The following is a 54,434-nucleotide window of genomic DNA, read 5'->3' as shown; positions in this document are numbered from 1 at the left end:
GAGCGTCGCGCCACGTACAGGCGCTGCCGGTCCGGCCGGATGGCGATGGGCATGAGCATGCCGCCGGGGGCGAGGCACTGCAGTTCGTGCAGCCGGCCGCTGCGATCGAGTTCGTAGACGCGCAGCTCGCCGCTTTCGGCGCAGGAAACGTAGGCGATGTGCTTCATCGGACGATGGTCGGGGCGTGCCTCACAGGCCCAGCACACGGGGCAGCCACAACGACAGCATCGGCAGATAGGTCACGGCCATCAGCACGAAGAACAGCGCGACCAGGAAAGGTGCCGCGGCCCGCGTCACCACTCCGATCGGAAGTTTTGAGATGGCGCTGCCCACGAACAGCACCGTGCCCACCGGCGGCGTGATCAGCCCGATGCCCAGGTTGACCATCATGATCATGCCGAAATGCACCGGGTCCACGCCCAGCATCTTGACCACCGGCAGCAGGATCGGCGTGAGGATGAGGATGAGCGGCGACATGTCCATCAGCGTGCCCAGGATCAGCAGCAGCACGTTGATCATCGCCAGGATGACGTACTTGTTGTCCGAGACGCTGGTGAAGAAGGCCGTGACCTTCATCGGGATCTGCATCAGCGTCATCAGGTAGCCGAAGCAGGCGGCGAAGCCGATCAGGATCATGACGATGGTCACCGTCTTGACCGTGCGGTGCACCAGCTTGGGCAGGTCGCGCCACTTGTAGTCGCGGTAGATGAACATGGTCACGAAGAAGGCCCAGACCACGGCGATGGCGGCCGATTCGTTGGCAGTGAACACGCCCGAGAGGATGCCGCCCAGGATGATGACCATGGTCATCAGGCCCCACATCGCGTCCGCGGCGATCTTGAGCGCCTGGCGGAGGGGGATCACCTCGCCCTTGGGGTAGTTCTCGCGCTTGGCGATGACCAGGCACATCACGGCGAGCGTCAGGCCCATCAGCAGGCCGGGCAGCACCCCGGCCATGAACAGGCTGGCGATCGACACCGTGCCGCCCGCTGCAAGCGAGTACAGCACCGCGTTGTGGCTGGGCGGGATGAGGATGGCCTGCACCGACCCGCTCACCGTCACCGCGGTGGCGAACTTGCGCGGGTAGCCCTTGCGCTCCATCTCGGGGATCAGCACCGAGCCGATTGAAGCGGTGTCGGCCACCGACGAGCCGGAGATGGCACCGAAGAAGGTCGACGCCAGGATGTTGACCAGCGACAGGCCGCCGCGGATGAACCCCACCAGCACGCCGGCGAAGGCCACCAGCCGGCGCGACATGCCGCCCTCGGCCATGATGGCGCCGGCCAGCACGAAGAACGGAATGGCCAGCAGTGCGAACTTGTTGACGCCGGAAGCGAGCTGGATCATCACCGCGTCGAGCGGAATGCCGATCCACAAGGCGCCGACCAGCGACGACAGGCCGAGGGCATACGCGATGGGCATGCCCACCGCCATGAGCAGGACGAAGCTGCCCAGGAGAACGAACATGTCCATCAGGCGACTCCTTCCTTGTTGTTGCCGGCGGTTTCCTCGTAGCGCACCAGGTCGCGTTGCGACTGGCTGCCGTGGATCATCTGCTCGATCACGAACACCAGCGTGGCGGCGGCGCCGACCGGCATGGCCGCGTAGGTCAGGCCTACCGGCAGCCAGGTCAGCTCGGCAATGCTCTGGTTCCAGGTTTCCATGCACAGGCGGGTGCCGGCCCAGGCCACGAAGCTGCAGATGAGGATCATCAGCAGATCCACCAGGATGCGGTCCAGCACCTTGAACGGACCGGGCAGGCGGTCGGTGAGCATGGTCACCGCGATGTGCGCGCCGGCCCGGTAGGCCGCGGCGGCACCGATGAAGGTGAACACCATCATGAAAAGGATGGCGATGGGCTCGGGCCACTGGGAGCCGGTACCCAGCACGTAGCGGGTGAACACCCCCCAGGGGATGATCACGGACATCATGAAGATGGCGAAGCCGGCAACCCAGATACAGGCCAGGTAGAGCCGGTCGCACAGGCGAACGAAGAGGGGATCCATATCGGAGCTTTCGCGAAGGCGAGACGCTTCAGGGGAAGCCGAAGCGCTGGGGCAGGAGCGCTTTGCGGCATGCCCGCGGCAAGCGCGGCCGCGGGCGGATTTGGTCGTACGGTTACTTGGTTGCTTCGATGCGCTTGATCAGGTCCGCGTACTGCGAGCCGTACTTCTGGCGCACCGGCTCGGTGGCGTCGAAGAAGGGCTTGTTGTCGATCTTGATGAACTCCACGCCTTCGGACTTGAGCTTGCTGGTGTACTCGGCAACGCTCTTGTCCCACAGCTGGCGCTGCTCCATCTGGGCCTCGCGCGAGAACTTCTTGACCAGCGCCTGGTCTTCCGGAGACAGCTTGGCCCAGGTGACCTTGGACATCACGAAGATCTCGGGAATGATCAGGTGGTTGGTCTGGGTGTAGTACTTGGCGCCGGCCTGGTAGTGGTGCGCGGTGTACAGGGTGGGCGGATTGTTCTCGGCACCGTCGACCACGCCGGTCTGGATGGCGGTGAACACTTCGCCGTAACCCATCGAGATGCCGTTGCCGCCCATCGCGTTCATGGTGTCGACGAACAGCGGGTTGCCCATCATGCGGATCTTCATGCCCTTGAGGTCTTCGGGCTTGCGCACCGGCTTCTTGGTGTAGAGGCTGCGGCTGCCGCCGTCCATCCAGCCCAGGCCGACCATCTTGGCCGGCGAAGCGGTGATCTTGTCCAGGATCTCCTGGCCGATCGGGCCGTCGATCACGTGGCGCATGTGCTCCTCGTCGCGGAACACGAACGGCATGTTGAACACGTTCACCTCGGGCACGACCGGGCCGACCGGGCCGAGCGAGGTGCGCAGGATGTCGATCGCGCCGACCTGCGTCTGCTCGATCATTTCCTTCTCGCCGCCGAGCACCGAGCCGGGGAACATCTTCATGGTGATGCGGCCGTTGGTGGCCTTCTCCAGCTTCTGTCCCATGTGTTCGATGGCGACCACGTTGGGATAGCCGGCCGGGTGCACATCGGCTGCCTTGAGCACGATCTTGTCGGCAGCGCCTGCAGTGCCTGGCAGGACCAGGCCGGCCAGCACGGCCGTGGCCGCGCTCGCGGCAATGAGGGTACGGCGGAAAATCATCGTCTTGTCTCCTGGGTTGATGGACGAATCAGTGGTGAATGGGGTGCGCAGCTGCCGGCGGCGCGCTCGCGGGGGGAGGGGCATGTCGCGGTGCCGTTATTCGAAGGGGCCTTGCGCGGTGAACGCGCCGCCCTGGTAGACGGCGTTGGGGTCGTTCGCGGCCACCGGCGGCTGCGCTTCCACCTTGGTGCGGAAGGGCTCGGAACTGTCCTGCGGGACGAAGCCCAGCTTGGCGGCGGCATGGTTGTCCCACCACTGGTCGCGGTTGGCCGAGGCGCCATAGACCACCAGGTGGCCCACGTCCGGCGTGAACAGGGACTTCCCGACGAGATCCGTCAGGTCGCGGTAGCTCAGCCAGGTGCTCATCATCCGGCGGTTGGCCGGCTCCGGGAACGACGAGCCGATGCGGATGGAAACCGTCTCGATGCCGTAGCGGTCGAAGTAGAACTGCGCCACGTCCTCCCCGAAGGATTTGGACAGGCCGTAGTAGCCGTCGGGCCGCCGTGCCACGTGTGCGTCCAGCCGCTCGCTTTGCCGGTAGAAGCCGATCACGTGGTTGGAGCTGGCGAACACGATGCGCCGGATGCCGTGCCGGCGCGCGCCCTCGTAGATGTGGAAGACGCCCTTGATGTTGGCTTCGAGGATTTCCTCGAACGGCCGCTCGACCGAAACGCCACCGAGGTGGACGATCGCGTCGCACCCGGCCACCAGGGCGTCGACCGCCTTCTTGTCAGCCAGGTCGCACGGCACGACTTCCTCGTGCGGCCCGTCCGCCGGCGCCATCTCGGCCACGTCGGACAGGCGGATCACGTCGGCGAACGGGCGCAGGCGTTCGCGCAGGACCTTGCCCAGCCCGCCGGCGGCGCCGGTGAGCAGCAATCGCGACACCCGCGCGGGCGAGGAGGGGGAACTCGGAGTCATTTGGCGCTTGCTCTCTAGGGGTTTGTTATCAGTCGTCATACAACCGATGGCGATTATCATCGCCGCATGTCCAAATCGCTTGCGGGATTCCCCCTAGTGTCGGAAAGCGAACCCGCGGCCCCCGCTTTCGTCGGTCGCCCGCGCCAGCGAGCCCGCGGCCTGGCCAACGGGCTGGTGGAGGACCTGGGCGAGAAGATCCGCAACCAGGAGTTGCGCCCCGGCGACAAACTGCCCACCGAAACCGTCGTCATGCAGGCCTACGGCGTCAGCCGCACGGTGGTACGGGAGGCCTTGTCCAAGCTGCAGGCGGCAGGCCTGGTCGAGACGCGCCACGGCGTGGGCACCTTCGTGCTGCCCCCGCGTTCCGTGGGCATGTTCCGGCTCGATCCGGTGGATGCGGCCGCGTCGGTCGACGTGCTGGCGGTGCTGGAACTGCGCATCAGCCTGGAGACCGAATCGGCCGGCCTGGCTGCCCTGCGCCGCACTCCGGACGACCTGGCCGTGATGCGCGGCGCGCTGGACGACTTCGAGCGCAACCGCAGTGCCAGCGAGGACACGGTGAGTCCCGACTTCCGCTTCCACCTGCAGATCGCCCGGGCCACCGGCAATCCGTATTTCGCGGACATCATGACCCACCTGGGCACGACGATCATCCCGCGCACGCGCATCCACGCCATTCGCGCGCAGGACCGCAGCGGCGAGTACCTGGGCCGGGTCAATCGGGAGCATGACGAGATCTACGCGGCCATCGCGCGCGGCGACCCCGAGTCGGCGCGGGCGGCCATGCGCATCCACCTGACCAACAGCCGCGAGCGCCTGCGCGTCGCGCAGGAAGCGGCCCGAAAGGCGGCGGGCTCGGCCAGTCCGGCGACTGACGACCCGGCCGCGCCTGCCGCCGGCGGCGCGGGCCCCACTTCGAGCCCCTGAGCCGGCGGGCATGCTGCCCGGCCTGCCAAGGTTTTGCCTGCAGACGCTGGACATCCGCGGCGCGGACAAGTACATTTCAAGTCATCAGACAACTGACAACTACAAGACTGAGCATGCGCGGGTGAGGGCAGGGCAACGCCGGCCGCACCTTTCTTCCGACCCTTGGAGACAACCATGTCATTGACTCGCAGAAGTCTGCTCATTGCCGGCACCGTCGCCGGCTGCCTGCCGGCCGCCGGCCAGGCGCTGGCCGCCGACGCCTGGCCCAGCAAGCCCATCAAGCTCGTGGTGCCCTATCCGCCGGGTGGGTCGTCGGACATCATTGCCCGCTCCATCAGCCAGCCGCTGTCGGCGGCGTTGGGCCAGTCGGTCATCGTCGAGAACAAGCCCGGGGCCAATGGCAACCTGGGCGCCGACTTCGTTGCCAAGGCCGCGCCGGACGGCTACACGCTGCTGTTGTGCGACGTGGGGGCGCTGGCGATCAGCCCGTCGGTCTACACCAAGCTGTCGTTCGACCCCAGCAAAGACCTGCGCGGCGTGACGATGCTGGCGTATTCGCCGCACCTGCTGGTGGTGCATCCGTCGGTCAAGGCCGGCAACCTGAAGGAATTGGTGGCGCTGTCGAAGACGAGCGATCTCAATTTCGCGGTCACCGCCACCGGCAGCGCGCCGCACCTGGCGGGCGTGGCGCTGCAGCGCGCCGTCGATGCCAGGTGGACCTACGTGCCCTACAAGGGCGGCGTTCAGGCCATCCAGGACACGGTGGGCGGCCAGACGCAGGTGCTGATGAACGGCATGCTGGCCACGCTGCCACACGTGCAGTCCGGCAAGCTCAAGGTCCTGGGCGTATCCAAGGCCACCCGCATGCCGCTGATCGGCGACGTGCCGACCATCGCCGAGCAAGGCGTGCCGGGCTTCGAGTCCGGTACCTGGCAGGGCGTCAAGGCCCCGCGCGGCACGCCCGATGCCGTGGTGCAACGCCTGAACCAGGCCCTGGTCACGGCCATCCGCTCGCCCGACATCCGCTCGCGCCTGGCCGGGCAGGGCGCCGAAGTCGTGACGATGACGCCGGCCGAGGAAGAGCAGTTCTTCAACAAGGAGCGTGCGCGCTGGGCCCAGGTCGTGCGCGCCGCCGACATCCGGCTCGACTGAGCCCCATCCCCATCACAGACCCCTGTCATCCTGAAAACGATCCGAGCAATGAATCCGCAAGAACTCAAGTCCATCATGGGCTCCGGCCTGCTGTCCTTCCCGCTGACCGACTTCGACGGCGAAGGCAACTTCAACCGGGCCGGCTACATCCGCCGGCTGGAGTGGCTCGGCCCTTATGGCGCGAGCGCCTTGTTCGCCGCCGGCGGCACCGGCGAGTTCTTCTCGCTCACCGGCGAGGAATACCCGGACATCATCAAGACCGCGGTCGACACCTGCCGCGGCGTGGTGCCGATCATTGCCGGCGCCGGCGGGCCGACCCGCTTTGCCATCCAGTGCGCGCAGGCGGCCGAGAAGGCCGGCGCCCACGGCATCCTGCTGCTGCCCCACTACCTGACCGAAGCCGGCCAGGAAGGCCTGGCTGCGCACATCGAGGCGGTGTGCCGCAGCGTCAAGTTCGGCGTGATCGTCTACAACCGCGCCAACAGCCGCCTGCTGCCCGACACGCTGGCGCGGCTGGCCGAGCGCAATGCGAACCTGGTGGGCTTCAAGGACGGCGTGGGCGACATCGAGCTGATGAACTCCGTCTACATGAAGATGGGCGAGCGCCTGGCCTACCTCGGCGGCCTGCCGACCGCCGAGGTCTACGCCGCGGCGTACAAGGCGCTGGGCACGCCGGTGTATTCGTCGGCGGTGTTCAACTTCATTCCCCGGACCGCCATGGACTTCTACAAGGCGGTGGCCGCGGACGACCAGGCCACGCAGCACAGGCTGCTGCGCGAATTCTTCATGCCCTACCTGGAGCTGCGCAATCGCATGCCCGGCTACGCCGTGAGCATCGTCAAGGCCGGCGCCAGGCTGGTCGGACACGACGCCGGTCCGGTGCGCCCGCCGCTGACCGACCTCAAGGACGACGAGGTGCAGATGCTCAAGGCGCTGATCGACAAACTCGGCCCGCAATAACCCGGCCTTCAACCAGCAGGTATCGACATGCAGCAGCACGACAACTTCATCGGCGGCGAGTGGCGCAAGGGCCAGCGCTACAGCCCGAACCTGAACCCGTCCGATCTCGGCGACATCATTGCCGAGTACGCGCAGGGCGATGCGGCCGACGTCGAGGCGGCGGTCGCTGCCGCCACGGCGGCCTTCCCGGCCTGGGCAACCGGCAGCGTGCAGGCACGCTCCGATGCGCTCGACAGGATCGGCAACGAGATCCTGGCGCGCAAGGAAGAGCTGGGAACGCTGCTGGCGCGCGAAGAGGGCAAGACCCGCGCCGAAGGCATCGGCGAGGCGACGCGCGCGGGCCACATCTTCAAGTTCTTCGCCGGCGAATGCCTGCGCCTGTCGGGCGAGCTCATGCCGTCGGTGCGGCCCGGCATCGGCATCGAGATCACGCGCGAGCCGGTCGGCGTGGTCGGGCTGATCACGCCGTGGAACTTCCCCATCGCCATTCCGGCGTGGAAGGTCGCGCCGGCACTGGCCTTCGGAAACTGCGTGGTGCTCAAGCCGGCCGACCTGGTGCCCGGCTGCGCCTGGGCGCTGGCCGAGATCATCAGCCGCAGCGGCATCCCGGCAGGCGTGTTCAACCTGGTCATGGGCCGCGGCAGCGTCATCGGCAACGCGCTGGTGCAGCACCCGGGCGTCCATGCAGTCAGCTTCACCGGCTCGGTGGGCGTGGGCCGCGGCATCGCCGTGGAATGCGTCAAGAGCGGCAAGAAGGTTCAGCTGGAGATGGGCGGCAAGAACCCGCAGGTCGTGCTGGACGACGCCGACCTGGCGCAGGCGGTCGAACTGAGCGTGCAGAGCGCCTTCTATTCCACCGGCCAGCGGTGCACCGCGTCCAGCCGGCTGATCGTCACCGAAGGCATCTACCCGAAGTTCATCGAGGCGATGAAGGAGCGCATGGGCCGGATCAAGGTCGGTGACGCGCTGGCGCAGGGCACCGACATCGGCCCGGTGTCCAGCCAGAGCCAGCTGGAGCAGGACCTGGGCTACGTCGAGATCGGGCGGGCTGAAGGCGCCACGCTGGCAATGGGCGGCGAGCGGCTGGCGCTGGGCACCGAAGGCTTCTACATGGCGCCGGCCCTGTTCAGCGAGAGCGCCGCCGGCATGCGCATCAACCGCGAGGAAATCTTCGGGCCGGTCGCCAGCGTGATCCGCGTGAAGAACTACGAAGAGGCGCTGGCGACTGCCAACGACACCGAGTTCGGCCTGTCGGCGGGCATCGCCACCACCAGCCTGAAGTACGCGTCGCATTTCAAGCGCCACAGCCAGGCCGGCATGGTGATGGTCAACCTGCCGACCGCCGGCGTCGACTATCACGTGCCCTTCGGCGGCCGCAAGGGCTCGAGCTACGGGCCGCGCGAGCAAGGGCACTATGCGCAGGAGTTCTTCACCACCGTGAAGACCGCCTACACGCAGGCGTAACGCGCGACGGCGCGTCGTCTGCCGGCGAGCGCGGCGGGCCTATCTGGGCAGCGCCAGCGCGAACGGCAGGCTCAGCGCCCCCAGCAGCGTCGACAGCGTTACCAGGCCGGCAACGAACGGGCCGTTGTAGCCCATGCGCGCGGCCAGCACGTAGGCGCTGGAGGCGGTGGGTACGGCCGAAAAGGCCATCAGCACCGCGCCCTGCGCCGCATCCAGCCGGAGGGCGTGGACCAGGCCCCAGGCCACCAGCGGCAGTACCAGGTGGCGGATCGACAGCACGGCCACCGCCAGCGCCTTGCCGCGCCCGAGCATGGCGAACTGCATGCCTGCGCCGGCCGCCATCAGGCCCAGCGCCAGCGATGCGCCGCCGATGCGCGTCAGCGTCGGCTGCAGCCAGGTCGGCACGGTCAGGCCCAGCACGTTGGCCAGCAGGCCCGAGGCGGTAGCGATGATCAGCGGGTTGCGCACCAGCTGGCGCACGAAGCCGGTCTGCGCATGGCGCGCCATCGGCCACACCGACGCCACATTGAGCAACGGCACGCACACGCCGATCAGCACGGCGATCAACAGCAGCCCCTGGGCGCCGGCCAGCCGTTCGGCGAGCGTCAGGCAGATGAAGGAATTGAAGCGGAACGCCACCTGGACGCTGGCGGCATGGTCGCTGCGGTCGATGTGCCGGCGCAGCCAGGGCAGCCACGGCAGGCTGTACGACAGGCCGATGCCCGCCAGGCTCATCAGCACGCCGGCGCCCAGCAGGCTCGACGTGGCGCCGAAATCGAGCGGGCTGCGCACGATGGAATGAAAAAGCAGTACCGGAAACAGAAAGTAGTAGACCAGGCTTTCCACCTGGTCCCACACCCGGCGGTCCAGCGCGGTGTATCGGCACAAGGCCCAGCCACAGGCAATGAGGGAAAAGTCGGGAAAGAGAAGCTGCGCAAAGTTCACATTCCGAGCATAAGGGTGTCCGGGTATTGCCGAAGCGGGGGCGCGTGCCGCTAGCATTCGAGCTCCGCTTCACAGCCTTTTACATTTTGAGGAACTGTTTGAACATGATGCAACGCCGCAAGTTGACCGCTCTCGCCGCAGGTGCCTTCCTGTTGGCCGCCGCCGGAACCAGCCTGGCCCAGGGCTATCCCAACAAGCCGATCGAACTGCAGGTGCCATTTGCGCCCGGCGGCACCACCGACATCGTTGCCCGCGTCATCTCCGAGCCGTTGGCAAAGGCACTCGGCCAGCCCGTGGTGGTGGTCAACAAGGCCGGCGGCGGTGGCATCGTGGGCGCGAACGAGACCGCCAAGGCTGCGCCGGACGGCTACAAGCTGGGTGTGGCCACGGTGTCGAGCACGGCTGCCAACCCGGCCATCAACCCGAAGGTGCCGTACGACCCGGTGAGCGACTTCACCCCGATCATCAACCTGGCGGCCACGCCGAACGTGATCGCGGTCAACCCGAACTTCCCGGCCAAGAACTACGCGGAGTTCGTCGCCGAGCTCAAGCGCCACCCGGGCAAATACTCGTACGGCAGCTCGGGCACGGGTGGCATCGGGCACCTGCTGATGGAGCTGTACAAGAGCCTGTCGGACACCTACGTCACGCACATCCCGTATCGCGGCGCCGGCCCGGCGCTCAACGACACCGTGGCCGGCCAGGTCCCGATGATCTTCGACAACCTGCCGTCGGCGCTGCCCTTCATCCAGGCCGGCCGCCTGGTGCCGATCGTCGTGGCCGCGCCGCAGCGCCTGAAGGAACTGCCCAACGTGCCGACGTTCAAGGAGGTGGGCCTGGAGCCGGTGAACCGGATGGCGTACTACGGCATCCTCGGCCCGAAGGGCATGCCCAAGGACGTGGTCGACAAGATCAGCGCCGCCGCCCGGCAGGCCCTGGCCGATCCGGCCACGCGCAAGCGCATCGAGGAGACCGGTTCGCTGATCGTCGGCAATACGCCGGACGAGTTCGCCGCGCAGATCAAGGCCGAGTACGCCGTCTACAAGCAGGTGGTGGCCAAGCAGAAGCTGAGCATCGAGTGACGTGAGCCGCTCGGCCGCCGTCCGCAGCCCGGGCGCGCCGGACACGCCCGAGATCGACGCGTTCGTCGACGCGCTGTGGCTCGAGCATGGCCTGTCGAGCAACACGCTGGCGGCCTATCGGCGCGACCTGGCGCTGCTCGCGCACTGGCTGCGCGAACAGCGCGGCGCCGGCCTCGACGCCGCGCGCGAGCACGACCTGCAGGCCTACATGGGCGCGCGGCTTGCGCAGAAGGGCAAGGCCACCTCGGCCAACCGGCGCCTGACCGTGTTCAAGCGCTACTTCCGGTGGGCGCTGCGCGAGCAGCGCATCGCCGCCGACCCGACGCTGCGGCTGGTGCCTGCGCGCCAGGCGCTTCGGGTGCCCAAGACGCTGACCGAACGCCAGGTCGAGCAGTTGCTGGCCGCGCCCGACCTGGCCACGCCGCTGGGCCTGCGCGACCGCGCCATGCTCGAGCTGATGTACGCCAGCGGCCTGCGCGTGAGTGAACTGGTGACGCTCAAGACTTTCGAGCTGAGCCTGGCCGACGGCGTGCTGCGGGTGACCGGCAAGGGCGGCAAGGAGCGGCTGGTGCCATTCGGCGCCGAGGCCCGGCGCTGGATCGACCGCTACCTGCGCGAGGCGCGCGCGGAGATTCTCGCCGGCCAGCAGACGTCCGACCTGTTCGTGACCGCGCGCGGTGCCGGCATGACCCGCGTGATGTTCTGGATGATCGTCAAGAAGCACGCGCTCGCCGCGGGCGTGCAGGCGCCGCTGTCGCCGCACACCCTGCGCCACGCCTTTGCCACGCACCTGCTCAACCATGGCGCCGATCTGCGTGCCGTGCAGATGCTCCTGGGGCATGCCGATATCTCCACCACCACCATCTACACCCACGTCGCGCGCGAGCGGCTGCGCCAGTTGCATGCGCAGCACCACCCGAGGGGGTGACTTGGTCCATCCCTTCGACGGGGCGCCATCTGCGGCCCGGCAAAAGCCGGTTCCGCGTTGGCCCCGAACCGGCTGCGCTGCGCTTGCCGGAAAATATCGCCCTGAGTGATTGATACGAGAAGAGAAGGAGCGAGTCTTGATTCATAACGATTTCGCCGGCGGGATGTCCCGCCGGCGCTTTGCGGGCGGGGCGATTGCCGCCGCGGCGCTGTGGAGCGCGGGCGCTCGGGCGCAGGCCCTGCCGAAGACGCTGCGCATCATCGTGGCCTATCCCACCGGCGGTGTCAGCGACGTCGTCGCCCGGGCGCTGGGCGACAAGCTGGCCCTGCAGACCGGCATGGCGGTGGTGGTGGAGAACAAGGCCGGCGCCAGCGGCACCATCGGCATGGATGCGGTGGCCAAGGCGCCGGCGGACGGCAGCGTGATCGGCTTCTCGGCCGTCAGCCCGCTGTCGCTCAATCCGTTCCTGCATGCGTCGCCGTTCGATCCGGACAAGGACATCGCGCCGGTCGTCGACGTCATGGTCTCGCCGGTGCTCATCCTGGCGACTCCGGCGGCCAGGAGCCGCGACTTCGCCGGCCTGATGCAGGAAGCCAAGGCAGCGCCTGGCGCCATCCGCTGGGCCACGTCGGGCCAGGCGTCGCTCGGGCACATCATGCTCGAGCAGTTGCGTGCGCAGACCGGGGTGGACATCACGCACGTGCCGTACAAGGGCGGCGGCCAGCAGATGAACGACGCGCTGGGCGGCCAGTTCGAGATCCTGTCCACCAATGCCGGACCGACGCTGACGCCGCACATCCGCACCGGCCGGCTGCGTCCGCTCGCGGTGGGGGCGCCGTCGCGCCTGCCGAGCCTGCCGGACGTGCCCACCCTGGCGGAGCTGGGCTACGCATCGGCCAACCTGTCGTCGCGGTTCGGCATCTTCGCGCCGGCCGGCGTGCCGGAAGTACTGCTCGCCCGCTACAACGTGGAGTTCAACAAGGCCCTGGCCAGCGAAGAGATCGTCGCCAAGCTCAAGGCCACGGACAACGAGCCGGTGGGCGGCAGTGCCGCCGAGTTCGTGCGGGACATCGCGCGAGAGCGCGAGGCGAACGGACGCATCATCCGCGCCGCCGGCATCAAGGCCGAATAGCGCGCCGCAGGCGTGCGCTTCAGCGCGGGGCGGCGGCGTCGTCCAGCGCGCGCAGTTCGCCCGCGCTGAAGCCGGCGCGGCGCCGCGCTTCGTGGTTGAAGGGCGGCTTCAGGCGCGGCGCCTCGTAGCGCGCCACCAGTTGCGGATAGAGCGCCTCCGGGTCTTGGCCGGCGCGCGCGCACAGCCAGCGATACCAATGGTTGCCGATCGCCACGTGACCGACCTCGTCGCGCAGGATGACGTCGAGGATGGCCACGGCCGCATGCGCGTCCGGGGTGTCTACCCGGCGCAGCTTGGCCTGGATGAGCGGCGTGGCGTCCAGGCCGCGCGCTTCGAGCGTGCGCGGCACCAGCGCCATGCGGGCCAGCACGTCTCCGGCCGTCTTCTCGCACATGGTCCACAGACCGTCATGACCGGGGAAGTCGCCGTAGCGGTGTTCCAGCGACAGCAGGTGCGCATGCAGCAGCGCGAAGTGCCCGGCTTCCTCGGCGGCCACGCGCAGCCAGTCCTGGTAGTACGCGGGCGGCATGCCGTCGAAGCGCCACAACGCATCCAGCGCCAGGTTGATGGCGTTGAACTCGATGTGGCAGATGGAATGCACCAGCGCGGCACGGCCCTCGGCGGTGAAGGGCGAGCGGCGCGGCACGGCCGTGGCGCCCACACGCTCCGGGCGTTCGGGCCGGCCGGGAACGCCGGCCTCGTCGCCGGGCACGCGCACCGCAGCGCCGTCGCCCAGGCGGGCCGGGTCTGCGCTGTCCGCGAGGGCGCGCGTGGCGGCGATCTTCCGGTCGGGGTCGGTCAGGCGCAAGGCCTCCAGGGCGCGCAGACGAGGGTGCATCCCTACAATTCTAGGTAAGCGCCCGCCCACCTGCGGCGGGCAGACCTCAAACCAGAACGAAAAGGACGTCCCCGATGGCCGTTTATGAACTCGACGGCATGGCGCCGCAACTGGACGAGGGCGCCTGGGTCGCCGACAGCGCGCAGGTGATCGGCAATGTGCACCTCGGCCAGGACGCCAGCGTCTGGTTCGGCGTGGTGGTGCGCGGCGACAACGAGCTCATGCGCATCGGCCGCGCCACCAACATCCAGGATCTGTCGGCCCTGCACTCCGACGCCGGCGTGCCGCTGACCATCGGCGAATATGTGACGGTCGGGCATTCCGTGACCCTGCATGGCTGCACCATCGGCGACAACTCGCTGATCGGAATCGGCGCGGTGGTCTTGAACAAGGCCCGCATCGGCCGCAATTGCATCGTCGGCAGCGGCAGCGTGGTGACCGAGGGCAAGGAGTTCCCGGACAACTCGCTGATCATCGGCGCACCGGCCAAGGTCGTGCGAACCCTGGACGACGCGGCGGTCGAGCGCCTGCGCGCCAATGCCGAACACTACATCCGCAACAGCCAGCGATTCGCCAAGGGCCTGCGCCGGATTGGTTGACAGAAAACGCCGGTGCGCCGGCAAGGACACTTCGACTTGAGCGAACTTCACAAATTCCTGTTCGACGGCCTGCCGGTGCGCGGCATGATCGTGCGCCTGACCGATACCTGGCAGGAGATCCTGGCGCGCCGTGCCTCCAACACCGCGACCGGCGCCTATCCGCAGCCGGTGGCAGAGCTGCTCGGCGAGATGACCGCGGCGGCTGCGCTGATGCAGTCCAACATCAAGTTCCAGGGCTCGCTCATCCTGCAGGTCTTCGGCGACGGTCCGGTACGTGTTGCCGTGGCCGAAGCGCGGCCCGACCTGAGCCTGCGCGCCACCGCCAGCGTGGCCGAAGCGGTGGCGGACGGCAGCGGCCTGCAGGAGATGATCAACGCAAGGCACAAGGGTCGCTGCGCCATCACGCTGGAGCCGGCCGAGCGCCAGCCGGGCCAGCAGCCCTACCAGGGCGTGGTGCCGCTGGTGGATGGGCAGCAGCGCCCGCTGGCCGACATGGCCGAGGTGCTCGAGCACTACATGCGCCAGAGCGAGCAACTCGAGACCACGCTGGTGCTGGCCGCCAACGACAAGGTGGCCGCCGGCCTGCTGATCCAGCGGCTTCCCCTCGAGGGCGCCGGCAACCTCGGAGCGCAGGGCGCGCCGGCGTCGCACGGCATCGCGCTGGAGGCGAACCACGATCCCGACGAGGACTATCGCCGCATCTCGATCCTGTCCAAGAGCCTGACCCGCGAGGAATTGCTCAGCCTCGACGTGGAGACCGTCCTGCGCCGCCTGTTCTGGGAGGAAAAGCTCCTGCGCTTCCCCCCGCAGACCGGCATGCTCGGCCCGCACTTTCGCTGCACGTGCAGCCGCGAGCGGGTGGCCCAGATGATCCGGGGACTCGGCGTGCAGGAGGCCGAAGGGATCCTCGCCGAGCGCGGCGACGTCGAGGTCGGCTGCGACTTCTGCGGCAAGCAGTACCGTTTCGACCCGGTCGACGTGGCCCAGATCTTCACCGCCCCGGGCGACCAGCTGCCCGGCAGCCAGACGGTCCAGTAAGCCGCCGGCTCCGGCGGCGCGATGATGCGGCCGGAACGCGCGCGTCAGCTGCTGGCGTCGCGCCCGGCGAGCAGGTCGCGAAACAGCCGGTGCTCGCATTCGGGGTCGGAGCACTTCTCGCATCGCCAGGCCGCCGCACTGCGCTCGGGTGCGGCGTCCGTCCCGGCCAGCGGAAGCCCCGCCAAAGGCGCCAGCAGCGCCCAGGCGGCTGTGGTCTGCTGCGTCGCGTCGCCGTGGAGCACTGAATAGCCCAGCCCTTCGCGCTGTAGTAAGCCGCGCCAATGCGCGTCCTCCACGCCGCCACCGAGAAGCAGGTGCAGCAAGGCCCTGTCGCCTGGTGTCGCCAGCACCGAGTCCAGCACCGCGACGGCTACGCCGGCTGCCAGCGCCCGCTCGCGCAGCGCCCGTCCCAGCGCCGCACGCCGCCGGGCATCGCCGCTCATCAGCACAACAGTAAGTACACCGGCCATGAAAGATGCGCCCAACACCCGGCAAGCGAAGCGAAGCCCGTTCGGGACCATCGCGGAACCGGCTCAGCCGGGCCGCAGATGGTGCCCCCTGAAAGGGGGGTGGCGGACCTGCGAAGCAGGGTAGCCTGGGGGTTTACTTCGTCGTCTGGACGAACACCTCGTTGGGCTTGACCATGCCCAACTCGGTCCGGGCGCGTTCCTCGACCATTTCCAGGCCTTCCTGCAGATCGCGTACCTCGGATTCCAGCCGCGCGTTGGCGGCGGCGGCTTTGGCATTGGCGGCGATCGCCGCGTCTGCTTCGGCGCGCTGGCGCGCCACGTCAGGGATGCTGCCGCGTCCGCTCCACAACTGGTATTGCAGGATGACGAGCAGCACCACCATGACGATCGGAACGATGCGCGAGCGCATGAAGTGGCCGGTTCTGCGCGAAGTGCGGTCGGTGGTGTACTGCTGCTACAGGTCCGCGCCGTTCAGCGCAGGTTGTAGAAAGCCGCGCGGCCGGGGTAGCTGGCGACGTCGCCCAGGTCTTCCTCGATGCGAAGCAGCTGGTTGTACTTCGCCATGCGGTCCGAGCGCGACAGCGAGCCGGTCTTGATCTGGCAGGCATTGGTGCCCACGGCGATGTCGGCGATGGTGCTGTCCTCGGTCTCGCCCGAGCGGTGGCTGATGACGGCCGTGTAGCCGGCGCGCTTGGCCATCTCGATGGCGGCGAAGGTCTCGGTCAGGGTGCCGATCTGGTTGATCTTGATCAGGATCGAGTTGGCGATGCCCTTGTCGATGCCTTCCTTCAGGATCTTGGTGTTGGTGACGAACAGGTCGTCGCCCACCAGCTGCACCTTCTTGCCCAGGCGGTCGGTGAGCAGCTTCCAGCCGTCCCAGTCGCCCTCGTGCATGCCGTCCTCGATGCTGATGATCGGATACTTGTCGCACCACGTGGCCAGCATGTCGGCCCAGCCGGCGGCCTCGAGCTGCAGGCCGCCTTCGCCGGCCAGCACGTACTTGCCGTCCTTGTAGAACTCGCTGGCGGCGCAGTCCAGGCCCAGCGCGATCTGCTCGCCGGCCACGTAGCCAGCCTTGTCGATGGCTTCCAGGATGAGCTGGATGGCCGCCTCGTGGCTTTCCACGTTCGGCGCGAAGCCGCCTTCGTCGCCCACCGCCGTGGGCATGCCGCGCCCGTCGATGATCTTCTTGAGCGCGTGGAACACCTCGGCGCCATAGCGCAGGGCCTCGCGGAAGCTGGTAGCACCGACCGGCAGGATCATGAATTCCTGCAGGTCGAGGCTGTTGTTGGCATGCGCGCCGCCGTTGATGACGTTCATCATCGGCACCGGCATCTGCATGCCGCCCATGCCGCCGAAGTAGCGGTACAGCGGCAGGCCCGATTCCTCGGCAGCGGCGCGTGCCACCGCCATCGACACGGCCAACATGGCGTTGGCGCCCAGGCGGCTCTTGTTGTCGGTGCCGTCGAGATCGCACAGGGTGCGGTCCAGGAAGGCCTGCTCCGAAGCGTCCAGACCCAGCACGGCCTCGGAGATCTCGGTGTTGACGTGTTCGACGGCCTTGAGCACGCCCTTGCCGAGGTAGCGGCCCTTGTCGCCGTCGCGCAGCTCGATGGCCTCGCGCGAGCCGGTGGAGGCGCCCGAGGGCACGGCGGCCCGGCCCATGGTGCCCGATTCCAGCAGCACGTCGCACTCGACGGTTGGGTTGCCGCGGCTGTCCAGGATTTCGCGTCCGACGATGTCTACGATTGCGCTCATGGTCTGTTTGGATGTGTGACGAAGTTGATGTTGGTAAACGCGACGCGGGCCACGTTCGACGACAGGCGCGGGCTCAGAGCCCTTCGACCGCCACCATGCGCATGACGGCGGCACCGGCACGGGCTTCGCGCGCCTTGTGGTATTCGGGCGTCTCGTAGAAGGCCTTGGCCGCCTCGAAGCTCGGGAACTTGAGCACCACCAGGCGCGAGGGCGTCCAGTCGCCTTCCAATACCTGCACCTGGCCGCCGCGCACGCACACCTCGGCGCCGTGGGCCTTCATGGCCTCGCTGGACCACTTCTTGTACTCCTCGTACTGGGTGGGGTTGGTGACTTCTACGTGGGCGATGACGTATCCGCTTGCCATGGTTCAGGCTCCGAAGTTGTTTTCCAGGAATGGGTTCTTCTTGGCGACTGCGTCGAGCGCGACGAGCGTCTCGAGCAGCGCCTTCATGTGCTTGAGCGGCACGGCATTGGGGCCGTCCGACAGCGCCTTGGCCGGGTCGGGGTGCGTTTCCATGAACAGGCCGGCAACGCCGACCGCCACCGCGGCGCGCGAGAGCACCGGCACCATTTCGCGCTGGCCGCCCGAGCTGGTGCCCTGGCCGCCGGGCAACTGCACCGAGTGCGTGGCATCGAACACCACCGGCGCACCGGTCTCGCGCATGATGGCCAGGCTGCGCATGTCCGACACCAGGTTGTTGTAGCCGAAGCTGGCGCCGCGTTCGCAGGCCATGAAGACGTCGTCGGGCAGACCTTTCTCGCGTGCGGCGTCGCGCGCCTTGTCGATGACGTTCTTCATCTCGTGCGGCGAGAGGAATTGCCCCTTCTTGATGTTCACCGGCTTGCCCGACTGCGCCGCGGCGCGGATGAAGTCGGTCTGGCGGCACAGGAAGGCTGGCGTCTGCAGCACGTCGACCACTTTCGCGGCCTCGGTGATGTCGTCCTCGTTGTGCACGTCGGTCAGCACCGGCAGGCCCAGTTCGCGCTTGACGGTGGCCAGGATCTCCAGGCCCTTGTCGCGCCCCGGCCCGCGAAAGCTCGTGCCGGAACTGCGGTTGGCCTTGTCGAAGCTGCTCTTGAAGATGAAGGGAATGCCCAGGCTCGCGGTGATTTCCTTGAGCGTGCCGGCGGTGTCCATCTGCAGCTGCTCGGACTCCACCACGCAGGGACCGGCGATCAGGAAGAAAGGCCTGTCGAGGCCGACGTCGAATCCGGTCAGTTTCATGCTGGCTCCTTGGCTGGCCTCAGGCGACGACCTTGAGTGGCTGCTTGTTCTCGGCCTTCTGGTGCACCAGCGCCGCCGAGACGAAGGCGTTGAACAGCGGATGGCCGCTCCAGGGCGTCGATTTGAACTCTGGGTGGAACTGCACGCCCATGTACCAGGGATGCACCTCGCGCGGCAGCTCGACGATCTCGGTCAGCTGTTCGCGCTGGGTCAGCGCAGAGATCACCAGTCCGGCCTGGCGCAGCTGGTCGAGGTAGTTGACGTTGGCCTCGTAGCGGTGGCGGTGGCGCTCGGTGACCACGTCGCCATAGATGCTGTGCGCCAGCGTGCCGGGCTGCACGTCGGAGCTTTGCGCGCCCAGGCGCATGGTGCCGCCGAGGTCGGACTGCGCGGTGCGCGTCTTGATGCTGCCGTCGGCGTCCTTCCACTCGGTGATCAGGGCGATGACGGGGCAGGGCGTGCTGGCGTCGAACTCGGTGCTGTTGGCGTCCTTCAGGCCGGCCACGTTGCGCGCGTATTCGATGGTGGCCACCTGCATGCCCAGGCAGATGCCCAGGTAGGGGATCTTGTGCTCTCGTGCGTAGCGCGCCGCGCAGATCTTGCCTTCCACGCCGCGCTGTCCGAAGCCGCCGGGCACCAGGATGGCGTCGTACTTGGACAGGCGCGTGACGTTGTCCGGCTCGATCGTCTCGGAATCGATGTACTCGATCTTGACCCGCGCATGGTTCTTCATGCCGGCGTGGCGCAGCGCCTCGTTGAGCGACTTGTAGCTGTCCGACAGGTCGACGTATTTGCCGACCATGGCGATGCAGACCTCGTGCTGCGGGTGCTCGACCTCGTACACCAGGTCGTCCCAGCGCTTGAGCTTGGCCGGCGGCGTGTTGATGCGCAGCTTGTCGCAGATGAGCCCGTCGAGCCCCTGCTCGTGCAGCATGCGCGGCACCTTGTAGATGGTGTCCACGTCCCACATCGAGATGACGCCCCACTCAGGAACGTTGGAGAACAGCGAGATCTTGGCGCGCTCCTCGTCGGGAATCGGGCGGTCGGCGCGGCACAGCAGGGCGTCGGCCTGGATGCCGATCTCGCGCAGTTTCTGCGCCGTGTGCTGGGTCGGCTTGGTCTTGAGTTCGCCGGCCGCGGCAATCCAGGGCAGGTAGCTCAGGTGGACGAAGGCGGCCTGGTTCGGCCCCAGGCGCAGGCTCATCTGGCGCACCGCCTCGAGGAAGGGCAGCGACTCGATGTCGCCCACGGTGCCGCCGATCTCGACGATGGCCACGTCCACTTCGTGCGGCGTGCCGATGCCGGCGCCGCGCTTGACGTATTCCTGGATCTCGTTGGTGATGTGCGGGATCACCTGCACGGTCTTGCCGAGATAGTCGCCGCGCCGTTCCTTCTCCAGCACCGACTTGTAGATCTGGCCGGTGGTGAAGTTGTTCGACTTGCGCATGCGCGTCGTGATGAAGCGCTCGTAGTGGCCCAGGTCGAGGTCGGTCTCGGCACCGTCGTCGGTCACGAACACTTCGCCGTGCTGGAACGGCGACATGGTTCCCGGATCGACGTTGATGTACGGATCGAGCTTGATGAGGGTGACTTGGAGGCCGCGGGACTCGAGCAGTGCCGCGAGGGAAGCGGAGGCGATTCCCTTGCCGAGGGAGGACACCACACCGCCGGTGACGAAGACGAATTTGGTCATGCCAGTACCGAATGCCATTGATTCGGGCAGTGGGAAATTGAAATTATAGGGGTTCGCCCCAGGCCGGTGCCCCGCCGCGCCCGTATGGCCCCCACACGGCGCGGCCCATGTTGCAGCCACGCGCCGCCGCCGGCACGTCGACGGCGGGCCTCTTACACTTGCCAACCATGCAAGATCTGGCGGGCAAACACATCGTCCTGGGCCTCACGGGTGGCGTGGCCTGCTACAAGTCGGCCGAACTGTGCCGCCTGATGGTCAAGGCCGGCGCCACCGTGCAGGTGGTCATGACCGAGGGCGCGGCGCAGTTCATCACGCCGGTGACCATGCAGGCGCTCTCTGGCCGGCCGGTCTACCTCTCGCAGTGGGACACCCGAGAGGCAAACAACATGCCGCACATCAACCTCAGCCGCGAGGCCGACGCGATCGTGCTGGCGCCGGCCAGCGCCGATTTCATCGCCCGGCTGGTGCAGGGCCGTTCGGACGAACTGCTGAGCCTGATGTGCCTGGCGCGGCCGATCGAGCGCGTGCCGCTGCTCGTCGCGCCCGCCATGAACCGCGAGATGTGGGCCCATCCGGCCACGCAGCGCAACCTGCAGCAGGTGGCTGCGGACGGCGCGCACGTGCTGGGCGTGGGCAAGGGCTGGCAGGCCTGCGGCGAGACCGGAGACGGCCGCATGCTCGAGCCGGCCGAGCTGATGGAGGACATCGTCGCCTTCTTCCAGCCGAAGGCGCTGGCGGGGCGGCACGTGCTGGTGACGGCTGGCCCCACCTTCGAGGCGCTGGACCCGATCCGCGGCATCACCAACCACTCGTCCGGCAAGATGGGCTTTTCCATTGCCCGGGCTGCGCGAGAAGCGGGTGCGCGCGTGACGCTGGTGGCCGGGCCGGTCCATCTGCCCACGCCGCGCGGCGTCGACCGGATCGACGTGCAGTCGGCGCAGCAGATGCTGGCCGCCTGCGAGGCCGCCGCAGGCGACGCCGACATCTTCGTGGCCACGGCGGCGGTGGCCGACTGGCGGCCCGCCAGCCACAGCGACCAGAAGATCAAGAAGGACGGCAGCGGTCGAGCGCCGACGCTGGAGTTCGTCGAGAACCCCGACATCCTGTTCACCCTGGCGCAATCGGCTCGCGCCCGAAGCGGTGCGCTGTTCTGCGTGGGGTTCGCCGCCGAAAGCGAGAACCTGGTGGCGCATGCGAAGGCCAAGCGCGAGCGCAAGGGCATCCCGCTGCTGGTGGGCAACATCGGCCCGCTGACCTTCGGCCTGGACGACAACGCGCTGCTGCTGGTGGATGCGGCGGGCGTGCGTGAACTGCCGCGCGCGCCCAAGCAGACGCTGGCACGCGAACTGGTGGCCGAGATCGCGGCGCGTCTGGCAGCCTGATCCCGGAAAACTGCGCTGGAACTCGCCATGAATCCGAACTGGAACACGCCGCCGGGTGGCGACTTCGTCGCCTACGTCGAGCGTCTTACCGCGCGCACCGCGCGTCAGGTGTTCGCGCCTGCGCCGCAGCGCGCCGCCGGCTTCGACGGCGACGCCGACGAATCGCCTGCGGCGCAGGCGCTGCCGGCGGTTCGCGACGACGGCGAACCGCAGCCGATGCTTTCCCCAGGACAATTGCCGCCCGACAAACCCTTCACACGCGGCCTGACGGCCGCGCTCGGCGCGCTGAGGGAATCCCTTGAACGCAGCGCCCGCAACGCGAAACATCCCAGGAAAACATGAAAGTCGACGTCCGCATCCTCGATCCGCGCATGCAGGATCAGCTGCCCGCGTATGCCACGCCCGGGAGCGCCGGCCTGGACCTGCGCGCCTGCCTGGACGCGCCGGTCACGCTCGAGCCGAACGGCTGGCAACTGGTCGGCACCGGCATTGCGATTCACCTGGCCGATCCGGGCTACGCCGCCCTCATCCTGCCGCGCTCCGGTCTCGGCCACAAGCACGGCATCGTGCTGGGCAACCTCGTCGGCCTCATCGACAGCGACTACCAGGGCGAATTGAAAGTCAGCGCCTGGAACCGCAGCAACGTGCCCTTCGTGCTGCAACCCATGGAACGGCTGGCGCAACTGGTCATCGTGCCGGTGGTGCAGGCCAGCTTCAACGTGGTGTCCGAATTTCCGCCCAGCGCGCGCGGCCAGGGCGGCTACGGGTCGACCGGCAAGCACTGACCACGGCGCTTTCCGCCGCTCCCTTGGCGGCACGCCTGCTTTTGGCCTGCCAGGCAATTTGTTTCGGCTGTTTCCGCGAGGTAAAGGCCGGAACCGGGCGATTCACCCTGTGCTCCAAACGAGCGGGGTGTGCGTTGTATACCTTGCACGGGTGCGGGCAAAGGCGTACGGCATGAGGCCCGCCCCCAGCCATCCCGCGAGGAACAGACCAACATGAACAGCAAATTGCTCCGAATCGGCCGTCTCGGCCTTGGCATGGCGGCGCTGGCAGCCCTGGGCGCCTGCGTTGCGCCTCCCCAGTACTACCAGACGACCGCGTATCCCTACCAGCCGGTCTACCAGGCCGCGCCGTATCCCGCGCAGTCGCCCTACGTCAGCTACGGCCGCGTGGTCAACATCGAGGTGATCCAGACCCAGAGTTCCGGCGCACCCCCCAGCGGGGCCGGCGCGGTGATCGGCGGCCTGGCCGGGGGCCTTCTGGGCAACCAGATCGGCCACGGCGGAGGACGTGCCGCCGCCACGCTCGCAGGCGCCTTTGGTGGCGCCATCCTGGGCAACACGGTCGAATCGAACAACAACGCGCCGCGCGTGTACCAGAACTATCGCGTCTCGGTGCAGACGGATGATGGCGGCTATCGCGCATTCGACGTGCCCAGCCCGGGCGACCTGCGCATCGGCGACCGCGTGCGCATCGACGGCAACGGGCAGATCTCGCGAGCAGGCGAGGCGCGCGGCTGAGCCCTGACGGCCAGCGCGTCAGTGCAGCGTGTCGTTGCCCGGCAGCACGGCCTGCACCTTGAAGAAGCCGGAGCCGGTGGTGCCGCCGCCGACTTCCTGCTCAGTTGCCTCGCGCACCGCTTCCACCTTCAGCGCCAGCCGCAAGGCGATACCCGCCAGCGGATGGTTGCCGTCCAGCACGACGTGTTCCGGATAGATCTCGGTGACGGTGTAGAACCGGTCGACCGGCATGTCCTTGCTGACGCCCTGGGGCAAGGCGCTGCCGTCGAAGGTCATGCCTTCTTCCAGTTCCTTTGGGAACAGGCTGCGCGCCTCGAGGAACACGAGGTCTTCGTCGTAGTCGCCGAAGGCCTGCTCGGGCTCCAGGTGCAGTTGTACCTGCGCGCCGGGCTCGTGGCCCTGCAGCGCATCTTCGATGGCAGCCAGCAGGTCGTTGCCGCCCACCAGGAATTCCACCGGTTCGTCCAGCACGTCGAGCACTTCGCCGAGCGTGTCGCGCAGCGTCCAGGTCAGCGCGACCACGCAATGTCTTGAGATTTCCATACGAGAATTCTCCCATGGACATACAAACACCCCTGGCGCTGCTGGGCGGGCTCAGCCCGCAGCAGTTCATGCGTCGCCACTGGCAGAAAAAGCCGCTGCTGGTGCGCGCGGCCGTGCCGCACATGGTGCCACCGATCTCGCGCGCGCAGTTGTTCGACCTTGCCGGGCAGGAGGGTGTCGAGTCGCGCCTGATCCGCCGCATCGCCGCTGCGCCTGGCTGGTCGCTGCGCCACGGGCCGCTGGGGCGCCGGCAGCTGCCGCCGGTGTCGCAGCCGGGCTGGACATTGCTGGTGCAGGGCGTGGACCTGCACGACGACGGGGTGCATTCGCTGCTGCGCCAGTTCCGCTTCCTGCCCGATGCCCGGCTGGACGACCTGATGATCAGCTACGCGAGCGACCAGGGCGGGGTCGGCCCGCATTTCGACAGCTACGACGTGTTCCTGCTGCAGGCGGCCGGGCGCCGCCGCTGGTCCTTCGGCCGCCAGCCCGGGGCGCGTCTGCGGGAGGGTCTTCCGCTCAAGATCATCGAAGGCTTCGCGCCGGAGCAGAGTTTCGTGCTGGAAGCCGGCGACATGCTGTACCTGCCGCCGGGCTATGCCCACGACGGCGTGGCCGAGGGTGCCGACTGCATGACGTATTCGATCGGCCTGCGTTCGCCTGCGCGCGCCGCGTTGGGTGCGGACATCCTGGCCCGTGTGGCCGAGGCGCATGCCGAGGAACTGGCGGACGGAGCGGGCGGCGCCGACGTCCATTACCGCGACCCTGGCCAGCAGGCCGTCGCGTCGCCCGGGGCCATTCCGCCCGAGTTGCAGGCCTTCGCGCAGGAGGCGGTCGCCCGCGCGCTTCGCGATCCTCGCTCGGTCGAGCGGGCCTTGGGCGAGGCCATGACCGAGCCCAAGCCCAACGTGTGGTTCGACCTTGAAACGCCGGTGCCGGAAACCGACTGGCAGCATCTCGCGCTCGATCGGCGCACGCGCATGCTGTATGACGCGCGCCATGTCTACATCAATGGCGAGAGCTTTCGCGCCGGTGGCCGCGACGCCACGCTGATGCGCCGGCTGGCCGACCGCCGCGAACTCGACGCCCGCCAGCTTGCGGCGGTCAGCGACGAGGCGCGCGACCTGTTGCGCGACTGGTGCGATGCCGGATGGGCCCATGCCCGCTGAAGCGCCGCCGCCGCCGGCGGCCCACGCCCTGCGCCTGCCGCACGGGCCGTTCCGCGGGCCGCAGGCATTTGCGCAATGCATCCGGGATGCCACCCAGGCAGCCGCCGAGGCGGGCTGGCGCGAGATGGTCTGGAGCGATCCCGACTTCGCGGATTGGCCACTGGGCGAGCGCAGCGTGGCCGACGCGTTGCAGCGCTGGGCCGCGTCCGGACGGCAGCTCGTGCTGCTGGCGCGCGACTACGGGGTGTTCGAGCGGCATCACGTGCGCTTCGTGCATTGGCGGCGCATGTGGTCGCACATCGTCGAGGCAAGAATCTGCAAGGGCCCGGGGCGGCCCGAAGTGCCGAGCGCGATCTGGACCGCGACCTGGTGCTTGCGCCGGCTCGACGTCGAACATTGCCACGGGGCCAGCAGCGAAGATCCGCTCGCGCGGCGCCAACTGCGCGAAGCCATCGACGAGTGCGTGCGGCAGAGCCGGCCGGGATTCCCGGTGACCACGCTCGGGCTCTGACCGGAAGCGAGCCCACACTTTGATACACGCATGGGGATGCCGAACCCCAGAATTCGGGCGTCCCGCCGCGCGTTGTGTCACATCGCCGAGACGGCGGGCGTTTCGATCAACCCGATTTCCGTCCAAGGAGAAGAATCCGTGCTGAACAAAAGCAACACCACCTGGATCGCCGCCGTCATTGCCGCTGCCGCGTTGACGGCCTGCGGCAAGGAACAGCCCACGCCGACAACCGCGCCGGCCCCCGCTCCGGCCGCGGTGCCGGCCCCCGCACCGGCGCCGGCACCGGAGGTGACGCCGGCGCCCGCTGCGCCGGCGTCAGGTTCAATGGCTCCGGCGCCGAGCGGCGCGGCGACGGACCCGGCGCTGGACGCGGCCAACAAGGCCACCGAGGCCGCACGCAAGGCCGCGCAGGACGCACAGAAGAAGCAGTGAGACAGGCGCGGCCCGTGCGGCCGCGCCACGCGTTCGCGCAATCCAACCCAGGGCCGCCGCAAGCGGCCTTTTTTTGTCGGATAGCCGACGATGAAAATTGCGTTATTGGGTTACAGGTCGAGCCACGGCGTGCCCTCGGCCGCACTTGCGGTGAGCATGTCGTCGGCCCGGGCGCCCAGCACCCCGGCCAGCGCCTCGCGCACGATCTCGGGCCGGTTGTTCTGTTCGCTCAGGTGGGCGGCCACCAGGTGGCGCATGCCCGCGTGCCTGAGCGCCATGGCAATGGCCACCGCGGCCGCGTTCGACAAGTGGCCCCAATCGCCGCCGACGCGCCGCTTGAGGGAGTGGGGGTAGCTCGACCCGGCCAGCAGATCGACGTCGTGGTTGAACTCGAGCAGCAGCGCGTCCAGTCCTGACAACTGCTGCAGAACGTGCGGCGTGGCATGCCCGAGGTCGGTCAGAAGGCCGAGATGGCGCGCCCCGTCGCTGCAGCGCAGTTGCAGCGGCTCGCGTGCGTCGTGCGGAACGGTGAAGGGCGACAGGCGCAACGCCCCGATCTCGATGGCCTGGCCGTCGCGCGCGAAATGCAGGCGATCGGCATAGTCGCGCTCGCCGGTGGCACGCCAGGTGCCTTCGCTCATCCAGACCGGCACGCCGTGGCGCCGCGAGAAGCCATGGGCACAGCCGACGTGATCGCCGTGCTCATGCGTGACGAACACCGCGTCGATATCCGCCGGCGCCAGGCCACCGCGGGCCAGCCGTTCCTCGAGCTGCTTCAGGCCGAAGCCGCAATCGACCAGCACGCGCGTGACGCACGTGCCGTCGCGCGCCTCGACCAGCGTGGCGTTGCCTGCGCTGCCGCTGCCGAGGCTGCGAAAGCGCAGCATCCCCTGGCCTACTTCAGGTCGTCGGCGATGACCTGGACGATCTTCTTGGCATTGTCCGAGCCGTCGGGTGCGCCCTGCTCGTTCTGCACCGTGACCGTGCTGACGTTGCCCTGGCCCTTGACCACCACGCGCAGCTTGAGCGGCTTGGTGTCGGAACTGGCCGAGCCCAGCGAGATGATCTTGGCCCAGGTGCTCGGTTCCTTGCGGTCCGGCGGCACGTAGCGCACGAAGTAGGTGCCGGCGGCACGGTCACGGTCTTCCACCGTGAAGCCGGTCCGGTCGAGCGTCAGGCCGACGATGCGCCATGCACGGTCGAAGTCCTCGTTGACCTGCACGGCCGGCAGGCCGTCCACCGTCGTCACGGTGGCGCGTCGCGGCTGCACCTGGGCGCCGGTGGAGGCGGTCATCGCCTTGGACTGCTCCTGCGACACGCCGAGCTTGACCATCATGCGGCGCATGAACTCGACTTCCAGCGCGGGATCGGCCGGACGCGGCTGCCAGACCGTCTGGTCCTTGGTGCTGTTGGAGTAGACCTCCTCCATGCCGCGGTGCGTCACGTAGATCTCGGTGCCGCCGCTGGGCGTGCGCTCGAGCCGGGTGCGGAAGCGGTCGAGTTCACCGGTCGAGTAGACCGAATCGATCAGCTTGCCGAGCGTGGAGCGGATGATGTCCTGCGGCAGCTTGGCGCGGTTCTCGGCCCAGTCGGTTTCCATGATGCCGAGGTCGCGCTGGTCGGTGGTGAGCAGGAAGCCGTTTTCCTGCCAGAAGTCGCGGATCGAATCCCACAACTGGTCCGGCGCGCGGTTGACCACGAGCCAGCGCTGCGTGCCGGAGCGTTCCATGCGGACGTCGCCCGCCGACTGGATGGCGGTCGGCGCGCCCGGCGCGTTGGCCTGGCCGGCGCGAAGGGCATTGGCCGAGACCGGCCCGTTGCCGGGAATGGCGTAGCGGTTGTCGCGCGTCAGTTGCGTCAGGTCCGGCGGCACGTCCAATGAGGGTGCCTTGCCGGAACTCTTGTAGTCGATTTTGTCGCTTTCCAGCGCGGAGCAGGCCGCAAGGCTTGCGGCGAGAACCAGCAGGACGAGGCGCGAAGGGGTTTTCAAGATCATTTTCCTGGGACAGAGATGTCGCTCGATTCAATGTCGGCATTGCCGGGCCGGCGCGCAGGCTTGGGACGGACGCACTGGAGCACCGCGCCCGACCGATCGACAGGCAACACGCGGGCGCAACCGGTCAGTCCTTGAGCAGGCCGCACTGGCGCAACGCTGCTTCGACCACCGGGCGAGCCTCTTGCGCCAGTTCGGTCAGCGGCAGGCGCATGGCGCCGCCGCACAGGCCGAGGCGCGACATGGCCCACTTCACCGGGATGGGATTGGGTTCTACGAACAGATGGCGATGCAGGGGCAGAAGTTCCATCTGGATCTGCATGGCGCGCCGCGCGTCGCCCGCAATGGCCGCGACGCACAGCTCGTGCATCTTGCGCGGCGCGACGTTCGCGGTGACGCTGATGTTGCCCTGGCCGCCGCACAGCATCAGGGCGACCGCCGTCGGATCGTCGCCGGAATAGACGGCGAAGTCCGCCGGCTTCTCGCGGATGAGCCACTGGGCCCGCTCGATGTTGCCCGTGGCTTCCTTGATGCCGATGATGCCGGGCACCTGCGCCAGCCGCATGACGGTGTCGTGCGCCATGTCGGCCACGGTTCGGCCGGGCACGTTGTACAGCACCATCGGCAGGTCGCCCACCGCCTCGGCGATGGCCTTGAAGTGGCGGTACTGGCCTTCCTGCGTTGGCTTGTTGTAGTAGGGCACCACCTGCAGTTGCGAGTCGGCGCCCACGTCCTTGGCGTAGCGGGCCAGTTCTATCGCTTCGCGCGTGGAGTTGGCGCCGCAGCCGGCCATGATGGGCACGCGCTTGTGCGTGTGCTTTCGGGCCTGCTCGACCGAGACGCGGATGATCTCGCGATGTTCCTCGACGTCGACGGTGGGCGATTCGCCCGTGGTGCCGACGACGCCCAGGCAATCGGTGCCTTCCTCGATGTGCCAGTCGATCAGCCGGCGCAGGGCCGGGTAGTCGACGCTGCCATCATCGTGCATGGGCGTCACGAGTGCGACGATGCTGCCTGTCAGTTGCTGCAAGGGAGGTCCCTTTTGGACAAAAGTCCGCATTTTACCGATGGGAGGCGGAGACTGGCGATCTCTTCGTCCCCGGGGCGCCCGGGCGCCCCGCTCAGCGCTCCAGCGGATGGCGCACCGGCGCCGCGGTGGCATCCGCCGGCGCGGCGCGGACGGCGGCGATGCGCTGGACGAACCGCTCGTCGGGAACGTCGAGAAAACCGTCCTCGTAGGCCACCACGCGCAGGTCGGCGCAGGCGCGCAGCAATTCGCCGGGCTGCAGCAGGAACTCGGCGCGGCAGGGCTTGCCCACGGTCTCGTTGCCTTGCGCGAACGTCTCGTACAGCAGGACGCCGCCTGGCGCCACCGCGGCCACGATGTCGGGCAGGCGGGCGCGCCACAGGTAGTTGGTCACGACGACGACGTCGAAGGTGCGCCCCTCGAAGGGCCAGGGGCCGTCCTCGATGTCCGCCTGCACGATCTCGGCGCCATGCTCCGCCAGCGGCGCCGCACTGGCGATGGCCTCGGGTGATCGGTCGACGCCGACCACGCGCAGGCCGTGGCGGTGGAACCAGTACAGGTGCCGGCCGGGCCCGCAGGCGACATCGAGCACGGTGCCGCCCGTAGGCGCCAGGTGGCTCCAGCGCACGATCCAGGAGGAGGGGGGATACAGCGGCCGGGGCGGCCTCGGCCGCTCGTGCGGCGTCAGAAGCATGACCAGATCTGGTCGATCAGCGTGACCAGGAAGGCCGGCCGCGCGTACAGCACGAAGGTGCCGACCAGCGCAGCCAGCGCCGCCGCCATCCAGGCGGCACGTTCGAGTCGGGGGTGCGGGTGGTTCGTCTCGGACATGCGGCGATGGTACGCGCTCAGGCTGGCTGGGGCGAACGGGCGCCCGGCCGCAGGATCGGCCCTTCGCGCACCTGCATGTTGACCGCCGCGGCGAACACGCCCAGGGCAATGGCAATCCACCAGACGACGTCGTAGCTGCCGGTGCGGTCGTACAGGAAGCCGCCCAGCCACACGCCCAGGAAGGAGCCGATCTGGTGGCTCAGGAAGACGAAGCCGCTGAGCATCGACATGTGGGCCACGCCGAAGATGTCGGCGATGATGCTGTTGGTCGGCGGCACGGTGGACAGCCACAGCGCGCCGATGACGGCGGCGAACAGGTAGACCGACAGCGGCGACAGCGGCGCCAGCAGGAACACCAGGATGGCCACCGCGCGGCCCAGGTAGATGACCGCCAGGATCTTGCGCTTTGCCAGCCGCTGGCCGAGCGAGCCCGCCACGTAGGTGCCGACCACGTTGAACAGGCCGATCAGCGCCAGCGCGTAGCTGGCCACCTCCGGCGCCAGGCCGTGGTCGCGCAGATAGCTGGGCATGTGCACCCCGATGAACACCACCTGGAAGCCGCACACGAAATACCCGGACATCAGCAGCACGAAGCTGCGGTAGCGGAACGCTTCGGACAGCGCCTGACCGATGGTCTGCTCGCGCCGCGCGGCCGCGCCTGCGCTGCGCTGCTCGCGCAGGCCGAAGGCCAGGGCGGCGATCACCAGCGCCAGCAGGGCCAGCACCAGCAGCGCGTTCTTCCAGCCGAGTTGCAGAATCAGCTGGCCTTCCACCGGCACCATGAAGAATTGCCCGAAAGACCCGGCGGCGGCCGTCACGCCCATTGCCCAGGAGCGCCGCTCGGCGCTGATCTGGCGCCCGATCACGCCGTAGATGACCGCGTAGGTCGTGCCGGCCTGGGCCATGCCCACCAGCACGCCGGCGGTCAGGCCGAACATGAGCGGCGTGGGCGACAGCGCCATGCCCGCCAGGCCGACGGCGTACAGCGCCGAGCCCAGCAGCAGCACCCGGAAGGCGCCCAGCCTGTCGGCCGCCATGCCGGCGAACACGCCCGCGATGCCCCAGGCCAGGTTCTGTACCGCGATGGCCAGGGAGAAGGTCTGGCGCGTCCAGCCCTGGTCCTGGGTGATCGGCTGCAGCCACAGGCCGAAGCCGTGGCGGATGCCCATCGACAGGGTCACGACCAGGGCGCCGCACAGCAGCACTTGCCGCATGCTCAGGGTAGGGGGGGATTGCATGGTGGGGCGCAATGTACCCAAAAGCGGCTGCGCGCGCAGGGCGCAGGGCAAGCGCGATTGTTGAAATCCGCTGGCCCGATTGATGCGCGTGGCGCATGGGTGCCGCCGGCGCGCGCAGGCCGGTCCGCAGCGGCGCCTAGAATCCCGCGCCATGGCAAGCAAGGAACCAGGCAGTTACGGCGAAGGCTCGATCCGCGTCCTCAAGGGGCTCGAGCCGGTCAAGCAGCGGCCGGGCATGTACACCCGAACCGACAACCCGCTGCACATCATTCAGGAAGTGCTGGACAACGCTGCCGACGAGGCGTTGGCCGGCTTCGGCAAGAAGATCAAGGTCACCGTCCACGGCGACGGCTCGGTCAGCGTGGAAGACGATGGCCGCGGCATACCCTTCGGGCTGCATCCGGAGGAAAACGCGCCCGTGATCGAGCTGGTCTACACGCGGCTGCATGCCGGCGGCAAGTTCGACAAGGGCGCCGGCGGCGCCTACAGCTTCTCCGGCGGCCTGCACGGCGTCGGGGTGAGCGTGACCAACGCGCTGTCGAGGCGGCTCGAGGTGCAGTCGCACCGCGAAGGCAAGGTGGCGCGGCTGGCGTTCTCCGCCGGCGACGTGATCGAGCCGCTGCAGGTGCGCGCGGCCGAGGCGGGCGAGCGCCGCCAGGGCACCACGGTGCGCGCCTGGCCGGACGGCAAGTACTTCGAGTCGCAGGCGCTGCCGCTGGGCGAACTCACGCACCTGCTGCGCAGCAAGGCGGTGCTGATGCCCGGCGTGACGGTCACGCTGGTCAACGAGAAGACCAAGGACCAGCAGCAATGGCTCTACAAGGGCGGGCTGCGCGACTATCTGATGCAGACGCTCAACGGCGATCCCGTGATCCCGTTGTTCGAAGGCGCCGGATACGCCGACAAGAACGCCGACAACTTCGCTGAAGGCGAGGGCGCCGAGTGGTGCGTGGCGTTCACCGAAGACGGCCAGCCGGTGCGCGAGAGCTATGTCAACCTCATCCCCACCAGCGCCGGCGGCACCCACGAGAGCGGCCTGCGCGACGGCCTGTTCAATGCCGTCAAGAGCTTCATCGAGATGCACTCGCTGCTGCCCAAGGGCGTGAAGCTGCTGCCCGAGGACGTGTTCGCGCGCGCCTCGTACGTGCTCTCTGCGAAGGTGCTCGACCCGCAGTTCCAGGGGCAGATCAAGGAGCGCCTGAATTCGCGCGACGCGGTGAGGCTCGTGTCCAGCTTCGTGCGCCCGGCGCTGGAACTGTGGCTCAACCAGCATGTCGACTATGGTCGCAAGCTGGCCGAACTGGCCATCAAGGCAGCGCAGACGCGCCAGCGCGCCGGCCAGAAGGTCGAGAAGCGCAAGGGCTCGGGCGTGGCGGTGCTGCCGGGCAAGCTCACCGATTGCGAAAGCAAGGACACGGCGCACAACGAGGTGTTCCTGGTCGAGGGCGACTCGGCCGGCGGCAGCGCCAAGATGGGCCGCGACAAGGAAAGCCAGGCCATCCTGCCGTTGCGCGGCAAGGTGCTCAACACCTGGGAGGTCGAGCGCGACCGGCTGTTCGCCAACAACGAGATCCACGACATCTCGGTTGCCATCGGCGTCGACCCGCACGGGCAGAACGACACGCCCGACCTGAGCGGCCTGCGCTACGGCAAGATCTGCATCCTGTCGGACGCCGACGTCGACGGCTCGCACATCCAGGTGCTGCTGCTGACCCTGTTCTTCCGCCATTTCCCCAAGCTGATCGAGACCGGGCACGTGTACGTCGCCAGGCCGCCGCTGTTCCGGGTCGATGCGCCGGCGCGCGGCAAGAAGCCGGCAGCCAAGATGTATGCGCTGGACGAGGGCGAGCTCACCGCGATCCTGGACAAGCTGCGAAAGGACGGGGTGTCCGAGAACAAGTGGGCCATCTCCCGCTTCAAGGGCCTGGGCGAGATGAGCGCCGAGCAGTTGTGGGAGACCACGCTCAATCCCGATACCCGGCGCCTGCTGCAGGTGCGCCTGGGGCGCCTCGATTTCGACCAGACCAGCGGCGAGATCACCAAGCTGATGGGCAAGGGCGAGGCCGCCGCGCGGCGCGAACTGATGGAGCTGCGCGCGGACGATGTGGAGATCGACGTATGACCACCCCCAGGCTGCCCTGCTTCGCAGATCCGCCCACCCCCTTCGAGGGGAGGCCTCCGGCGGCCCGGGAAAGCCGGGTCCGCGGATGCTCGCGAATGAGCTTCGCTTCATTTGCTGCTGCTTGTGCGCTGATGCTGGGCGTGCCTTTGGCTGCAGCTGCCGCATCGCCGGCGTGCGAGGCCAAGCGCGCCGAGATCGAGGCGTCGCTGGCCGACGCCCAGGCCCGCGGCCAGGCGCGCGAGGTGCGTGGCCTGAAGAAGGCGCTCGACGCCAACCGGGCCAACTGCACGGATGCCTCGCTCGCCAAGGAACGCGAGGACGACATCCGCAAGGCCAGGAAGGAAGTCGCCGAGCGCGAAGCCGACCTTCGCTCGGCGCAGCGCACGGGTGACGCCGACAAGATCGCCAAGCGCCAGTCCAAGCTCGACGAGGCGCGGGCGGAACTCGAGCGCGTGAGCAAACCCCCAATGCAGTGAGCGGCCGGCGCCGGTGCGCGATGCGTGCCGCCGCCAAGGCCCAGAACCCTTTCGAACGATTCCCGATGGACGACAACATTCAACCGGACCTGGACTTGCAGGAGCCCGATGATCCGACCGCGTTGACGCTGGCCGACTACGCGCAGACCGCCTATCTCGAATACGCCCTGTCCGTGGTCAAGGGGCGCGCGCTGCCCGACGTGAGCGACGGCCAGAAGCCGGTGCAGCGGCGCATCCTGTACTCGATGTCCCGCATGGGCCTGGGCTTCGGCGGGGCCAACGGCACGGCCGGCGCCAAGCCGGTAAAGAGCGCCCGCGTGGTGGGCGACGTGCTCGGCCGCTTCCATCCGCACGGGGACCAGGCCGCCTACGACGCGCTGGTGCGCATGGCGCAGGATTTCGCGCAGCGCTACCCGCTGATCGACGGCCAGGGCAACTTCGGCAGCCGCGACGGCGACGGCGCGGCGGCCATGCGCTACACCGAGGCGCGGCTGGCGCGCATCACCAGCCTGCTGCTCGACGAGATCGACGAAGGCACGGTGGACTTCGTGCCCAACTACGACGGCAGCACCGAAGAGCCCGCCGTGCTGCCGGCGCGCCTGCCATTCGTGCTGCTCAACGGCGCCAGCGGGATTGCCGTCGGCCTGGCCACCGAGATCCCCAGCCACAACCTGCGCGAAGTGGCCGAAGCCTGCGTCGCCATGGTCAAGGCCGGCGGCAAGATGAGCGACGAGGAACTGTTCGCGCTGATTCCCGGGCCGGACTATCCCGGCGGCGCGCAGATCATCAGCAGCGCGGCCGACATCGCCGAGGCCTACCGCACCGGACGTGGTTCGCTCAAGGTGCGGGCGCGCTGGAAGATCGAGGACCTGGCGCGCGGTCAGTGGCAACTGGTGGTCAACGAGCTGCCGCCCGGCGTGAGCACGCAGAAGGTGCTCGAGGAAATCGAGGAGATCACCAACCCGAAGGTGCGCGCCGGCAAGAAGGCGCTGACCGCCGAGCAGACGCAGCTCAAGGCGGCGATGCTGTCGGTGCTCGACGTGGTGCGCGACGAGTCCAGCAAGGACGCGCCGGTGCGCCTGGTGTTCGAGCCCAAGACCAGCCGGATCGACCAGGACGATTTCATCACCACGCTGCTGGCGCACACCTCGCTGGAGAACTCGGCGCCGATCAACCTGACGATGGTCGGCATCGACGGCAAGCCGGTGCAGAAGTCGCTGCGGCAGATGCTCACCGAGTGGATCGAGTTCCGCGCCCGGACCGTGCAGCGCCGCTCGCAGCACCGGCTGGACAAGGTGCTCGCCCGCATCCATATCCTCGAGGGCCGGCAGCTGGTGCTGCTGAACATCGACGAGGTGATCGCGATCATCCGCAACTCGGACGAGCCGAAGGCGGCATTGATCGAGCGCTTCCGCCTGAGCGATCGCCAGGCCGAGGACATCCTGGAGATCCGGCTGCGCCAGCTGGCGCGGCTCGAGGCGATCAAGATCGAGCAGGAGCTCAAGAGCCTGCGCGAAGAGCAGAAGAAGCTCGAGGAAGTGCTCGGCAGCCCGGCCGCGCTGCGCCGCGTCATGGTCAAGGAGATCGAGACGGACGCCAAGACCTTCGGCGACGAGCGCCGTACGCTCATCCAGGCCGAGAAGCGCGCGGTGGCCGAGGTGAAGGTGATCGACGAGCCGGTCACCGTGATCGTCTCGCAGAAGGGCTGGGTGCGCACGCAGAAGGGCTGGGCCAGCGAGCGCGCCGGCAACGGCGGCGCGGCGGAATACAGCTTCAAGTCGGGCGATGGCCTCTACGGCGCCTTCGAGTGCCGCTCGGTCGATACCCTGCTGGTGTTCGGCAGCGCCAAGGAAGGCGGCGTGCGCGTCTATACAGTGGCGGTGGCTTCGCTGCCCGGCGGTCGCGGCGACGGCCAGCCGGTCACCTCGCTGATCGACCTGGAAAGCGGCACGCACGTCACGCATTTCTTTGCCGGGCCGCCCGGCGCCAGCCTGCTTTTGTCGAGCAGCGGCGGATACGGGTTCATCGCCTCCGTCGAGAACATGGTGTCGCGCCAACGCGGCGGCAAGTCCTTCATCGACGTCGGCGAGGGCGGGCAGCTCAACCGGCCGTCGCTGGTGGGCGGCGCAGGCGGCGCCGAACCGTTGCCGCCGGCCACGCACGTGGCTTGCGCGTCGGCCGGCGGACGCATCCTGAGCTTCGAGATCGCCGAGCTCAAGGCGCTGCCCAAGGGCGGCCGCGGCCTCACGCTGATCGACCTCGACGCCAAGGACACGCTGGCCGGCGCCGCGGCCTACACGCGCAGCGTGCGCATCGAGGGCGTCGGCCGCGGCGGCAAGGAACGCGAGGAGACGCTCGAGATCCGCTCGCTCAACAACGCCCGGGCCGCGCGCGGCCGCAAGGGCAAGGCGGCCGACCTGGGCTTCAAGCCCGCCGGCATTCAACGGGTGCTGTAGGCCATGGACGGCCAGGCCCTGGGCATGCTCCTCCTGCTGGTCAGTGGCGCGATCAGCTTCTATGTCGGCCGCAAGCTGTCGGCCCGGCGACGCGCGAAAAAAGAGGCGCAGCGGCGCGCCGAGCGCGAAGCCAACGACAGCCGCCAGGTGCGCAGGGCGCGGCAGCGCCGCGCCAAGCAGTGAGCCTTTCCTAGTTTCCACCGGATCCAACGACCATGTCCCAGCCCCCCATCGAAATCGAAACCGGCCCGAACCCGACCGCATCCATCGTGCTGATGCACGGCCTGGGCGCAGATGGCAACGACTTCGTGCCGATTGCCCAGGAACTCGACCTGCGCAGCGTCGGGCCCGTGCGCTTCGTGTTCCCCAACGCGCCGGTGATTCCCGTGACCATCAACAATGGTTACCGCATGCCTGCCTGGTATGACATCCTGGGCACCGATCTGGCCAAGCGCGAGGACGAAGCCGGCCTGCGCAATTCCCAGGCCGCCATCGAGGCGCTCATCGCCAACGAGAAGGCGCGCGGCATTCCGGCCCGGCGGATCGTGGTGGCGGGTTTCTCCCAGGGCTGCGCAATGGCGCTGATGACAGGGCTGCGCCATGCCGAGCGGCTGGCGGGCATCGTCGGCCTGTCCGGCTACCTGCCCTTGGCCGGCATGCTGGCGGCCGAGCGGCATGCGGCCAACCACGACACGCCCGTGTTCATGGCCCACGGCACCGGCGACCCGGTCGTGCCGCTGGCCCGTGCCAGCGCTTCGCGCGATGCGCTCGTGGCGCTGGGTTACGCGGTGCAATGGCACGAGTACCCGATGGCCCACTCCGTCTGCATGGAAGAGGTGGCCGACCTGAACGCGTTCCTGCTGCGCGTGCTCGCCGCCTGACGCGTTCCGGGGGCGCCCGCGGCCCCCGCCGGCACCCGCGGGCGATGCGGGCCCTGCCATAAGGCGCTTGCCCCGCGCACGAGCAAGACTTGGCCGGCCGTGCTACCTTCCGGCCCCACACACCGTCCGGAGCTCGGCTCGCCGCACCGGAGACAACACGACCAGCCTATGGACAAGAGCACACTGGAGGAGCGGCTTGGCGCGCTCTCGCCCGACCGGCTGCACGGCATCCGGCGCGGCATCGAGAAGGAAAGCCTGCGCGCCCAGGCCGACGGCAAGCTGGCACTGACGCCGCACCCCGCCGAACTCGGCTCGGCGCTGACGCATCCGCACATCACCACCGACTTCAGCGAATCGCAGGTCGAACTCATCACCAGCGTGCATGGCGACGTCGAGGCATGCCTGGACGAACTCACGCGCGTGCACCAGTTCGTCTACCGCGCATTGGCTCCCAACGACGAGCGCCTGTGGGTCTCGAGCATGCCGTGCGGACTGCCGGCGGACGAGACCATTCCCATCGGCCGCTATGGCAGTTCCAACGTGGGCCGTGCCAAGAGCGTCTACCGCATGGGCCTGGCGCATCGCTACGGCCGGCGCATGCAGACCATCTCCGGCATCCATTACAACTGGTCGCTGCCCGGGCTGGACAATGCGCAGTACTTCGGCCTGATCCGCAACTTCCGCCGCCATGCCTTCCTGCTGCTGGTGCTGTTCGGCGCCTCGCCGGCGCTGTGCTCGACCTTCGTGGCCGGACGCCAGCACGAGTTGCAGCCGCTGGGCGAGGGCAGCATGTACATGCCGCACGGCACCTCGCTGCGCATGGGACGGCTGGGCTACCAGAGCGACGCGCAGGCCTCGCTGGCGGTGAGCTACAACAGCCTGGAGGGCTACGGCGCCTCGCTCGAAGACGCACTCACCCGCCCCTGGCCGGCCTACGAGGCGTTCGGCATCAGCAGCCCGGGCGGCGAATACAACCAGCTCGCCACCAGCCTGCTGCAGATCGAGAACGAGTTCTACGGCACCATCCGGCCCAAGCGGGTGATCCGTCCCGGCGAGCGACCGCTGCACGCGTTGCGCGAGCGCGGCGTCGAGTACATCGAGGTGCGCCTGATGGACCTCGATCCTTTCGAGCCGGTCGGCATCCGGGCGCAGACCATTCGTTTCCTCGATGTCTTCCTGCTGCATTGCCTGCTCAGCGACAGCCCGCAGGACACGCCGGCCGAGATCGCCGAACTGGCGCGCAACCAGCAGCTCACCGCCGAGCGCGGGCGCCAGCCCGGCGTGAAGCTGCAGCGCGGCGGGCGCGAAGTGGCGCTCACAGAATGGGGCGCGCAACTGCTGGAGCAGTGCCTGCCCATTGCCGCGGCGCTCGATGCGGCCCATGGCGGCTGCGCCCATGCCGACGCGGTACGCGACGCACAGGCGTCGCTGCAGGCGCCCGATCGCCTGCCTTCGGCGCGGGTACTGGCGGCCATGGCGCAGGAACACCAGAATTCGTTCGTGTCGTTCGTGCGCGCACGTTCCGAGGCCACGCGCGAGTTGCTGCTCGGCCTGCCGTGGCCTGCGGACGCGCAGGCGGCTTTCGAGGCCATGACGCAGGCGTCCATCGACGAGCAGACGCAGATCGAGGCCAACGACACCATGCCGTTCGAGATCTACCGCCAGCAGTACGTCTCGGCCGATCGGCTCGGACTGCGCCGGCCGCGAGCGGTCACGGCGCTTTAAAGTCCGGGACTGGCAGTCCGCCGTCGTCCCTGGCGGACGCCGGCGCCGGCCGCGGCCACGCTGCCGAGCACGCCGCTTTCGCATTCATCGACAAGGAATTTTTTTCATGAGCAGTTCCGACGCCATCCTCGATTTCAAGGGCCGCGTGGCCATCGTCACCGGCGCCGGCGGCGGCCTGGGCCGCCAGCATGCGCTGGCGTTGGCCGCCCGTGGGGCGAAGGTGGTGGTCAACGACCTGGGTGGCACGGTCAACGGCACCGGCGGTTCGCCCGTGGCGGCGCAGGCGGTGGTCGACGAGATCAAGGCCGCCGGCGGCGAGGCGATCGCCAATGGCGCGTCGGTGACGGATTTCGCCGCAGTGCAGGCGATGGTGGCGCAGGCGGTCGAGGCATTCGGCCGGGTAGACATCCTGGTGAACAACGCGGGCATCCTGCGCGACAAGAGCTTCGCCAAGATGGATCTGGAGGACTTCCGCACCGTGCTCGACGTCCACCTGATGGGCGCCGTGCACTGCACAAAGGCGGTCTGGGCCCTGATGAACGAGCAGAAGTACGGCCGCATCGTCATGACCACGTCGTCCTCGGGCCTGTACGGCAATTTCGGCCAGAGCAACTATGGCGCCGCCAAGCTGGCGCTGGTCGGGCTGATGCAGACGCTGAGCCTGGAAGGCGCCAGGAACGACATCCGCGTCAACTGCCTGGCGCCGACCGCGGCCACCCGGATGACGGAAGACCTGTTCCCCAAGGAAATGCTCGAGGCCTTCCGGCCAGAGGCGGTGGTGCCGGCCATGCTCGTGCTGGCCGGCCAGGACGCACCGAACCGCACCATCCTGTGCGCCGGCGCCGGCACCTTCGAGGCGGCGCACATCACCCTCACCGAAGGCGCATTCATCGGCATCGGCGCGCATGCGCCGGAGGCACTGGCGCAGCGGCTGGCCGAGGTGACCGACCGTGCCGGCGAGCAGGTGCCGCAAAGCGGCGCCGCGCAAGGCGGCAACGAGGCCGCCAAGGGCATGGCCGCTCGCGGCTGAGCGCGCGCATCACATCGACCGGACCACAGCCGCCCCACGCGAATGTCCCACCTGCCCGACACCTTGTGCTATCTCGATGGCGCCTACCTGCCGCTGAACCAGGCCAAGGTGTCCGTGCTCGACCGCGGGTTCCTGTTCGGTGACGGCGTCTACGACGTGGTGCCGGTCTATGGCCGAAGGCTGTTCCGCTTCGACCAGCACATCGAGCGCCTGGACCGCAGCCTGGGCAAGGTGCGCATGGCCAATCCGCACAGCCGGGACGAATGGCTCGAGCGTTGCCGCGTGCTGATCGACGCGCATCCGGCCGAAGACCAGACGGTCTACCTGCAGGTCACGCGCGGCGTCGCGCTGCGCAATCACGCGATGCCGCCGGACATCGCGCCGACGGTGTTCATGATGGCTTCGCCGATGCACCGGCCGGCAACGCATGCCGTGCGCGAGGGCGTGGCCTGCGTGACCGCCGACGACTTCCGCTGGGAACGCGGCGACATCAAGAGCATCTCTCTGCTGGGGAACGTGCTGGCGCGCCAGGTGTCGGCCGACGTCGGTGCCACCGAGACCATCCTGTTCCGCGACGGGCTGCTGACCGAGGCGTCGGCCTCGAACGTCTGGATCGTCCAGAGCGGCGCGGTGTTCGGCGTGCCCAAGGGAGGGCACGTGCTCGAAGGCATCCGCTACGAGCTGATCCGCGAGTTGTGCGCGCAGGAGGGCATTCCCTTCGCGCTGCAGCCGATCAGCGCGGCGCAGGTGCATGGCGCCGACGAGCTGATGCTCAGTTCGGCCAGCAAGGAAGTACTTGCCGTGACGCTGCTCGACGGCCAGCCGATCGGCGAGGGCCGGCCCGGTCCGATATTCCAGCGCCTGTACAGCGCCTACCAGGGCGCCAAGGCCGCCCAGTCCATCTGACGAGCCCCAGCATGCCGATCCAATGGTTCCCCGGTCACATGCACGTGACCAAGAAGGCGATCGCCGAACGGCTCAAGCTGATCGACGTGGTGATCGAACTGCTCGACGCGCGGCTGCCCGGCTCCAGCGCCAACCCGATGCTGCAGGCGCTCAGCGGCAACAAGCGGCGTCTGAAGGTGCTCAACAAGCAGGACCTGGCCGATCCGGCCGTGACCGAGCGCTGGCTGGCGCATTACAACGCGCAGTCCGACACGCGCGCCATCGCGCTCGACGCGAGCGAACGCGCGCCGGCGCAGCAGATCGTGCGCGCCTGCCTCGCGCTGGCTCCGCACCGCGTCGGCATGGCCAAGCCGATGCGCGTGATGATCTGCGGCGTGCCCAACGTCGGCAAGTCGACGCTGATCAATACGCTCAAGGGCAAGCGCCAGGCCAAGGCCGCCGACGAGGCCGGCGTCACCCGCGAGGAGCAGCGCATCGTCCTGGCGGACGACTTCTACCTGTGGGATACGCCGGGCATGCTGTGGCCGCGCATCATCGTCGACCAGAGCGGCTACAACCTGGCCGCCAGTGGCGCGGTCGGGCGCAATGCCTACGACGAGGAAGAGGTCGTGCTCGAGTTGCTGGCCTATCTGCGCGGGCACTACGCCGCCGAACTCGAGGCGCGATTCAGCCTGCCCATGCCCATCGCCGACCTGAGCGACGAAGAGGTGCTGGAGGCCATCGGCCGGCGCCGCGGCGCGCTGCTGCCCGGCGGTCGCCTGAACACGCAGAAGGCCGCCGAGATCGTCCTGACCGAACTGCGCGCCGGCAGCATCGGCCGCATCAGCCTGGAGACGCCCGAGGAATACGCGCAATGGCTGGCCGAGGCGCTTGCGCGGGAAGCCGAGCGCAAGGCGCTTCTGGACGCGCAGCAGGCCGAACGCAAGGCGCGCCGCAGCGGCATGCGCGCGACGGACGCCGGCGACCCCGACTGACGGGGTGCGCGTTCAGCCGCGCTTGCCCGGCGAACGCGCCTTGCCTGCCGGTCGCCCTTTTGCCGCCGGCGCCGGGCGTCGCGCGCGCGCAACGGCCGCCAGGCCGCCCTGCACGTAGCGCACCAGATCGTCCTGCAGACCCTGCGGGTCCTGCAGCACGCCTGGCAATAGGTCGCGCAAGGCCTGGCGCGGCGCGATCATCAGCACGATGGCCGGCAGGACCGACAGAACCATGGCTCGCTGCACGGCCGGGTCTTCGGCGTCCATTCCCAGCACCTGGGCCATCATTGGACGCACGAGGGCGACCTTGGGCCGGGCTGCCTTGTCGATCAAAGCGGGGAGCACGGCCGACGGCGACATCGTCTCGCGCGCCAGGACGCGAAACCCCCACGGCGGCGAGGGCGAGGCCGCCATGCTCGCCAGGTGCACGAGCAGCCGGCGCAGGCGCTCCATCGGTGCCTGGCCGCTCGAAGCAATGTCGCGCAACTCGTCCAGGGCCAGCAGCTGGCCGTGGGCCTCGATGAGCACGGCTTCGTACAGGGCCTCGCGGCTGCCGAAGTGGTAGTTGACCGATGCCATCGGCGTGCCGGCGCGGCGCGCGATCTCCTTGGTGGTCCCGCCGGCGAAACCCAATTCGCCGAACACCCGCCCGGCCGTCTCCAGAAGGTGCCGGCGGGTGGCTTCGCCGCGGCGCGGCGCGGCCAGGGGCGGCTCGGTCAGCGGGCGGCTCGGCGAAGCTCGCTTTGGCGAAGTGGCGGCGGGGCGGCGCATCTGGTGGGCAGGTCGGCGGGGCTAGGTTCGTCTTGAATTTGAATTCAAATTCACTATCATGCAGTCTAGCGTCCGGGCGACGTGCCTACAAGACGCCCTACAACCGGTCCTCTTCGCCATGAACAAGAAGCCCGCCATCGGCGTCGTCGTCCTCCTGCTCGTCGCCGCCGGCCTGGCGTATTGGTGGTTCCACCGCGCCCCGGCCGAGCGCCAGGAGATCGTCCTGTACGGCAACGTCGACCTGCGGCAGGTGTCGCTCGCATTCAACGGCAGCGAGCGCATTGCGCAACTGGCGGTGCAGGAGGGCGATCGCGTCCAGGCCGGCCAGGTGCTGGGCCAGCTGGACACGCGTACCCTGCAGTTGCGCGCCGATCAGGCGCGTGCGCAAATCGAAGTCCAGCAGCAGGCCCTGGACCGGCTCAACAACGGCAGCCGTCCGGAAGAAGTGGCACAGGCCCGCGCCAAGGTGGAGGCCGCGCGTGCCGATGCCGAACTGGCGCGCCAGCAACTCGAGCGGCTGCAGGACATCCGGCGCAGCACCACCGCGCGCGCGGTCAGCCAGCAGGACCTCGAAGCCGCGCAGGCACGGCGCAAGGTGGCCCAGGCGCAGCTGGCGCAAGCCCAGCAGGCGCAGCGCCTGGTCGTGACCGGCGCGCGCAAGGAAGACGTCGGCCAGGCCGGTGCGCAGCTGGAGGCCACGCGCGCCGCGCTGGCGCTGCTGCAGCATCAGATCGACGAATCGACGCTCAAGGCGCCGGTCGCCGCCGTGGTGCGCTCGCGCCTGATGGAGCCTGGCGACATGGCCTCGCCGCAGCGGCCGGTCTATACGCTCGCCATCGTCGACCCGAAATGGGTGCGCGCCTACGTGGCCGAGCCCGACCTGGGCCGCATACGGCCGGGCATGGCCGCACGCATCCGCATCGACAGCGACCCCGGCCACCCGCTGGACGGTCGCATCGGCTATATCTCGTCCGAAGCCGAGTTCACACCCAAGTCGGTGCAGACCGAGGAGCTGCGCACCAGCCTCGTCTACGAAGTGCGCGTGCTGGCGCAGGACCCGGACAACCGCCTGCGGCTGGGCATGCCGGCCACGGTGCACCTGCCGCTGGACGCTGCGGCGGAGCCGCGCCGGTGAGCTCGCCGCCTGCCGGCCCGGTGCTGGTGGCGCACGAGTTGCGCAAGCGCTTCGTCGCCCGCGGGCAGCCGCCGGCAGTTGCGCTCGACGGCGTCTCGATGGAAGTGCCCGCCGGCAGTCTGACGGCGCTGGTCGGGCCCGATGGCGCGGGCAAGACTACGCTGCTGCGCCTGGCCGCCGGGCTGCTGCGTGCCGATGCGGGGCATCTGCACGTGCTGGGTATCGACGTCGCGCAGGACCCGCAGGCGGTGCAGGACCGCATCAGCTACATGCCGCAGCGCTTCGGCCTGTACGAAGACCTCAGCGTGCAGGAAAACCTCGACCTCTACGCCGACCTGCACGGTGTGCCGCGCGACGTGCGCCGCACGCGCTTTGCACGCCTGTTGGAGATGACCGACCTTGCGCGCTTCACCACGCGGCCGGCCGGCAAGCTCTCGGGCGGCATGAAGCAGAAGCTCGGGCTGGCCTGCACGCTGGTGCGCTCGCCCGACCTGCTGCTGCTGGACGAGCCCACCGTCGGCGTCGACCCGCTGTCGCGCCGGGAGCTGTGGGAAATCGTGCAGCAACTGCTGGCCGACGAGCGGATGAGCGTGATCGTCAGCACCTCGTACCTGGACGAGGCCGAGCGCTGCGCGCAGGTCTTCGTCATGCACGAGGCGCACATCATCGCCGCGGGCACGCCCGAAGCACTGCGCGACAAGGCCGAAGGCATGACCTTCGTGGCGCGCGTGCCAGAGGGCACGCCGGCGCGTGTGCTGCAGGCGCGGCTGCTGGACGCGCAGCGGCTGATCGTCGACGCGGTGCCGCAAGGGGGCGACGTGCATTTCATCCGCAGGCCCGAGGCCGACGCGGGCGCGATCGGCGACCTGCTGCAGGGCACGCACGCGCAGGCCGTGCCGGCCCGGCTCGAGGACGGGTTCATGGTGCTGCTGCGGGCGCACCGGGCGGAGGCGGCCGACCAGCGCGGCGGCATGCATGCGCAGACCGGCACCCCAGCTGCGCCGCCAGCCTTGCCGGCGCCACCGGCTGCCCGCGCCGCGGGCCTTGGTGGGCCAGGCGGCGCCGCGGACGAAGGCAACGACGTCGTGATCGAAGTGCGCGACCTGGTGCGCAAGTTCGGTGACTTCACGGCAGTGGCGAGCACCAGCTTCACGGTGCGCCGCGGCGAGATATTCGGCCTGCTCGGCCCCAACGGCGCGGGCAAGACCACCACCTTTCGCATGCTGTGCGGCCTGTTGCCGGCCAGCAGCGGCTTTCTCGAGGTCGCAGGCGTCAACCTGCGCCACGCGCGGGCCCAGGCACGCAGCCGCATCGGCTATGTCTCGCAGAAGTTCGCGCTCTACGGCAACCTCACGGTGCTGGAGAACCTCGAGTTCTTCGGCGGCGCCTACGGCCTTCGCGGCGAGCGCCTGCGCACGCGGGTGGGTGCCGTGCTCGAGGACTTCGACCTGGCCGGCCAGCAGCACGCCCCCAGCGGGCAGCTGCCCGGCGGCTACAAGCAGCGGCTGGCGATGGCGGCCGGCCTGCTGCACGAGCCCGAGATCCTGTTCCTGGACGAGCCCACGAGCGGGGCCGACGCCCTGGCACGGCGAGAGTTCTGGCGCCGCATCACGGCACTGGCGCAAGCCGGCGTCACGGTGGTGATCACCACGCATTTCATGGAAGAGGCCGAGTACTGCGACCGCATCCTGATCCAGGACGCGGGCCGGCTGCTGGCCATCGGCACGCCGCAGGAAGTGCGCCGCGCCGCGCACGTGCAGGCCGGCGGGCACGCGAGCATGGAGGAGGCCTTCATCGGCATCGTCACCCGTGCGCGCAGTGCTGGCAAGGCGCCGGCGCCGGCCGGCGAGGAGGCGCACGCATGAAGGCCGAACGGCCCGCGACGGCGGCATCCGCGCCGCGGCCCGGCGCCGGGCTGCGCGGTGCGATGTCGCGCGTCGCGGCACTCACGCGCAAGGAGACGCGCCAGGTGTTGCGCGATCCCAGCAGCCTGGCCATCGGCGTGCTGCTGCCGATGCTGCTGATCCTCCTGTTCGGCTATGGCCTGTCGCTGGACGTGCGCAATGCGCCGCTGGCGGTGGTCATGGAAGACAGCTCGCCCGGCGCGTTCCAGGCCGTAGCGGGCCTTTCGCTGACGCCCTACATCTCGGCGGTGCCGATGGCCTCCATGCAGGAGGCGGAGGCGCTGATGGAGGCGCACCGCGTGGACGGCATCGTGCGCGTGCCGGCCGACTTCTCCAGCCGCCTGGCCAGGGGCGATGCGCGCATCCAGATCGTCGTCAACGGGGCCGACGCGAACAAGGCCACGACCATCCTCGGCTATGCGGGCGCCGCCATCGGCGCCGGGGCCGTGCGCGACGCCGACCGCGCCGGACGCCACCGCGACGCGCCGTCGCCCGACGGGATCGGCAGCGTGACGCTCGAGCCGCGGATGTGGTTCAACGCCGCCAACAGCAGCACCTGGTACCTGGTGCCGGGCCTGGTGGTGCTGGTCATGACGCTCGTCGGCGCGTTCCTCACCGCACTGGTGATGGCGCGCGAGTGGGAGCGGGGCACGCTCGAGGCGCTGTTCGTCACGCCGGTGCGGCCGATCGAGATCCTGCTGGCCAAGATCATTCCCTACTTCGTCATCGGCATGATCGGGCTGGCGCTGTGCCTGCTGGCCGCGCGCTACCTGTTCGAGGTGCCCATGGTCGGCTCGCTGGCGGTGCTGGTGTTCGCCTCCATGCTCTACCTGATCGTGGCGGTGGGGATCGGGCTGTTGATCTCGTCCGTCACGCGCAGCCAGTTCCTGGCCAGCCAGGTCGCGCTGATGGCGAGCTTCCTGCCGTCGCTGATGCTGTCGGGCTTCCTGTTCGACCTGCGCAACGTGCCCACGGTGGTGTACTACATCGGCCACCTGCTGCCGGCGACCTACTTCATGGAGCTGATCCGTTCGCTCTTCCTGGCCGGGAACATCTGGCCGATGGTGATTCGCGACTGCCTCATCCTCGCCGCCTATGCCGTGGGACTGATGGCCGTGGCGCTGGCGGTCACGCGCAAGCGGCTGGACTGACGACATGGCCGGCTTCATCGACTTCGTCCTGCGGGTGCTGAACCTGTGCCGCAAGGAGCTGCTCGTCATCCTCAAGGACCCGGCCAGCCGGGTCGTGCTGGTGGCGCCGGCCATCATGCAGAGCCTGATCTTCGGCTACGCGGCCACCTACGACCTCACGCGGGTCGACTATGCGCTGCTCGACCAGAGCCATGGCGCCGCCGCCACCGAACTGGTCGCGAAGCTCGAAGGCGGCGGCGTGTTCCGCCGCGCCATGACCCTGACCTCGCCCAGCCAGGTTGCCGCACCGGTCGACAATCAGCAGGTGCTGCTTGCGCTGCATATCGGCCCGGACTTCGAGCAGCGCCTGGCCGCCGGCCGCGAGGCGCCGGTGCAACTGATCGCCGATGCGCGCAACTCGACAACGGCCGCTGCGGCCGTCGGCTACGTGACCCAGGCGGTCGGCCGCTTCAACCAGGAATGGCGTGCGCGCCATGGCGGCCTGTCGCCACCGGTGCGCATCGAGTCGCGTGCCTGGTTCAATCCGAACCTCGAGACGCGCTGGAACTTCATGCCGGCCTTGATCGCGGCGCTGAGCATGCTCCAGACGCTGCTGCTGACCGCGTTGTCGGTGGCGCGCGAGCGCGAGCAGGGCACCTTCGACCAACTGCTCGTGACGCCGCTGTCTCCCACCGCCATCATGATCGGCAAGGCGGTGCCGCCGGTGCTGGTCGGGCTGGTGCAGTCGACGCTGGTGCTGGGCGTGTGCACGCTGTGGTTCGGCATCCCGCTGGCCGGCTCCATCGTCACGCTCTACACGGGCCTGCTGTGCTTCACGGTGGCCAGCGTGGGCATCGGCCTGTCGATCTCCGCCGTGGCGGCCAACATGCAGCAGGCCATGCTCACCACCTTCGTGCTGATGATGCCGCTGATGCTGCTGTCCGGCCTGACCACGCCGGTGGGCAACATGCCCGACGCGCTGCAGGCCGCCACGCTGGCCAACCCGCTGCGCTTTGCCATCGACCTGGTGCGGCGCGTCTACCTCGAGGGAGTGGGCCTGTCCGTGGTCTGGCCCGACCTCGTGCCGTTGGCGGTGATGGCCGCGCTTACTTTTCCGCTGGCGGCGTGGCTGTTCCGCCATCGCCTGAGCTGAAACCAAGTTGCCGGGAGCCGACTGCCATGCCCCACCCATACACGCCCTTGCCGTCCGCCCTGGCCCGCGCCTTCGCACTGTGTGGCGCCGCAGTGCTGGCCGGCTGCGCGGCCGGCCCCGACTTCCAGGCGCAGTCGGTCACCGCGCCGCCGGACTTCGCCAGCTGGCACGGCGGCTCCGACGAACTGCTGGCGACGTCCCCGCGGCAGGCCGCGCCGCTGGCGCCGGCAGGCTGGGCATTGTTCGCGGACCCGGTGCTCGCGCAACTGCAGGCCCGCGCCCTGCAGGCCAATGCAGACCTGCGCACCGCGACGCTGCGTTTTGCCCAGAGCCGCGCCATGGGCGATGCCACCCGTGCGGGCGGCATGCCGCAACTGGGCCTGTCCGCCGGCGAGAGCCGCGTGCGCGCCAGCGAAAACGGCGACTTCAGCCGCGTCATCGGCGCCATCAATCCCGGCGCCATCGACGAGATCGTTCCCATCATTGCCGAGCCGCACTATCTCTACCAGGCCGGCTTCGATGCGTCGTGGGAGCTGGACCTGTGGGGCCGCGTGCGGCGCGCGGTGGAGGCCGCCGACGCCGACGACGGCGCCGCGCAGGCATTGCTGGCGCAGGTGCGCCTGAGCGTCCAGGCCGAAGTGGCGCGGCGCTACTTCGAGGTGCGCAGCACGCAGCAGCAGATCGCGCTGGCGCGCGAGGAAGTCGCACTGGGCGAGGAACTGCGCGAACTCGTGGCCGCCAGCACGACGCGCGGACGCGGCACCGACACCGACCTGCGCATGCAGGACGCCCAGGTGGCCGATGCGCGGGCGCGCCTGCCGCCGTTGCTCGCGCAGGAGGCGCAGGCCGTCAACCAGCTCACGCTGCTGGTCGGCGAGCGGCCGGGCGCGCTCGCCTCGTTGCTGGCGGCGCCGCCGGCGCACCCTGCGGCGAACGCGCCCGATCTTTCGCTGGGCCTGCCTTCCGAGGTGGCCCTTCGCCGCCCGGACATCCAGCAGGCACAGGCCAGGCTGCATGCCGCGACCGCGCGCATCGGCGTGGCGCAGGCCGACCTCTATCCGCGCATCACCATCGGCGCGCAGTTCGGCTTCGAATCGGTGGATGCGGACACGTTCACCGACTGGGGCAGCCGCCGCTGGTCGATCGGCCCGAGCCTGCAGTTGCCCCTGTTCGACGGCGGCCGGCGCCGCGCCACGGTGGCGCTGCGGGAGCTGCAGCAGCAGGAAGCGGCGGTTGCCTGGCAGCAGACCGTGCTCAAAGCCTGGCACGAGATCGACGACACGCTCAACGCCTACGCCGCCGAACGCCAGCGCAACCTGCGCCTGGGCGACATGGAAGGTGCCAGCCGCGACGCCTGGGAGCTGGCGCGGACGCGCTATGCGCACGGCCTGACCGATCTGCTGCCGGCGCTGGATGCGCAGCGCACGTTGCTGCAGGCGCAGCGGGCGCGGACCGACAGCACCGGCCGGCTGTCGCTCGACCTGGTGGCGGTGAGCAAGGCGCTCGGCGTGGCGCCGGCAGCGCCCCAGGCCATCGGCGCCGCGCCGACCGCGCGGCCGGGTCAGCCGGCAGCAGTCGTCGGTGCCGCCGGCTCCTGACCCAGCGCGACGGCCAGCAACTGGCGCTGCTGTTCGGCCGTGCGGTGCGAGATCAGCCGCAGCAGCGCGGCGCCGTCCTGCACCTGGATGCCGTTCGCCTTGGCGAAGTCGGCGGCCTCGGCGGTAAAGGTGGCGCCGCAGACGTAGGTGCCGTGCTGCAGGCCCTGCGCACTCATGGCGCGCAGGAACTCGCGCATCTCGCGCGCGTCCACCGGCGCGTCCTGCCACTGGCGGCAGCGGACCAGCCGCGGCTCGGGCATGTGGCGCGACTGCACCCACACGTCGGCGCCATGCTGTTCGTCCGCGCCGCCGGCCACACTGGTGGCAAAGCCGGCCTGGGCGAAGAAGCTGCGGCACAAGGCGGTGAAATGCTGCCAGTCGAGATGCTGCAGCAGCAGCGGGCTCAGACGCACCGGTGCCCGTTCGGCAGGCGCTCCTTCGGCGTCGCCCATGTCATCTTCGGCGTCCTGTGCTTCCGGCGGCATGACCGCGATGGTGTCGACGAACGAGGGCTCGGGCACCGACGGCGCCCGCGCCACGCCGAGCGCCGCCAGCACCGACGGGCGTGTCATGCCCGCCTGGGCGTCGTCGTCCACGTCGTGAGAAGGTTCGATGCGCGGGCCCACCCCGTGCGACCGGCGCCGCTGCATGAACACGACCAGCAGCAGTCCCAGCGCAATGCCCAGCCATGCCACCACGCGCAGGCCCGAGGAGGCTGCCCCGAACTCGCTGTCCGGACCCAGCCGGTAGCTGGCCACGAGCACGAGCAGGCCCAGCAGGGCGACGATCCAGCCGGCCGGGCTGGCGCTTCGGGGTGCACGACGGTCCGGCTCGAAGTCCTTCATGGCAGGGCTGGTGTAACCGAGGTTTACGTTTCTGCAGTGTATGTGTTCCTGGAACGAATCCACAAGCAATAGATCGACCCTCACCGCGCGCAGGCCGCAGCCACGCCGCGCCTTGTGCTATCGAAAACATAGCATCGGTCCAGCGCGACGGCAGCGACTCTGGTAGCCTCGCTGGCACCATTCGCACTTTGGCGTCGAACATGTCCGAATCCGTTCCGGTCCTGGAAGTCCTGCCGCGCGATCTGTCCGCGTACGCGCAGGGCAACATCGGCATCCCCTACGTTCATCGGTTCGAATCGGGGAGGCCGGGTCCGCACGTGCTCATCAATGCGCTGACCCACGGCAACGAGATCTGCGGCATGGTGGCGGCCACGCACCTGCTGGACAACGGCGTGCGGCCCCTGATCGGCACGCTCACCATCAGCTTCGCGCATGTGGAGGCCTACAACGCCTTCGATCCGTCCAGGCCCTTCGCCAACCGCCAGATCGAGCACAACCTCAACCGCATCTGGTCGGACGAGCTGCTCGGTGGCAGCGAGCACAGCCCGGAACTGCGGCGGGCGCGGGAGTTGCGTCCTGTCGTGGCGGCGGCCGACCACATCCTCGACATCCATTCCACCAGCCAGGACAACGAGCCTTTCTGGGTCTATCCCGGGTTCGAGCGCAATGCGCGCGTGGCGCTGGCCGTCGGCCTGCCGGCGGTGCACCTGGTCATGCCGAGCGGGCTGGGCTCGGGCACGCCCCTGATCCAGCACGGCGCGCATGCCGGCGAATTGGCGCCTGGCGCCGCGCTGGTGGCCGAATGCGGACAGCACTTCCGGCGCTCCTCGGCGCTCGTGGCGACCGAGGTGACGCTGCGGCTGCTGTCGCATTTCGGGCTGATCGAGCACGCGCCTTCGGCGCTGCCGGCGGCGCCGCGCCGCTTCGAGTTGCTGCGCACCTGCATGGTGACCACGCCGCAGTTCCGCTTCGTGCGCCCGCTGGTGGGCTTCGAGACCTTCGACGCGGGCGAACTGATCGCCACCGATGGCCAGACACGCATCGAAGCGCCGTGCGACCGGTGCACCGTCTTCATGCCCACGCGCGAGCCGATCGTCGGACGCGAGGCGGTCTACCTCACCCGGCCCCTCGCGTAGCTTCAACGGTGCTGGCGCCTTCGTGGCCTGCCATGGCCGCCGGCAGCGCATGCCGCATGGCATCGATGAAGCGCCGCAGCCGCAGCGGCAGGAAGCGCGCGGGCGGGTAGATCAGGTGCACCGGCAGCGGTGCGGTCTGCCACTGCGGGGCCAGGTGCAGCAGGCGGCCCTGGGCCACGTCTTCCGTCAACGTCCACGCCGAGGCGGCGCAGGCACCCAGCCCCATCAGGGCCGCGGTGCGCATGGCGAACAGGCTGTCCGTGCTCATGCGCGGACGGATCGGCAGGCGGAAAGCCTCTCCGCCCGCCACCGGACTGAGCATCAGTTCATGCCGGTAGAAGGTGTGCAGCGCCAGCCACGGCAGGTCGGCCAGCTCGGACGGGTGGCGCGGAAGCGCCCGCCCCTGGATCAGGGACGGCGCGGCCACGACGATGCGCGGCACCGCCCACAGCCGGATCGCCACCAGCAACGGGTCCGGCACGTCGCCGACCTGGATCGCGCAGTCGACGTCCTCGGCGATGAAGTTGGGCGTGCGGTCGTTGAGCAGCCATTCGATGGTGACCCGTGGGTGGCGGCGCAGGAACTCGACCACCGGCGCCATCAGCAGGTCCTGGCCGAAGGCATGCGGGGCCTGGATACGCAGATGCCCTTCCGGCTCGTCGGCCGGACCGCGCAGGTCCTCGCCGAAGCGCTCCCAGCGGGCCAGCAGGTCGCGTCCGTGCTCGTAGCAGCGCTGACCGTCCTCGGTGAGCTTCATCGCATGGGTCGAGCGCTGCAGCAGGCGCAGCCCGAGCGAGCGCTCGAGCGCCTGCAGCCGCCGGCTGACGGTCGGCTGCGTGGTGTGCAACTGCGCCGCGGCGGCCGAGAGACTGCCGGCCTCGACGATGCGCACGAAGGTCTGCAGCAGGTCCAGCCGCTGCGTCAGTGACGTTTGCATACGCCAAGCGTATAGCCATTGTTCGAAAAGCGCTACTACCGTTGGAGCGTCAGCGAGTAGACACTCGCCGCCATGACTTCCATTTCCACCGGGGAAACCCTTGGTTCCATTCAATGTGCGAATGATCGGGCGCCGCGCGCTCTGTCCAGCGGGCTGGTCCTTCTGCTGGCCGGCGCCGCGGGCGTATCGGTCGCCTCCCTCTACTACGCGCAGCCGATGCTGGGCGTGCTCGGCGCGAATCTGCATGCCACCGCGCAGCAGATCGGCTGGGTGCCCACGCTGACGCAGCTGGGCTACGCGCTCGGGCTGCTGCTGCTCGCGCCCCTGGGCGACCGTTTCGATCGCCGGCGCATCATCCTCTGCAAGGTGGCCCTGCTCATCCTGGCCCTGCTGTCGGCCGCCGCGGCGCCGCACATCGGCGTGCTGCTGGCTGCCAGCCTGTCGATCGGCCTGGCGGGCACGGTGGCGCAGGATATCGTGCCGGCCGCCGCCACGCTGGCACCCGAGGCGCACCGCGGCCGCATCGTCGGCACGGTGATGACCGGCCTGCTGCTCGGCGTGCTGCTCTCGCGCGTCGTCAGCGGCGTGGTTGCCGAGCTGTTCGGCTGGCGCAGCATGTTCCTTGGCGCAGCCATTGCCGTCGGGCTGCTCGGGTGCGCCTTGTGGCGCGGGTTGCCGGCGTTCGCGCCGACCACGCGGCTGTCCTACGGTGCCTTGCTGGGCTCGCTGGGCGAGCTGTGGCGCCGCCACCCCGCATTGCGGCGCGCGGCGCTGGCGCAGGGCGCGCTGGCGATCGGCTTCAGCGCGTTCTGGTCCACGCTGGCGGTCATGCTGCACGGCGCGCCATTCCACCTCGGCAGTGCCGTCGCCGGCGCGTTCGGCCTGGCCGGCGCCGCTGGCGCGCTGGCCGCGCCGCTGGCGGGGAGGGCGGCCGATCGGCGCGGGCCCGAGCGCGTGACGCGCATCGGCGCGGCGATGGCGCTGGTGTCGTTCGCGGCGATGCTGGCGATGCCGCTGCTGCCGTTGGCGGGGCAGCTCGCCCTGGTGGTGGTGGCGGCCATCGTCTTCGACCTGGGCTTCCAGTCCATGCTGGTGGCACACCAGACCATCGTGTACGGCATCGAGCCGGCCGCCCGCAGCCGGTTGAACGCGGTGCTGTTCGTCGGCATGTTCACCGGCATGGCACTCGGCGCCGGACTGGGCAGCCTCATGCTGTCGGTGGCGGGCTGGGCCGGCGTGGTGGTGCTCGCCTCGGTGTCGGCCGCGGTGGCGCTGGGGCTGCGCTGGGCGCCGGGGCGGGCCTGAAGCAACGGCGCGGCGCCGCAAGCGACGACCGCGTCAGGTCTCGATGAACAGCGCGGGATCGACCATGGTCCGGTTGAGCATCACGCCCCAATGAAGATGCGGCCCGGTCACGCGGCCGGTGGCGCCCACCTGGCCGAGCACCTGGCCGGTGGCCAGGCGGTCGCCGGTGCGCACGTCGATGCGGCTGAGGTGGCAGTACATGGTCAGCAGGCCGCCGCCGTGGTCCATCCAGACGGTGTTTCCATTGAAGAAGTAGTCGCCGGTATCGATCACCTGGCCGTCCAGCGGCGCATGCACCGGCGTGCCGGTGGCCGCGGCGATGTCCATGCCGCTGTGCGGATTGCGCGGCTGCCCGTTGAACACGCGCCGCAGGCCGAACGAACTCGAACGCCGCCCCGGCACCGGCACCGCCAGCTGCAACGGCCCGGCGGGCGGCGGCGTCCAGGTGGCCATCACCTCTTTCTGGTGATCGCGCTCGCGCTCGTAGCGGGCCATGTCCTCGGCCGACAGGTCGACCGTGCGCGGCGGCACCTTGAGCTGCTGTTCGCGGTATTTCTTGGGGGCGATGCGAAAGGCCAGGCGCCGCGCCGGCTCGGCCGCGCTGCCCTGCACCTCGATGTGCGATGCGCCGGTCTGCGCCGACAGGGGGATGCCGACCAGCGCCGTCCAGGCGATCATGTCGCCGACCACGAGCAGGGGCACGTCCTGCGCCGTGCGGGCCCGCGGCCGTTCGGGCGCCGGACCCAGCGCGACCCTTGCGACGCCGCCGGGCACGGCCAGCGGCTGCGGCCACAACTCGGGTTCGCGCTTTTCGGCAGAGGAGGCGGCCGCCGCAAGCGCCGGCCAGGCGCTGCCGGCGGATGCGGCCAGCGCCATCGCCAGCCATTCGCGCCGGGAGTGCAGCCGGCCGGCTGCCCGGTCGGGCTGCACGCGGCAATGCAAGGGAATCTGTTGGCTCATGCGCCGAGGATAGCGGCGCGGCGCGGTCCTGGATGTCGGACTGCGCCAGCGCCGCCATCGCGCCCCGCGGGCAGGCGCGGCGCTATTTGCCCCAGCTG

57 protein-coding genes (2 of these 57 only partly in view) are annotated in these 54,434 nt (G+C 69.1%); 32 read left to right on the top strand and 25 right to left on the bottom strand.

Translation table 11 applies throughout. The annotated features are described in order from the left end of the window. The 5 genes from VES41_RS11845 to VES41_RS11825 all read right to left on the bottom strand — a co-directional run. Positions 1-167, bottom strand: partial view of a lactonase family protein gene (locus VES41_RS11845; RefSeq protein WP_324816830.1) — the 5' portion only. It extends 847 nt beyond the left edge of the window; 167 of the gene's 1,014 nt are visible here — the first part of the coding sequence; the start codon lies at positions 165-167; its stop codon lies beyond the left edge, outside the window. 22 nt (positions 168-189) lie between these two features. After that, entirely contained in the window at positions 190-1,473 is a 1,284-nt protein-coding gene (locus tag VES41_RS11840) for a TRAP transporter large permease (RefSeq protein ID WP_324816827.1), read from the bottom strand. Next, positions 1,473-2,006, bottom strand: a complete 534-nt coding sequence (locus VES41_RS11835) for a TRAP transporter small permease (RefSeq protein ID WP_324816824.1) — start codon at positions 2,004-2,006, stop codon at positions 1,473-1,475. Before VES41_RS11835 ends, VES41_RS11840 begins: the two co-directional genes overlap by 1 nt. A gap of 112 nt (positions 2,007-2,118) precedes the next feature. Then, on the bottom strand, positions 2,119-3,114 hold the full coding sequence (locus VES41_RS11830) for a TRAP transporter substrate-binding protein (protein WP_324816822.1): 996 nt from the start codon (positions 3,112-3,114) through the stop codon (positions 2,119-2,121). A 96-nt stretch (positions 3,115-3,210) separates the two neighbouring features. Next, entirely contained in the window at positions 3,211-4,035 is an 825-nt protein-coding gene (locus VES41_RS11825) for an NAD(P)-dependent oxidoreductase (RefSeq protein WP_324816820.1), read from the bottom strand. A 66-nt stretch (positions 4,036-4,101) separates the two neighbouring features. Here VES41_RS11825 and VES41_RS11820 point away from each other — a divergent pair, with 66 nt between their 5' ends. The 4 genes from VES41_RS11820 (at position 4,102) to VES41_RS11805 (ending at position 8,538) form a co-directional block, all read left to right on the top strand. Further along, complete coding sequence (locus tag VES41_RS11820; RefSeq protein WP_324816817.1) at positions 4,102-4,962, top strand: FadR/GntR family transcriptional regulator; 861 nt, start codon at positions 4,102-4,104, stop codon at positions 4,960-4,962. A 174-nt stretch (positions 4,963-5,136) separates the two neighbouring features. Further along, complete coding sequence (locus tag VES41_RS11815; protein ID WP_324816814.1) at positions 5,137-6,114, top strand: tripartite tricarboxylate transporter substrate binding protein; 978 nt, start codon at positions 5,137-5,139, stop codon at positions 6,112-6,114. A 48-nt stretch (positions 6,115-6,162) separates the two neighbouring features. After that, on the top strand, positions 6,163-7,074 hold the full coding sequence (gene kdgD / locus VES41_RS11810) for a 5-dehydro-4-deoxyglucarate dehydratase (RefSeq protein ID WP_324816812.1): 912 nt from the start codon (positions 6,163-6,165) through the stop codon (positions 7,072-7,074). A gap of 27 nt (positions 7,075-7,101) precedes the next feature. Next, on the top strand, positions 7,102-8,538 hold the full coding sequence (locus VES41_RS11805) for an aldehyde dehydrogenase family protein (protein WP_324816810.1): 1,437 nt from the start codon (positions 7,102-7,104) through the stop codon (positions 8,536-8,538). Positions 8,539-8,577: 39 nt separating this feature from the next. Here the strand turns inward: VES41_RS11805 and VES41_RS11800 are convergent, their stop codons facing one another. Continuing rightward, positions 8,578-9,540 carry an AEC family transporter gene (locus VES41_RS11800; protein WP_324816807.1) on the bottom strand — a complete coding sequence of 321 codons (963 nt, stop codon included), beginning with the start codon at positions 9,538-9,540 and terminating at the stop codon, positions 8,578-8,580. Positions 9,541-9,590: 50 nt separating this feature from the next. Here VES41_RS11800 and VES41_RS11795 point away from each other — a divergent pair, with 50 nt between their 5' ends. From VES41_RS11795 to VES41_RS11785, 3 genes are all read left to right on the top strand, one after another. Further along, positions 9,591-10,565: a tripartite tricarboxylate transporter substrate binding protein BugE gene (locus VES41_RS11795; protein WP_324817031.1), complete on the top strand. Its 975-nt coding sequence runs from the start codon at positions 9,591-9,593 to the stop codon at positions 10,563-10,565. Position 10,566: 1 nt separating this feature from the next. Next, complete coding sequence (xerD, locus tag VES41_RS11790) at positions 10,567-11,493, top strand: site-specific tyrosine recombinase XerD (RefSeq protein WP_324816804.1); 927 nt, start codon at positions 10,567-10,569, stop codon at positions 11,491-11,493. A gap of 163 nt (positions 11,494-11,656) precedes the next feature. Next, a complete protein-coding gene (locus tag VES41_RS11785; RefSeq protein ID WP_324817029.1) occupies positions 11,657-12,625 on the top strand; it encodes a tripartite tricarboxylate transporter substrate binding protein in 969 nt (322 codons plus the stop codon). A 19-nt stretch (positions 12,626-12,644) separates the two neighbouring features. On the opposite strand, the gene VES41_RS11780 is transcribed toward VES41_RS11785, so the two are convergent. Beyond that, positions 12,645-13,463 (bottom strand): ferritin-like domain-containing protein, encoded by an 819-nt coding sequence (locus VES41_RS11780; RefSeq protein ID WP_324816802.1) that lies wholly within the window; start codon positions 13,461-13,463, stop codon positions 12,645-12,647. A gap of 74 nt (positions 13,464-13,537) precedes the next feature. Here VES41_RS11780 and VES41_RS11775 point away from each other — a divergent pair, with 74 nt between their 5' ends. Both VES41_RS11775 and VES41_RS11770 read left to right on the top strand, forming a co-directional pair. Next, entirely contained in the window at positions 13,538-14,062 is a 525-nt protein-coding gene (locus VES41_RS11775; RefSeq protein WP_324816799.1) for a gamma carbonic anhydrase family protein, read from the top strand. Between the two features lie 36 nt (positions 14,063-14,098). Next, positions 14,099-15,100 carry an Hsp33 family molecular chaperone HslO gene (locus tag VES41_RS11770; protein ID WP_324816797.1) on the top strand — a complete coding sequence of 334 codons (1,002 nt, stop codon included), beginning with the start codon at positions 14,099-14,101 and terminating at the stop codon, positions 15,098-15,100. Between the two features lie 44 nt (positions 15,101-15,144). Here VES41_RS11770 and VES41_RS11765 read toward each other — a convergent pair whose 3' ends face one another. The 6 genes from VES41_RS11765 to VES41_RS11740 form a co-directional block, all read right to left on the bottom strand. Beyond that, positions 15,145-15,543, bottom strand: coding sequence for a hypothetical protein (locus VES41_RS11765; RefSeq protein ID WP_324816794.1), 399 nt, complete (start codon positions 15,541-15,543; stop codon positions 15,145-15,147). 160 nt (positions 15,544-15,703) lie between these two features. Next, positions 15,704-15,979 (bottom strand): septum formation initiator family protein, encoded by a 276-nt coding sequence (locus VES41_RS11760; RefSeq protein WP_324816791.1) that lies wholly within the window; start codon positions 15,977-15,979, stop codon positions 15,704-15,706. Positions 15,980-16,041: 62 nt separating this feature from the next. Next, entirely contained in the window at positions 16,042-17,328 is a 1,287-nt protein-coding gene (eno, locus tag VES41_RS11755; protein ID WP_324816788.1) for a phosphopyruvate hydratase, read from the bottom strand. Positions 17,329-17,401: 73 nt separating this feature from the next. Continuing rightward, entirely contained in the window at positions 17,402-17,692 is a 291-nt protein-coding gene (locus tag VES41_RS11750; RefSeq protein WP_324816786.1) for a DUF1330 domain-containing protein, read from the bottom strand. A 3-nt stretch (positions 17,693-17,695) separates the two neighbouring features. After that, positions 17,696-18,553 carry a 3-deoxy-8-phosphooctulonate synthase gene (gene kdsA, locus VES41_RS11745; RefSeq protein ID WP_324816784.1) on the bottom strand — a complete coding sequence of 286 codons (858 nt, stop codon included), beginning with the start codon at positions 18,551-18,553 and terminating at the stop codon, positions 17,696-17,698. A 19-nt stretch (positions 18,554-18,572) separates the two neighbouring features. Then, entirely contained in the window at positions 18,573-20,246 is a 1,674-nt protein-coding gene (locus VES41_RS11740; RefSeq protein ID WP_324816782.1) for a CTP synthase, read from the bottom strand. 167 nt (positions 20,247-20,413) lie between these two features. Between VES41_RS11740 and coaBC the strand changes: the two genes are divergently transcribed. The 4 genes from coaBC to VES41_RS11720 all read left to right on the top strand — a co-directional run bounded on the left by coaBC (position 20,414) and on the right by VES41_RS11720 (position 23,151). Beyond that, a complete protein-coding gene (gene coaBC / locus VES41_RS11735) occupies positions 20,414-21,628 on the top strand; it encodes a bifunctional phosphopantothenoylcysteine decarboxylase/phosphopantothenate--cysteine ligase CoaBC (protein WP_324816780.1) in 1,215 nt (404 codons plus the stop codon). Positions 21,629-21,655: 27 nt separating this feature from the next. Next, positions 21,656-21,970: a hypothetical protein gene (locus VES41_RS11730; RefSeq protein WP_324816778.1), complete on the top strand. Its 315-nt coding sequence runs from the start codon at positions 21,656-21,658 to the stop codon at positions 21,968-21,970. Then, entirely contained in the window at positions 21,967-22,413 is a 447-nt protein-coding gene (gene dut / locus VES41_RS11725; RefSeq protein ID WP_324816776.1) for a dUTP diphosphatase, read from the top strand. The genes VES41_RS11730 and dut overlap by 4 nt, the downstream gene beginning before the upstream one ends. 213 nt (positions 22,414-22,626) lie before the next feature. Next, positions 22,627-23,151 (top strand): glycine zipper 2TM domain-containing protein, encoded by a 525-nt coding sequence (locus tag VES41_RS11720; protein WP_324816774.1) that lies wholly within the window; start codon positions 22,627-22,629, stop codon positions 23,149-23,151. An 18-nt stretch (positions 23,152-23,169) separates the two neighbouring features. On the opposite strand, the gene VES41_RS11715 is transcribed toward VES41_RS11720, so the two are convergent. Further along, positions 23,170-23,694 (bottom strand): FKBP-type peptidyl-prolyl cis-trans isomerase, encoded by a 525-nt coding sequence (locus VES41_RS11715; protein WP_324816771.1) that lies wholly within the window; start codon positions 23,692-23,694, stop codon positions 23,170-23,172. 14 nt (positions 23,695-23,708) lie between these two features. Here VES41_RS11715 and VES41_RS11710 point away from each other — a divergent pair, with 14 nt between their 5' ends. The 3 genes from VES41_RS11710 (at position 23,709) to VES41_RS11700 (ending at position 25,803) form a co-directional block, all read left to right on the top strand. Next, positions 23,709-24,860, top strand: coding sequence for a cupin domain-containing protein (locus tag VES41_RS11710; protein ID WP_324816769.1), 1,152 nt, complete (start codon positions 23,709-23,711; stop codon positions 24,858-24,860). After that, positions 24,850-25,371 (top strand): hypothetical protein, encoded by a 522-nt coding sequence (locus tag VES41_RS11705; protein WP_324816767.1) that lies wholly within the window; start codon positions 24,850-24,852, stop codon positions 25,369-25,371. The genes VES41_RS11710 and VES41_RS11705 overlap by 11 nt, the downstream gene beginning before the upstream one ends. A 138-nt stretch (positions 25,372-25,509) precedes the next feature. Further along, complete coding sequence (locus VES41_RS11700) at positions 25,510-25,803, top strand: hypothetical protein (RefSeq protein WP_324816765.1); 294 nt, start codon at positions 25,510-25,512, stop codon at positions 25,801-25,803. A 110-nt stretch (positions 25,804-25,913) separates the two neighbouring features. On the opposite strand, the gene VES41_RS11695 is transcribed toward VES41_RS11700, so the two are convergent. The 6 genes from VES41_RS11695 to VES41_RS11670 form a co-directional block, all read right to left on the bottom strand. After that, positions 25,914-26,690: an MBL fold metallo-hydrolase gene (locus VES41_RS11695; RefSeq protein ID WP_324816763.1), complete on the bottom strand. Its 777-nt coding sequence runs from the start codon at positions 26,688-26,690 to the stop codon at positions 25,914-25,916. Positions 26,691-26,698: 8 nt separating this feature from the next. After that, positions 26,699-27,799, bottom strand: coding sequence for an outer membrane protein assembly factor BamC (gene bamC, locus VES41_RS11690; protein WP_324816761.1), 1,101 nt, complete (start codon positions 27,797-27,799; stop codon positions 26,699-26,701). Between the two features lie 124 nt (positions 27,800-27,923). Continuing rightward, positions 27,924-28,856, bottom strand: a complete 933-nt coding sequence (dapA, locus tag VES41_RS11685; RefSeq protein ID WP_324816759.1) for a 4-hydroxy-tetrahydrodipicolinate synthase — start codon at positions 28,854-28,856, stop codon at positions 27,924-27,926. 61 nt (positions 28,857-28,917) lie between these two features. Next, on the bottom strand, positions 28,918-29,517 hold the full coding sequence (locus tag VES41_RS11680) for a class I SAM-dependent methyltransferase (RefSeq protein ID WP_324816757.1): 600 nt from the start codon (positions 29,515-29,517) through the stop codon (positions 28,918-28,920). After that, entirely contained in the window at positions 29,508-29,654 is a 147-nt protein-coding gene (locus VES41_RS11675; protein ID WP_324817045.1) for a hypothetical protein, read from the bottom strand. Before VES41_RS11675 ends, VES41_RS11680 begins: the two co-directional genes overlap by 10 nt. A gap of 17 nt (positions 29,655-29,671) precedes the next feature. Beyond that, positions 29,672-30,892 (bottom strand): MFS transporter, encoded by a 1,221-nt coding sequence (locus VES41_RS11670; protein ID WP_324816756.1) that lies wholly within the window; start codon positions 30,890-30,892, stop codon positions 29,672-29,674. 151 nt (positions 30,893-31,043) lie between these two features. Between VES41_RS11670 and VES41_RS11665 the strand changes: the two genes are divergently transcribed. The 9 genes from VES41_RS11665 (at position 31,044) to ylqF (ending at position 41,462) form a co-directional block, all read left to right on the top strand. Then, positions 31,044-33,014: a DNA topoisomerase IV subunit B gene (locus VES41_RS11665; protein ID WP_324816755.1), complete on the top strand. Its 1,971-nt coding sequence runs from the start codon at positions 31,044-31,046 to the stop codon at positions 33,012-33,014. 95 nt (positions 33,015-33,109) lie between these two features. Continuing rightward, entirely contained in the window at positions 33,110-33,490 is a 381-nt protein-coding gene (locus VES41_RS11660; RefSeq protein ID WP_324816753.1) for a DUF1090 domain-containing protein, read from the top strand. A gap of 65 nt (positions 33,491-33,555) precedes the next feature. Next, positions 33,556-35,946 carry a DNA topoisomerase IV subunit A gene (parC, locus tag VES41_RS11655; protein ID WP_324816751.1) on the top strand — a complete coding sequence of 797 codons (2,391 nt, stop codon included), beginning with the start codon at positions 33,556-33,558 and terminating at the stop codon, positions 35,944-35,946. 3 nt (positions 35,947-35,949) lie between these two features. Further along, positions 35,950-36,129: a hypothetical protein gene (locus VES41_RS11650; protein WP_324816749.1), complete on the top strand. Its 180-nt coding sequence runs from the start codon at positions 35,950-35,952 to the stop codon at positions 36,127-36,129. A gap of 32 nt (positions 36,130-36,161) precedes the next feature. Further along, complete coding sequence (locus VES41_RS11645; protein ID WP_324816747.1) at positions 36,162-36,827, top strand: alpha/beta hydrolase; 666 nt, start codon at positions 36,162-36,164, stop codon at positions 36,825-36,827. A 168-nt stretch (positions 36,828-36,995) separates the two neighbouring features. Further along, the gene (gene gshA / locus VES41_RS11640; RefSeq protein ID WP_324816746.1) at positions 36,996-38,552 is read left to right on the top strand and encodes a glutamate--cysteine ligase; all 1,557 of its coding nucleotides are present in this window, start codon (positions 36,996-36,998) and stop codon (positions 38,550-38,552) included. A 106-nt stretch (positions 38,553-38,658) separates the two neighbouring features. Beyond that, positions 38,659-39,582 (top strand): SDR family NAD(P)-dependent oxidoreductase, encoded by a 924-nt coding sequence (locus VES41_RS11635; RefSeq protein ID WP_324816744.1) that lies wholly within the window; start codon positions 38,659-38,661, stop codon positions 39,580-39,582. Between the two features lie 42 nt (positions 39,583-39,624). Continuing rightward, the gene (locus VES41_RS11630) at positions 39,625-40,488 is read left to right on the top strand and encodes a D-amino acid aminotransferase (protein ID WP_324816743.1); all 864 of its coding nucleotides are present in this window, start codon (positions 39,625-39,627) and stop codon (positions 40,486-40,488) included. An 11-nt stretch (positions 40,489-40,499) separates the two neighbouring features. Further along, positions 40,500-41,462: a ribosome biogenesis GTPase YlqF gene (ylqF, locus tag VES41_RS11625; RefSeq protein WP_324816742.1), complete on the top strand. Its 963-nt coding sequence runs from the start codon at positions 40,500-40,502 to the stop codon at positions 41,460-41,462. A gap of 12 nt (positions 41,463-41,474) precedes the next feature. Here ylqF and VES41_RS11620 read toward each other — a convergent pair whose 3' ends face one another. After that, the gene (locus tag VES41_RS11620; protein WP_324816741.1) at positions 41,475-42,233 is read right to left on the bottom strand and encodes a TetR/AcrR family transcriptional regulator; all 759 of its coding nucleotides are present in this window, start codon (positions 42,231-42,233) and stop codon (positions 41,475-41,477) included. A gap of 118 nt (positions 42,234-42,351) precedes the next feature. On the opposite strand from VES41_RS11620, the gene VES41_RS11615 reads away from it, so the two are divergent. Genes VES41_RS11615 through VES41_RS11595 form a run of 5 tightly spaced genes read left to right on the top strand, consistent with a single transcriptional unit; the run spans position 42,352 to position 49,153 of the window. Next, complete coding sequence (locus VES41_RS11615) at positions 42,352-43,368, top strand: HlyD family efflux transporter periplasmic adaptor subunit (protein WP_324816740.1); 1,017 nt, start codon at positions 42,352-42,354, stop codon at positions 43,366-43,368. Continuing rightward, positions 43,365-45,233 (top strand): ATP-binding cassette domain-containing protein, encoded by a 1,869-nt coding sequence (locus tag VES41_RS11610; RefSeq protein WP_324816738.1) that lies wholly within the window; start codon positions 43,365-43,367, stop codon positions 45,231-45,233. The genes VES41_RS11615 and VES41_RS11610 overlap by 4 nt, the downstream gene beginning before the upstream one ends. Beyond that, positions 45,230-46,423 (top strand): ABC transporter permease, encoded by a 1,194-nt coding sequence (locus VES41_RS11605; protein WP_324816736.1) that lies wholly within the window; start codon positions 45,230-45,232, stop codon positions 46,421-46,423. Before VES41_RS11610 ends, VES41_RS11605 begins: the two co-directional genes overlap by 4 nt. Before the next feature lie 4 nt (positions 46,424-46,427). Then, entirely contained in the window at positions 46,428-47,555 is a 1,128-nt protein-coding gene (locus VES41_RS11600; RefSeq protein WP_324816735.1) for an ABC transporter permease, read from the top strand. A 26-nt stretch (positions 47,556-47,581) separates the two neighbouring features. After that, complete coding sequence (locus VES41_RS11595) at positions 47,582-49,153, top strand: efflux transporter outer membrane subunit (protein ID WP_324816733.1); 1,572 nt, start codon at positions 47,582-47,584, stop codon at positions 49,151-49,153. Here the strand turns inward: VES41_RS11595 and VES41_RS11590 are convergent. Next, a complete protein-coding gene (locus tag VES41_RS11590) occupies positions 49,117-49,998 on the bottom strand; it encodes a restriction endonuclease (RefSeq protein ID WP_324816731.1) in 882 nt (293 codons plus the stop codon). The two genes, VES41_RS11595 and VES41_RS11590, sit on opposite strands and share 37 nt — an antisense overlap. A gap of 200 nt (positions 49,999-50,198) precedes the next feature. Between VES41_RS11590 and VES41_RS11585 the strand changes: the two genes are divergently transcribed. Next, positions 50,199-51,134, top strand: a complete 936-nt coding sequence (locus VES41_RS11585; protein WP_324816730.1) for a succinylglutamate desuccinylase/aspartoacylase domain-containing protein — start codon at positions 50,199-50,201, stop codon at positions 51,132-51,134. Here VES41_RS11585 and VES41_RS11580 read toward each other — a convergent pair. After that, entirely contained in the window at positions 51,115-52,071 is a 957-nt protein-coding gene (locus VES41_RS11580) for a LysR family transcriptional regulator (protein WP_324816728.1), read from the bottom strand. The genes VES41_RS11585 and VES41_RS11580 overlap by 20 nt on opposite strands. 72 nt (positions 52,072-52,143) lie before the next feature. Here VES41_RS11580 and VES41_RS11575 point away from each other — a divergent pair, with 72 nt between their 5' ends. Continuing rightward, positions 52,144-53,376, top strand: a complete 1,233-nt coding sequence (locus tag VES41_RS11575; protein ID WP_414719103.1) for an MFS transporter — start codon at positions 52,144-52,146, stop codon at positions 53,374-53,376. A 33-nt stretch (positions 53,377-53,409) separates the two neighbouring features. Here VES41_RS11575 and VES41_RS11570 read toward each other — a convergent pair whose 3' ends face one another. Beyond that, positions 53,410-54,252, bottom strand: a complete 843-nt coding sequence (locus tag VES41_RS11570) for a peptidoglycan DD-metalloendopeptidase family protein (RefSeq protein WP_324817025.1) — start codon at positions 54,250-54,252, stop codon at positions 53,410-53,412. 166 nt (positions 54,253-54,418) lie between these two features. After that, positions 54,419-54,434, bottom strand: the final stretch of a protein-coding gene (locus VES41_RS11565) for a glutamine--tRNA ligase/YqeY domain fusion protein (protein ID WP_324816726.1). 1,790 nt of this gene lie beyond the right edge of the window; only the last 16 of its 1,806 coding nucleotides appear in the window; the start codon falls outside the window, past its right edge — the gene reads right to left on this strand; the stop codon is at positions 54,419-54,421.

The organism is Variovorax sp. (genome assembly GCF_035634955.1).
In the GTDB taxonomy this organism is placed as follows: Bacteria; Pseudomonadota; Gammaproteobacteria; order Burkholderiales; family Burkholderiaceae_C; genus Variovorax.
Note: the sequence above shows the minus strand (reverse complement) of the source record. Positions and strands in the feature narration are given on the sequence as shown.

What these genes read in the sequence shown, in the direction of transcription:
- VES41_RS11675 (WP_324817045.1), bottom strand. Translation starts at nt 29,654, where the DNA reads ATGTCCGAGACGAACCACCCGCACCCCCGACTCGAACGTGCCGCCTGG.
- VES41_RS11830 (WP_324816822.1), bottom strand. Translation starts at nt 3,114, where the DNA reads ATGATTTTCCGCCGTACCCTCATTGCCGCGAGCGCGGCCACGGCCGTG.
- VES41_RS11670 (WP_324816756.1), bottom strand. Translation starts at nt 30,892, where the DNA reads ATGCAATCCCCCCCTACCCTGAGCATGCGGCAAGTGCTGCTGTGCGGC.
- VES41_RS11595 (WP_324816733.1), top strand. Translation starts at nt 47,582, where the DNA reads ATGCCCCACCCATACACGCCCTTGCCGTCCGCCCTGGCCCGCGCCTTC.
- VES41_RS11630 (WP_324816743.1), top strand. Translation starts at nt 39,625, where the DNA reads ATGTCCCACCTGCCCGACACCTTGTGCTATCTCGATGGCGCCTACCTG.
- kdsA (WP_324816784.1), bottom strand. Translation starts at nt 18,553, where the DNA reads ATGAAACTGACCGGATTCGACGTCGGCCTCGACAGGCCTTTCTTCCTG.
- VES41_RS11775 (WP_324816799.1), top strand. Translation starts at nt 13,538, where the DNA reads ATGGCCGTTTATGAACTCGACGGCATGGCGCCGCAACTGGACGAGGGC.
- ylqF (WP_324816742.1), top strand. Translation starts at nt 40,500, where the DNA reads ATGCCGATCCAATGGTTCCCCGGTCACATGCACGTGACCAAGAAGGCG.
- VES41_RS11805 (WP_324816810.1), top strand. Translation starts at nt 7,102, where the DNA reads ATGCAGCAGCACGACAACTTCATCGGCGGCGAGTGGCGCAAGGGCCAG.
- VES41_RS11570 (WP_324817025.1), bottom strand. Translation starts at nt 54,252, where the DNA reads ATGGCGCTGGCCGCATCCGCCGGCAGCGCCTGGCCGGCGCTTGCGGCG.
- VES41_RS11780 (WP_324816802.1), bottom strand. Translation starts at nt 13,463, where the DNA reads ATGCACCCTCGTCTGCGCGCCCTGGAGGCCTTGCGCCTGACCGACCCC.
- coaBC (WP_324816780.1), top strand. Translation starts at nt 20,414, where the DNA reads ATGCAAGATCTGGCGGGCAAACACATCGTCCTGGGCCTCACGGGTGGC.
- VES41_RS11785 (WP_324817029.1), top strand. Translation starts at nt 11,657, where the DNA reads ATGTCCCGCCGGCGCTTTGCGGGCGGGGCGATTGCCGCCGCGGCGCTG.
- VES41_RS11650 (WP_324816749.1), top strand. Translation starts at nt 35,950, where the DNA reads ATGGACGGCCAGGCCCTGGGCATGCTCCTCCTGCTGGTCAGTGGCGCG.
- eno (WP_324816788.1), bottom strand. Translation starts at nt 17,328, where the DNA reads ATGAGCGCAATCGTAGACATCGTCGGACGCGAAATCCTGGACAGCCGC.
- VES41_RS11800 (WP_324816807.1), bottom strand. Translation starts at nt 9,540, where the DNA reads ATGCTAGCGGCACGCGCCCCCGCTTCGGCAATACCCGGACACCCTTAT.
- VES41_RS11580 (WP_324816728.1), bottom strand. Translation starts at nt 52,071, where the DNA reads ATGCAAACGTCACTGACGCAGCGGCTGGACCTGCTGCAGACCTTCGTG.
- VES41_RS11665 (WP_324816755.1), top strand. Translation starts at nt 31,044, where the DNA reads ATGGCAAGCAAGGAACCAGGCAGTTACGGCGAAGGCTCGATCCGCGTC.
- VES41_RS11645 (WP_324816747.1), top strand. Translation starts at nt 36,162, where the DNA reads ATGTCCCAGCCCCCCATCGAAATCGAAACCGGCCCGAACCCGACCGCA.
- VES41_RS11585 (WP_324816730.1), top strand. Translation starts at nt 50,199, where the DNA reads ATGTCCGAATCCGTTCCGGTCCTGGAAGTCCTGCCGCGCGATCTGTCC.
- VES41_RS11720 (WP_324816774.1), top strand. Translation starts at nt 22,627, where the DNA reads ATGAACAGCAAATTGCTCCGAATCGGCCGTCTCGGCCTTGGCATGGCG.
- VES41_RS11600 (WP_324816735.1), top strand. Translation starts at nt 46,428, where the DNA reads ATGGCCGGCTTCATCGACTTCGTCCTGCGGGTGCTGAACCTGTGCCGC.
- VES41_RS11705 (WP_324816767.1), top strand. Translation starts at nt 24,850, where the DNA reads ATGCCCGCTGAAGCGCCGCCGCCGCCGGCGGCCCACGCCCTGCGCCTG.
- gshA (WP_324816746.1), top strand. Translation starts at nt 36,996, where the DNA reads ATGGACAAGAGCACACTGGAGGAGCGGCTTGGCGCGCTCTCGCCCGAC.
- VES41_RS11815 (WP_324816814.1), top strand. Translation starts at nt 5,137, where the DNA reads ATGTCATTGACTCGCAGAAGTCTGCTCATTGCCGGCACCGTCGCCGGC.
- VES41_RS11590 (WP_324816731.1), bottom strand. Translation starts at nt 49,998, where the DNA reads ATGAAGGACTTCGAGCCGGACCGTCGTGCACCCCGAAGCGCCAGCCCG.
- VES41_RS11615 (WP_324816740.1), top strand. Translation starts at nt 42,352, where the DNA reads ATGAACAAGAAGCCCGCCATCGGCGTCGTCGTCCTCCTGCTCGTCGCC.
- dapA (WP_324816759.1), bottom strand. Translation starts at nt 28,856, where the DNA reads ATGCGGACTTTTGTCCAAAAGGGACCTCCCTTGCAGCAACTGACAGGC.
- VES41_RS11620 (WP_324816741.1), bottom strand. Translation starts at nt 42,233, where the DNA reads ATGCGCCGCCCCGCCGCCACTTCGCCAAAGCGAGCTTCGCCGAGCCGC.
- VES41_RS11820 (WP_324816817.1), top strand. Translation starts at nt 4,102, where the DNA reads ATGTCCAAATCGCTTGCGGGATTCCCCCTAGTGTCGGAAAGCGAACCC.
- parC (WP_324816751.1), top strand. Translation starts at nt 33,556, where the DNA reads ATGGACGACAACATTCAACCGGACCTGGACTTGCAGGAGCCCGATGAT.
- VES41_RS11680 (WP_324816757.1), bottom strand. Translation starts at nt 29,517, where the DNA reads ATGCTTCTGACGCCGCACGAGCGGCCGAGGCCGCCCCGGCCGCTGTAT.
- VES41_RS11715 (WP_324816771.1), bottom strand. Translation starts at nt 23,694, where the DNA reads ATGGAAATCTCAAGACATTGCGTGGTCGCGCTGACCTGGACGCTGCGC.
- VES41_RS11765 (WP_324816794.1), bottom strand. Translation starts at nt 15,543, where the DNA reads ATGAGCGGCGATGCCCGGCGGCGTGCGGCGCTGGGACGGGCGCTGCGC.
- VES41_RS11795 (WP_324817031.1), top strand. Translation starts at nt 9,591, where the DNA reads ATGCAACGCCGCAAGTTGACCGCTCTCGCCGCAGGTGCCTTCCTGTTG.
- VES41_RS11605 (WP_324816736.1), top strand. Translation starts at nt 45,230, where the DNA reads ATGAAGGCCGAACGGCCCGCGACGGCGGCATCCGCGCCGCGGCCCGGC.
- VES41_RS11730 (WP_324816778.1), top strand. Translation starts at nt 21,656, where the DNA reads ATGAATCCGAACTGGAACACGCCGCCGGGTGGCGACTTCGTCGCCTAC.
- kdgD (WP_324816812.1), top strand. Translation starts at nt 6,163, where the DNA reads ATGAATCCGCAAGAACTCAAGTCCATCATGGGCTCCGGCCTGCTGTCC.
- bamC (WP_324816761.1), bottom strand. Translation starts at nt 27,799, where the DNA reads ATGATCTTGAAAACCCCTTCGCGCCTCGTCCTGCTGGTTCTCGCCGCA.
- VES41_RS11825 (WP_324816820.1), bottom strand. Translation starts at nt 4,035, where the DNA reads ATGACTCCGAGTTCCCCCTCCTCGCCCGCGCGGGTGTCGCGATTGCTG.
- VES41_RS11840 (WP_324816827.1), bottom strand. Translation starts at nt 1,473, where the DNA reads ATGGACATGTTCGTTCTCCTGGGCAGCTTCGTCCTGCTCATGGCGGTG.
- VES41_RS11760 (WP_324816791.1), bottom strand. Translation starts at nt 15,979, where the DNA reads ATGCGCTCGCGCATCGTTCCGATCGTCATGGTGGTGCTGCTCGTCATC.
- VES41_RS11635 (WP_324816744.1), top strand. Translation starts at nt 38,659, where the DNA reads ATGAGCAGTTCCGACGCCATCCTCGATTTCAAGGGCCGCGTGGCCATC.
- dut (WP_324816776.1), top strand. Translation starts at nt 21,967, where the DNA reads ATGAAAGTCGACGTCCGCATCCTCGATCCGCGCATGCAGGATCAGCTG.
- VES41_RS11660 (WP_324816753.1), top strand. Translation starts at nt 33,110, where the DNA reads ATGAGCTTCGCTTCATTTGCTGCTGCTTGTGCGCTGATGCTGGGCGTG.
- VES41_RS11575 (WP_414719103.1), top strand. Translation starts at nt 52,144, where the DNA reads ATGACTTCCATTTCCACCGGGGAAACCCTTGGTTCCATTCAATGTGCG.
- VES41_RS11695 (WP_324816763.1), bottom strand. Translation starts at nt 26,690, where the DNA reads ATGCTGCGCTTTCGCAGCCTCGGCAGCGGCAGCGCAGGCAACGCCACG.
- VES41_RS11740 (WP_324816782.1), bottom strand. Translation starts at nt 20,246, where the DNA reads ATGACCAAATTCGTCTTCGTCACCGGCGGTGTGGTGTCCTCCCTCGGC.
- VES41_RS11710 (WP_324816769.1), top strand. Translation starts at nt 23,709, where the DNA reads ATGGACATACAAACACCCCTGGCGCTGCTGGGCGGGCTCAGCCCGCAG.
- VES41_RS11750 (WP_324816786.1), bottom strand. Translation starts at nt 17,692, where the DNA reads ATGGCAAGCGGATACGTCATCGCCCACGTAGAAGTCACCAACCCCACC.
- VES41_RS11835 (WP_324816824.1), bottom strand. Translation starts at nt 2,006, where the DNA reads ATGGATCCCCTCTTCGTTCGCCTGTGCGACCGGCTCTACCTGGCCTGT.